The sequence below is a fragment of the Kosakonia sacchari SP1 genome, from assembly GCF_000300455.3.
GTDB lineage: Bacteria > Pseudomonadota > Gammaproteobacteria > Enterobacterales > Enterobacteriaceae > Kosakonia > Kosakonia sacchari.
The window spans coordinates 3,449,880-3,506,393 of the sequence record NZ_CP007215.2 but is presented as its reverse complement, the minus strand read 5'-3'; the positions used below and the strand labels follow the sequence as shown (position 1 = coordinate 3,506,393).

Annotated in this window: 60 protein-coding genes (2 of these 60 running past the window's edge); 31 read left to right on the top strand and 29 right to left on the bottom strand. The window is 53.5% G+C overall.

What is annotated here, in order from left to right; all coding sequences use genetic code 11:
• The 7 genes from C813_RS39650 to C813_RS39620 all read left to right on the top strand — a co-directional run.
• Positions 1-140, top strand: the 3' portion of a protein-coding gene (locus C813_RS39650; protein WP_025263692.1) for a TonB-dependent receptor. 1,957 nt of this gene lie to the left of the window's left edge; the window shows 140 of its 2,097 coding nt (coding positions 1,958-2,097); the start codon falls outside the window, past its left edge; the stop codon is at positions 138-140.
• A gap of 36 nt (positions 141-176) precedes the next feature.
• Entirely contained in the window at positions 177-1,085 is a 909-nt protein-coding gene (locus tag C813_RS39645; protein WP_017455835.1) for an ABC transporter substrate-binding protein, read from the top strand.
• Entirely contained in the window at positions 1,082-2,068 is a 987-nt protein-coding gene (locus tag C813_RS39640; RefSeq protein ID WP_017455836.1) for a FecCD family ABC transporter permease, read from the top strand. Before C813_RS39645 ends, C813_RS39640 begins: the two co-directional genes overlap by 4 nt.
• Complete coding sequence (locus C813_RS39635; protein WP_025263690.1) at positions 2,058-3,089, top strand: FecCD family ABC transporter permease; 1,032 nt, start codon at positions 2,058-2,060, stop codon at positions 3,087-3,089. Before C813_RS39640 ends, C813_RS39635 begins: the two co-directional genes overlap by 11 nt.
• Positions 3,090-3,104: 15 nt before the next feature.
• Entirely contained in the window at positions 3,105-3,899 is a 795-nt protein-coding gene (locus C813_RS39630) for an ABC transporter ATP-binding protein (RefSeq protein ID WP_017455838.1), read from the top strand.
• Positions 3,886-4,632 (top strand): IucA/IucC family C-terminal-domain containing protein, encoded by a 747-nt coding sequence (locus C813_RS39625; RefSeq protein ID WP_017455839.1) that lies wholly within the window; start codon positions 3,886-3,888, stop codon positions 4,630-4,632. Before C813_RS39630 ends, C813_RS39625 begins: the two co-directional genes overlap by 14 nt.
• A 62-nt stretch (positions 4,633-4,694) precedes the next feature.
• Positions 4,695-5,456: an AraC family transcriptional regulator gene (locus C813_RS39620; protein WP_017455840.1), complete on the top strand. Its 762-nt coding sequence runs from the start codon at positions 4,695-4,697 to the stop codon at positions 5,454-5,456.
• Here the strand turns inward: C813_RS39620 and leuA are convergent.
• Positions 5,446-7,116: a 2-isopropylmalate synthase gene (leuA, locus tag C813_RS39615; RefSeq protein ID WP_017455841.1), complete on the bottom strand. Its 1,671-nt coding sequence runs from the start codon at positions 7,114-7,116 to the stop codon at positions 5,446-5,448. The genes C813_RS39620 and leuA overlap by 11 nt on opposite strands.
• A gap of 183 nt (positions 7,117-7,299) precedes the next feature.
• Between leuA and C813_RS39610 the strand changes: the two genes are divergently transcribed.
• The 7 genes from C813_RS39610 to C813_RS39580 all read left to right on the top strand — a co-directional run bounded on the left by C813_RS39610 (position 7,300) and on the right by C813_RS39580 (position 15,569).
• Positions 7,300-7,497, top strand: a complete 198-nt coding sequence (locus C813_RS39610) for a hypothetical protein (RefSeq protein WP_017455842.1) — start codon at positions 7,300-7,302, stop codon at positions 7,495-7,497.
• A 1-nt stretch (position 7,498) separates the two neighbouring features.
• Positions 7,499-8,269 (top strand): hypothetical protein, encoded by a 771-nt coding sequence (locus C813_RS39605; RefSeq protein WP_017455843.1) that lies wholly within the window; start codon positions 7,499-7,501, stop codon positions 8,267-8,269.
• Positions 8,270-8,547: 278 nt separating this feature from the next.
• Entirely contained in the window at positions 8,548-12,729 is a 4,182-nt protein-coding gene (locus C813_RS39600; RefSeq protein WP_017455844.1) for a beta strand repeat-containing protein, read from the top strand.
• Positions 12,730-12,829: 100 nt separating this feature from the next.
• On the top strand, positions 12,830-14,491 hold the full coding sequence (locus C813_RS39595) for a ShlB/FhaC/HecB family hemolysin secretion/activation protein (protein ID WP_017455845.1): 1,662 nt from the start codon (positions 12,830-12,832) through the stop codon (positions 14,489-14,491).
• Between the two features lie 168 nt (positions 14,492-14,659).
• On the top strand, positions 14,660-14,995 hold the full coding sequence (locus C813_RS39590; protein ID WP_017455846.1) for an SdpI family protein: 336 nt from the start codon (positions 14,660-14,662) through the stop codon (positions 14,993-14,995).
• Positions 14,995-15,267: a MafI family immunity protein gene (locus C813_RS39585; protein WP_017455847.1), complete on the top strand. Its 273-nt coding sequence runs from the start codon at positions 14,995-14,997 to the stop codon at positions 15,265-15,267. The genes C813_RS39590 and C813_RS39585 overlap by 1 nt, the downstream gene beginning before the upstream one ends.
• Before the next feature lie 41 nt (positions 15,268-15,308).
• Positions 15,309-15,569 carry a hypothetical protein gene (locus C813_RS39580; RefSeq protein ID WP_017455848.1) on the top strand — a complete coding sequence of 87 codons (261 nt, stop codon included), beginning with the start codon at positions 15,309-15,311 and terminating at the stop codon, positions 15,567-15,569.
• A 72-nt stretch (positions 15,570-15,641) separates the two neighbouring features.
• Here the strand turns inward: C813_RS39580 and C813_RS39575 are convergent, their stop codons facing one another.
• From C813_RS39575 to C813_RS39555, 5 genes are all read right to left on the bottom strand, one after another.
• Positions 15,642-16,124, bottom strand: a complete 483-nt coding sequence (locus C813_RS39575) for a lysozyme inhibitor LprI family protein (protein ID WP_017455849.1) — start codon at positions 16,122-16,124, stop codon at positions 15,642-15,644.
• Positions 16,125-16,432: 308 nt separating this feature from the next.
• Complete coding sequence (locus C813_RS39570) at positions 16,433-17,971, bottom strand: methyl-accepting chemotaxis protein (RefSeq protein ID WP_017455850.1); 1,539 nt, start codon at positions 17,969-17,971, stop codon at positions 16,433-16,435.
• 463 nt (positions 17,972-18,434) lie between these two features.
• The gene (locus tag C813_RS39565) at positions 18,435-19,007 is read right to left on the bottom strand and encodes a DUF1349 domain-containing protein (RefSeq protein ID WP_017455851.1); all 573 of its coding nucleotides are present in this window, start codon (positions 19,005-19,007) and stop codon (positions 18,435-18,437) included.
• 159 nt (positions 19,008-19,166) lie between these two features.
• Positions 19,167-19,277, bottom strand: a complete 111-nt coding sequence (locus C813_RS47560) for a type II toxin -antitoxin system TacA 1-like antitoxin (RefSeq protein WP_231943032.1) — start codon at positions 19,275-19,277, stop codon at positions 19,167-19,169.
• An 80-nt stretch (positions 19,278-19,357) separates the two neighbouring features.
• A complete protein-coding gene (locus C813_RS39555; protein WP_017455853.1) occupies positions 19,358-19,612 on the bottom strand; it encodes a helix-turn-helix domain-containing protein in 255 nt (84 codons plus the stop codon).
• Between the two features lie 107 nt (positions 19,613-19,719).
• Between C813_RS39555 and C813_RS39550 the strand changes: the two genes are divergently transcribed.
• The 4 genes from C813_RS39550 to C813_RS39535 all read left to right on the top strand — a co-directional run bounded on the left by C813_RS39550 (position 19,720) and on the right by C813_RS39535 (position 22,332).
• Complete coding sequence (locus tag C813_RS39550; protein WP_017455854.1) at positions 19,720-19,947, top strand: helix-turn-helix domain-containing protein; 228 nt, start codon at positions 19,720-19,722, stop codon at positions 19,945-19,947.
• Positions 19,948-20,241: 294 nt separating this feature from the next.
• Positions 20,242-20,694, top strand: a complete 453-nt coding sequence (locus C813_RS39545) for an AAA family ATPase (RefSeq protein WP_017455855.1) — start codon at positions 20,242-20,244, stop codon at positions 20,692-20,694.
• A gap of 63 nt (positions 20,695-20,757) precedes the next feature.
• Positions 20,758-21,453, top strand: a complete 696-nt coding sequence (locus tag C813_RS39540) for an AAA family ATPase (protein WP_017455856.1) — start codon at positions 20,758-20,760, stop codon at positions 21,451-21,453.
• 3 nt (positions 21,454-21,456) lie between these two features.
• Positions 21,457-22,332, top strand: a complete 876-nt coding sequence (locus C813_RS39535; RefSeq protein ID WP_017455857.1) for a DUF4435 domain-containing protein — start codon at positions 21,457-21,459, stop codon at positions 22,330-22,332.
• Positions 22,333-22,424: 92 nt separating this feature from the next.
• Here C813_RS39535 and C813_RS39530 read toward each other — a convergent pair whose 3' ends face one another.
• Genes C813_RS39530 through C813_RS39520 form a run of 3 tightly spaced genes read right to left on the bottom strand, consistent with a single transcriptional unit; the run spans position 22,425 to position 24,264 of the window.
• Positions 22,425-22,967 (bottom strand): 1,2-dihydroxy-3-keto-5-methylthiopentene dioxygenase, encoded by a 543-nt coding sequence (locus tag C813_RS39530; RefSeq protein WP_017455858.1) that lies wholly within the window; start codon positions 22,965-22,967, stop codon positions 22,425-22,427.
• Entirely contained in the window at positions 22,964-23,653 is a 690-nt protein-coding gene (gene mtnC / locus C813_RS39525) for an acireductone synthase (protein WP_017455859.1), read from the bottom strand. The genes C813_RS39530 and mtnC overlap by 4 nt, the downstream gene beginning before the upstream one ends.
• On the bottom strand, positions 23,650-24,264 hold the full coding sequence (locus tag C813_RS39520; protein ID WP_017455860.1) for a methylthioribulose 1-phosphate dehydratase: 615 nt from the start codon (positions 24,262-24,264) through the stop codon (positions 23,650-23,652). Before C813_RS39520 ends, mtnC begins: the two co-directional genes overlap by 4 nt.
• A 116-nt stretch (positions 24,265-24,380) precedes the next feature.
• Between C813_RS39520 and C813_RS39515 the strand changes: the two genes are divergently transcribed.
• Positions 24,381-25,541 (top strand): pyridoxal phosphate-dependent aminotransferase, encoded by a 1,161-nt coding sequence (locus C813_RS39515; RefSeq protein WP_017455861.1) that lies wholly within the window; start codon positions 24,381-24,383, stop codon positions 25,539-25,541.
• Between the two features lie 31 nt (positions 25,542-25,572).
• Here C813_RS39515 and dsbG read toward each other — a convergent pair whose 3' ends face one another.
• A complete protein-coding gene (gene dsbG / locus C813_RS39510) occupies positions 25,573-26,319 on the bottom strand; it encodes a thiol:disulfide interchange protein DsbG (RefSeq protein WP_017455862.1) in 747 nt (248 codons plus the stop codon).
• 367 nt (positions 26,320-26,686) lie between these two features.
• Here dsbG and ahpC point away from each other — a divergent pair, with 367 nt between their 5' ends.
• Positions 26,687-27,250, top strand: a complete 564-nt coding sequence (gene ahpC / locus C813_RS39505) for an alkyl hydroperoxide reductase subunit C (protein WP_017455863.1) — start codon at positions 26,687-26,689, stop codon at positions 27,248-27,250.
• A 243-nt stretch (positions 27,251-27,493) separates the two neighbouring features.
• Entirely contained in the window at positions 27,494-29,059 is a 1,566-nt protein-coding gene (gene ahpF / locus C813_RS39500; RefSeq protein ID WP_017455864.1) for an alkyl hydroperoxide reductase subunit F, read from the top strand.
• 81 nt (positions 29,060-29,140) lie between these two features.
• Here ahpF and uspG read toward each other — a convergent pair whose 3' ends face one another.
• From uspG to dcuC, 4 genes are all read right to left on the bottom strand, one after another.
• Positions 29,141-29,569 carry a universal stress protein UspG gene (gene uspG / locus C813_RS39495; RefSeq protein WP_017455865.1) on the bottom strand — a complete coding sequence of 143 codons (429 nt, stop codon included), beginning with the start codon at positions 29,567-29,569 and terminating at the stop codon, positions 29,141-29,143.
• A 149-nt stretch (positions 29,570-29,718) separates the two neighbouring features.
• Positions 29,719-30,129, bottom strand: a complete 411-nt coding sequence (gene rnk, locus C813_RS39490; protein WP_017455866.1) for a nucleoside diphosphate kinase regulator — start codon at positions 30,127-30,129, stop codon at positions 29,719-29,721.
• A 138-nt stretch (positions 30,130-30,267) separates the two neighbouring features.
• Positions 30,268-31,071 carry a ribonuclease I gene (rna, locus tag C813_RS39485; RefSeq protein ID WP_017455867.1) on the bottom strand — a complete coding sequence of 268 codons (804 nt, stop codon included), beginning with the start codon at positions 31,069-31,071 and terminating at the stop codon, positions 30,268-30,270.
• A 97-nt stretch (positions 31,072-31,168) separates the two neighbouring features.
• A complete protein-coding gene (gene dcuC, locus C813_RS39480; RefSeq protein WP_017455868.1) occupies positions 31,169-32,545 on the bottom strand; it encodes an anaerobic C4-dicarboxylate transporter DcuC in 1,377 nt (458 codons plus the stop codon).
• A 346-nt stretch (positions 32,546-32,891) separates the two neighbouring features.
• Here dcuC and C813_RS39475 point away from each other — a divergent pair, with 346 nt between their 5' ends.
• The 7 genes from C813_RS39475 (at position 32,892) to cspE (ending at position 40,680) form a co-directional block, all read left to right on the top strand.
• Positions 32,892-33,302 carry a hypothetical protein gene (locus C813_RS39475; RefSeq protein ID WP_017455869.1) on the top strand — a complete coding sequence of 137 codons (411 nt, stop codon included), beginning with the start codon at positions 32,892-32,894 and terminating at the stop codon, positions 33,300-33,302.
• 55 nt (positions 33,303-33,357) lie between these two features.
• Positions 33,358-33,708 (top strand): copper-binding protein, encoded by a 351-nt coding sequence (locus C813_RS39470; RefSeq protein ID WP_025263689.1) that lies wholly within the window; start codon positions 33,358-33,360, stop codon positions 33,706-33,708.
• A gap of 12 nt (positions 33,709-33,720) precedes the next feature.
• Positions 33,721-34,974: a TolC family protein gene (locus C813_RS39465; RefSeq protein WP_017455871.1), complete on the top strand. Its 1,254-nt coding sequence runs from the start codon at positions 33,721-33,723 to the stop codon at positions 34,972-34,974.
• On the top strand, positions 34,974-36,428 hold the full coding sequence (locus tag C813_RS39460; RefSeq protein WP_017455872.1) for an efflux RND transporter periplasmic adaptor subunit: 1,455 nt from the start codon (positions 34,974-34,976) through the stop codon (positions 36,426-36,428). The genes C813_RS39465 and C813_RS39460 overlap by 1 nt, the downstream gene beginning before the upstream one ends.
• The gene (locus C813_RS39455) at positions 36,425-39,544 is read left to right on the top strand and encodes an efflux RND transporter permease subunit (protein ID WP_017455873.1); all 3,120 of its coding nucleotides are present in this window, start codon (positions 36,425-36,427) and stop codon (positions 39,542-39,544) included. Before C813_RS39460 ends, C813_RS39455 begins: the two co-directional genes overlap by 4 nt.
• A 200-nt stretch (positions 39,545-39,744) precedes the next feature.
• Positions 39,745-40,278: a lipid IV(A) palmitoyltransferase PagP gene (gene pagP, locus C813_RS39450; protein WP_342027623.1), complete on the top strand. Its 534-nt coding sequence runs from the start codon at positions 39,745-39,747 to the stop codon at positions 40,276-40,278.
• A gap of 192 nt (positions 40,279-40,470) precedes the next feature.
• Entirely contained in the window at positions 40,471-40,680 is a 210-nt protein-coding gene (gene cspE / locus C813_RS39445) for a transcription antiterminator/RNA stability regulator CspE (RefSeq protein ID WP_007373839.1), read from the top strand.
• Between the two features lie 62 nt (positions 40,681-40,742).
• On the opposite strand, the gene crcB is transcribed toward cspE, so the two are convergent.
• Positions 40,743-41,126, bottom strand: a complete 384-nt coding sequence (crcB, locus tag C813_RS39440; RefSeq protein ID WP_017455875.1) for a fluoride efflux transporter CrcB — start codon at positions 41,124-41,126, stop codon at positions 40,743-40,745.
• A gap of 89 nt (positions 41,127-41,215) precedes the next feature.
• Here crcB and C813_RS39435 point away from each other — a divergent pair, with 89 nt between their 5' ends.
• Entirely contained in the window at positions 41,216-42,004 is a 789-nt protein-coding gene (locus tag C813_RS39435; RefSeq protein WP_017455876.1) for a deaminated glutathione amidase, read from the top strand.
• 127 nt (positions 42,005-42,131) lie between these two features.
• Positions 42,132-42,326, top strand: coding sequence for a twin-arginine translocase subunit TatE (gene tatE, locus C813_RS39430; protein ID WP_017455877.1), 195 nt, complete (start codon positions 42,132-42,134; stop codon positions 42,324-42,326).
• A 68-nt stretch (positions 42,327-42,394) separates the two neighbouring features.
• Here tatE and lipA read toward each other — a convergent pair whose 3' ends face one another.
• From lipA to C813_RS39375, 11 genes are all read right to left on the bottom strand, one after another.
• Positions 42,395-43,360: a lipoyl synthase gene (gene lipA / locus C813_RS39425; RefSeq protein ID WP_017455878.1), complete on the bottom strand. Its 966-nt coding sequence runs from the start codon at positions 43,358-43,360 to the stop codon at positions 42,395-42,397.
• A gap of 210 nt (positions 43,361-43,570) precedes the next feature.
• The gene (locus tag C813_RS39420) at positions 43,571-44,524 is read right to left on the bottom strand and encodes a YbeF family transcriptional regulator (protein WP_017455879.1); all 954 of its coding nucleotides are present in this window, start codon (positions 44,522-44,524) and stop codon (positions 43,571-43,573) included.
• A gap of 304 nt (positions 44,525-44,828) precedes the next feature.
• Complete coding sequence (gene lipB / locus C813_RS39415; RefSeq protein WP_017455880.1) at positions 44,829-45,470, bottom strand: lipoyl(octanoyl) transferase LipB; 642 nt, start codon at positions 45,468-45,470, stop codon at positions 44,829-44,831.
• An 88-nt stretch (positions 45,471-45,558) separates the two neighbouring features.
• Complete coding sequence (gene ybeD / locus C813_RS39410) at positions 45,559-45,822, bottom strand: DUF493 family protein YbeD (protein WP_017455881.1); 264 nt, start codon at positions 45,820-45,822, stop codon at positions 45,559-45,561.
• Positions 45,823-45,926: 104 nt separating this feature from the next.
• A complete protein-coding gene (dacA, locus tag C813_RS39405; RefSeq protein WP_017455882.1) occupies positions 45,927-47,138 on the bottom strand; it encodes a D-alanyl-D-alanine carboxypeptidase DacA in 1,212 nt (403 codons plus the stop codon).
• A gap of 139 nt (positions 47,139-47,277) precedes the next feature.
• Entirely contained in the window at positions 47,278-48,471 is a 1,194-nt protein-coding gene (rlpA, locus tag C813_RS39400; protein WP_017455883.1) for an endolytic peptidoglycan transglycosylase RlpA, read from the bottom strand.
• A gap of 10 nt (positions 48,472-48,481) precedes the next feature.
• Positions 48,482-49,594 carry a peptidoglycan glycosyltransferase MrdB gene (gene mrdB / locus C813_RS39395; RefSeq protein WP_017455884.1) on the bottom strand — a complete coding sequence of 371 codons (1,113 nt, stop codon included), beginning with the start codon at positions 49,592-49,594 and terminating at the stop codon, positions 48,482-48,484.
• A 1-nt stretch (position 49,595) separates the two neighbouring features.
• The gene (gene mrdA, locus C813_RS39390) at positions 49,596-51,497 is read right to left on the bottom strand and encodes a peptidoglycan DD-transpeptidase MrdA (RefSeq protein WP_017455885.1); all 1,902 of its coding nucleotides are present in this window, start codon (positions 51,495-51,497) and stop codon (positions 49,596-49,598) included.
• A gap of 29 nt (positions 51,498-51,526) precedes the next feature.
• Entirely contained in the window at positions 51,527-51,994 is a 468-nt protein-coding gene (gene rlmH, locus C813_RS39385) for a 23S rRNA (pseudouridine(1915)-N(3))-methyltransferase RlmH (protein ID WP_017455886.1), read from the bottom strand.
• 3 nt (positions 51,995-51,997) lie between these two features.
• Entirely contained in the window at positions 51,998-52,315 is a 318-nt protein-coding gene (rsfS, locus tag C813_RS39380; protein ID WP_017455887.1) for a ribosome silencing factor, read from the bottom strand.
• 242 nt (positions 52,316-52,557) lie between these two features.
• A complete protein-coding gene (locus tag C813_RS39375) occupies positions 52,558-53,175 on the bottom strand; it encodes an adenosylcobalamin/alpha-ribazole phosphatase (RefSeq protein ID WP_017455889.1) in 618 nt (205 codons plus the stop codon).
• A gap of 99 nt (positions 53,176-53,274) precedes the next feature.
• Between C813_RS39375 and cobD the strand changes: the two genes are divergently transcribed.
• Positions 53,275-54,369 carry a threonine-phosphate decarboxylase CobD gene (gene cobD, locus C813_RS39370; protein WP_017455890.1) on the top strand — a complete coding sequence of 365 codons (1,095 nt, stop codon included), beginning with the start codon at positions 53,275-53,277 and terminating at the stop codon, positions 54,367-54,369.
• On the opposite strand, the gene nadD is transcribed toward cobD, so the two are convergent.
• The 3 genes in view from nadD to lptE are tightly spaced (at most 1 nt apart) and all read right to left on the bottom strand, a layout consistent with a single transcriptional unit that may run on beyond the window.
• Complete coding sequence (gene nadD / locus C813_RS39365) at positions 54,344-54,985, bottom strand: nicotinate-nucleotide adenylyltransferase (RefSeq protein ID WP_096325428.1); 642 nt, start codon at positions 54,983-54,985, stop codon at positions 54,344-54,346. The two genes, cobD and nadD, sit on opposite strands and share 26 nt — an antisense overlap.
• A gap of 1 nt (position 54,986) precedes the next feature.
• Complete coding sequence (gene holA / locus C813_RS39360; protein ID WP_017455892.1) at positions 54,987-56,018, bottom strand: DNA polymerase III subunit delta; 1,032 nt, start codon at positions 56,016-56,018, stop codon at positions 54,987-54,989.
• On the bottom strand, positions 56,018-56,514 hold the 3' portion of the coding sequence (gene lptE / locus C813_RS39355) for an LPS assembly lipoprotein LptE (RefSeq protein WP_017455893.1). 67 nt of this gene lie beyond the right edge of the window; only the last 497 of its 564 coding nucleotides appear in the window; its start codon lies off the right edge, out of view — the gene reads right to left on this strand; it ends in the stop codon at positions 56,018-56,020. The genes holA and lptE overlap by 1 nt, the downstream gene beginning before the upstream one ends.

Sequence of the window (56,514 nt, the reverse complement as noted above, 5' to 3'; positions counted from 1 at the left end):
GGCAGGTGAGCCTTGGGGTTTCTAACCTGCTGAATAAACAGTACATCACCTACTATTCGCAAAGCGCGTCTGTCGATCCGGATCGCTATTTCGCCGGTCGGGGTCGCACCGCGACGCTGGGCTACAGTCTCGATTTCTGAGTGTTACCGCCCCGTTTAGCGGGGCGGTTTGAGTGGATGATGAAAAACGAACGCGCTTTCTCGCTTTCGCGCCGACGCAGCTTGCAGGCGCTACTGTTGTGCGGTGTCTCACCCGCACTGTTTGCCAAATCCGGCGTGCCGCGCGCGGTTTCTCTGTTTCAGGGGGCAACCGACAGCCTGGCTGCGCTGGGCGTTACGCCCTGCGGCATTGTTGAATCCTGGGCGGAAAAACCGGTGTACCGCTATTTACGACCGCAGCTTTCCGGCGTGCCGCAGCTCGGGCTGGAGACGCAGCCCGCGCTGGAAAAAATCGCGCTGCTTAAACCAGATATTATTTTCGCTTCCCGTTTTCGCCACCAGGATGTCGCACCGCTGATGGCGAAAATCGCCCCTGTTACGCTGCTGGATGATGTCTTTGAATTCAAAAAAACGCTGACGGTGGTGGCGCAAAAACTCGCTCTGACAAACGCCGCCGCGCAACTGCTCCAGCACTGGGATGCGCGTATCATCGCGCTGCGCAGCCTGCTGCAACAGCGTTTTGCCGGGCAGCGCGCGCCGCAGGTATCGGTGATTGAAATACGTCCTGACCACATTCGCAGCTATGTGGCGAACAGCTTTCCCGGCTCGGTGATGTCCGAAGTGGGATTTGCCTGGAATGCGCAGGCCATGCAGGCCCACAGCGCCTCGTTGCGTTTTTCCAGCATGGAGAATATTCCGCTGCTGGATGCCGATCTATTTTTTATTTTGCTGCGGGCCAACAGCCCGGCCATCACCCGCCAGTACCACACGCTGACGGCACACCCGTTGTGGCAGCAACTGCGTGCGGTGAAAGCACGACAACTGTGGGAGGTGGATAGCGTGCCGTGGAGCTTATCCGGCGGCATTCTTGGCGCTAACCAGATCCTTCGTGATGTCGAACAGGCACTCAACCGGGGGCGCGTATGAGCGGGCGTTTTCTGCTCTGCGGTCTGCTGCTGGTGGCGCTGATGGTGCTCAGCATGATGACCGGCGCGCGGTTTTATTCGCTCACCCAACTGACGCAGGCGCTGCTGCATGCCGATCCCACCAGCGCGGTGGATATTATTATTCGCACCTCGCGCCTGCCGCGCACAGTGCTGGCCGTTGGTGTTGGCGCGTTTCTCGCTGTGGCGGGTGCGTTGATGCAGGCATTAACCCGCAACCCGCTGGCGTCGCCGGGGCTGTTTGGTGTCAATGCGGGCGCGGCGCTGTTGATTGTGCTGGCAGGCAGTTTTTTCGCCGTCGGCGATCCGTGGATCACGCTGTTGCTGGCTTTTAGTGGGGCCTGCGCCACCGGCACGCTGGTGTGGTTTGCCAGTAAAGTCAGCAACGGGCAGCTTAATCCGCTGCGGCTGGTGCTGGCGGGCGTGGCGATCACCGCGCTGTGTAATGCGTTTACCCAGGCCATTCTCGTTATCGATCAGGAAAGCCTCGACACCATGTTGTTCTGGCTGGCCGGTAGCCTGGCGGGTAACGATGTAAAGCTTGTGTACCCGATGCTGCTCCCCGGTGCGCTGCTGGTGGTTGCCGCCTGTTTTTTCGCCGGGCAGATGAACGTGCTCAATGCCGGAGAAGAGATTGCTCGTGGACTGGGGTTGAACATCGCGCTGGTGCGCCTGCTGGCGAGCGTGCTGGTGGTGGGGCTGGCGGGCTGTGCCGTGGCGCTGGCGGGAAATGTCGGTTTTGTCGGGCTGATGGTGCCGCACATAGCGCGCCAGTTATTTGGCAGCGACTTGCGCTGGACGCTTCCGGCCTGTGCGCTGCTCGGCGCGTTACTGTTACTGGCCGCAGACATCGCCGCGCGCGTGGTTATCCTGCCGCAGGAGTTGCCGGTCGGTGTGATGACCGCACTGATGGGCGCGCCGTTTTTTATTCTGCTGGCGCAACGCAGGGGGAACCATGCCGGATAGTCAGCTTTTGCGCTGTGGACCATTTTCCCGCCACTACTCCCGGCGTTTAGTGCCACTATTGCTCGGTTGTATGGCAATCGCCTTGCTGGTCGCGCTGGTGGCATTGAGCACTGGCGATGTGGCGATTTCGCTGGCGCAAACGCTCCAGTTGCTGGTGCAGCCGGATGCCAGTGCGCACAGTTTTATTCTGCATCAATTACGTCTGCCGCGCGTGGCACTGGCGATGCTGGCGGGCTGCGGGCTGGGGCTTGCCGGGTTGATCCTGCAAACGCTGGTACGTAACCCGCTGGCATCACCGGATACGCTCGGCGTGACCGCCGGGGCGAGTGCCGGTGCGTTGCTATGGTTCTCTTTTTTCAGCCTGCAATATGGCAGCGCACCCTTGCCGTATGCGGCGATGGGCGGCGCGGCCTGCGCTGTCGGGCTGATCTTTTTGCTGTCGTGGCGCAAAGGCCTGACGCCGCTGCGGCTGATCCTTACCGGCGTGGGCGTTTCCGCGCTGGCGGGCGCGGTGGTGACGCTGGTGCTGGTGTTCAGCCCGCTGACCACCACCTTTTCCGCATGGGTATGGTTGAGCGGCAGCGTGTATGCCGCCACCTGGGACAAAGTGCTGCGCCTGCTGGCGGTATATGTGTGGACGTTGCCGGTGCTACTGTTTCTGACGCGCTATCTGAAAACCCTGCAACTGGACGACGCGCTTGCCATCGGCCTTGGCGTACGGGTGCAGCCGCTGCGGGTGCTGTTACTGCTAAGTTGTGTGGTGCTCTCCGGTGGGGCGATTGCGCAAGTAGGCGCGATGGCTTTTGTCGGGCTGATTGCGCCGCACCTGGCAAGGTTTGTGGTGCGTCAGGGCTTTTTCGGCCAGGCGTTTGTGACCGTCTGTAGCGCTGGCAGTATGGTGGTTATCGCCGACCTGTTCGCCAGAACGCTATTCCGGCCTGCTGATTTACCGGCAGGGATTTTTGTGGCGCTGGCCGGTGCGCCGTTCTTTTTGTGGCTGCTGATTCGGCAGCGGACGTAATCTGATGGAGAAAATGTGTCTCTCTCAACGCAAAAGCTGAGTGTCAGCTATCAACAGCGGCAGGTGATTAACGCGCTGGATTTAACCCTGCCTGGTGCGAAAGTCTCGGTGCTGATTGGCAGCAACGGCTGCGGCAAAAGCACGCTGCTCAAAGCGATGGCACGTTTGCTGACGCCGCAATCCGGCTCCGTTATTCTTGATGGCCAGGACATTCACACCAGCAATACGGCGGAGATTGCCCGCAAGCTGGCCATTTTGCCGCAAACGCCTGTTGCACCGGAGGGCATCACGGTGCGCCAGTTAGTGAGCCTGGGGCGTTTTCCTTATCAAAACTGGCTGCGCCAGTGGTCGCAAGAGGATGAGCAGCAGGTGAATGCTGCGCTGCGCCTGACAGGCACCGACGCGCTGCAGCATCGCCCGGTGGATGCGTTATCCGGCGGACAGCGCCAGCGTGTGTGGATTGCCATGACACTGGCACAGGCCACGGACACTCTCTTGCTGGACGAACCGACCACCTATCTCGATCTGGCGCACCAGATTGAGATCCTCGAACTGTTGCGCCAGCTCAACCGGCAGCAGGGTAAAACCATTGTGATGGTGCTGCACGATCTTAACCTCGCTTGCCGCTATGCCGATCATCTCGTCGCTGTGCATGACGGGCGCGTTTACGCCGAGGGCGCGCCGCAACAGATAATGACCGAAACGCTGGTCAACGACGTATTCAATCTGCGCTGTCGCATCATCGACGATCCTTTTTTCCATACGCCGTTGTGCATTCCGTTTCCGGGAGCGTCAAATGCTGACGGCTGAAGAGCATTCGTATCTGCAACGCACTTTCCATCTGCGTTCGCGTTCGCAAGCCGATGCGCGCAGCGTACCGGCACAGGCGCTACTGGATGCGCAAACCTGCCGCGCGCTGTTAACGCGAGTGATGCCGCTGATTGGCGCACCGGATCTGGCGATTGCCGCGTCGCTGCTCGCCAAACGGCTGGCCTTTCTGGCGACCGGGAATGTGTTGTACGCAATGAGCGTGTTTGATAAAGGCTTGCCGTTAACACTTCACGCCAGTCGACTGGAGTATGCGCATGACAACGGACTGTGGAGCTCGTCGTTGCCGGTGGATGTCACGGTAACGCATTACCTTCCTGGTCAACGCGACGCGTGGCGCGAAACGGTGGTTGGCGCGCTGTTTCGCGATTATTTAGCGCCGTTGTGGCAGAGCCTGGCGCAGGTCAGCGGCTTGCCGGAAGCGATCTTATGGGAAAACACCGCCGTGCGCGTTTACTCACTCTATCAGGGCCGAATGGAGGGGCTGAATACCCGGCAGATGCAGCGCCAGCAGGCGGATTTCGCCTGGCTGCTGGACGCGGCTGCGCCAGATCTGTTTGCTGCGCCCTGGAATCCGCTGAAGCGCTTTCGCCGGCCTGCGCAAAAGAACGCGGCGGGCAAGATGGTGCGTTTTCGCCGCACCTGCTGTTTTTATTACAAAGCCTCAACGCCGATGGAGTATTGCCATAACTGCCCGCTGTGCCGGGAGAAATAAATGACAGCAGGCGCGGCGGTGATTAAGGTAATGTCACCCTGCAAAATAACAACGGTCACGCCGTGAAAAAGACATTTGCCCTCGATTTTTCCCACCGCGCGGTGATCCCCTACGCCCATGATTACCGGCACGGGGAGCATGAGCACTGGCATACCCATCCGTGCGATCAACTGATTCACACACTCAGCGGGGTGATCCGCGTGGAAACGCAGCAGGGTATGTGGATTGTGCCGCCTGGCCGTGGCGTGTGGATACCCGCGCAGGTATCTCACGCGCTGCGCATTGACGGCGAAGTGCAGGCGCGTGGCGTGTTTGTCGAACCGCTGGCGCGGGCGGATTTACCGGTGGTTTGCCAGGTGGTGCGCGTCAGTGATTTGCTGCGTGCGCTGATCTTGAACGCACTGGAATTGCCACAGGCGTATCAGGCTGGCAGCCGCGCGGAGCGCATTTACGAACTGATCCTGGATGAAATCCGTCTGATGAATACGCTGCCGTTTTGTCTGCCGGAACCCTCTTCCGCGCGGTTAAAACAGCTTTGTGACGCGGTGCGACGCGATCCGGCGGGTGAGTGGACGCTGGAAAATGCCGCTCGCCAGGTCAATATGAGCGGGCGAACCTTGTCGCGCCATTTCTATCAGCAGACCGGGTTACAGTTCAGCGAATGGTTACGCCGGGCGCGTTTGCTGGAGGCGTTAACCCGGCTGGCGCAGGGCGAGCCGGTCACGCAGGTGGCGCTGGAGTGCGGTTATGCCAACCCCAGCGCGTTCAGCGCCATGTTTCGCCGGGTGATGGGCGTGCCGCCCGGCGATTACTTCACCTCGTAATGAAGTGCTGCGCGGCATTCAGCACCGCCTGCAACGACGCGCGAGTGATGTCGCTGTCAATGCTCACACCCCAGGCACGTTCGCCGTTTGTATTCTCACAGCAGACATACGCCACCGAACGGCTGTCGCTGTGCTTGCCGAGCGTATGCTCGTGGTAGCTCTCAATGTTGATCTCCACCTGCAAGCTGCGGCACAGAGCGGTGATGGCGGTGGAAAGAAAGCCGTTGCCGCTGGCATCGAGCTTCAGTTTTTTGTCATGGCACACGATCTCCGCCTGTAACGTGGTGCGCTGCCCCGGCTGATTAGTGCAGACATATTCAATCAGTTGCAGCGGCGGGCGCTCCACCAGCCCGTAGTTCTGACGAAACAGATTCCAGATTTCCATTTGCGACATCTCTTTGCCGTTCGCATCTGCCGCCTCCTGCACATGCTGACTGAACTCCTGTTGAAGTTTGCGCGGCAAATTCAGGCCGTGGTTCTGCTCCAGCAGCCACGCTGCACCGCTCTTACCGGACTGGCTGTTGACGCGGATAACCGCTTCATAACTACAGCCAATGTCTGCCGGATCAAGCGGCAAATAAGGCACTTCCCAGAACGCGGTCGGGTTGTTTTGTCGTGCGGCAAAGCCTTTTTTAATCGCGTCCTGGTGGGAGCCGGAAAAGGCCGTGAACACCAGTTCTCCGGCATAGGGATGGCGCGGTGCCACCGGCAACTGGTTGCACTCTTCGACGATCTCAACCACCTTTTTCATCTGGCTGAAATCCAGCCCTGGCGCGATGCCCTGGGTATAGAGATTCAGCGCCAGCGTCACCAGGTCGGCATTACCGGTACGCTCACCGTTGCCAAACAAGCAGCCTTCCACGCGCTCCGCACCGGCGAGCAATGCCAGTTCGGCACTGGCAATACCGGTGCCGCGATCGTTATGGGTATGCACGCTGATGCACACCTGTTCGCGGCGCGAGAAGTGGTGGCAAAAGTGCTCAATCTGGTCGGCATAGACATTCGGCATGCTCACTTCTACCGTGGCGGGCAGGTTGATGATCATCGGTCGTGTCGCGCATGGTTCCCAGACATCGGCCACCGCTTCGCAAATCGCCAGCGCAAACTCCGCTTCGGTAAAGCAGAAGGTTTCCGGCGAGTACTGGAAAACCCACTCGGTTTCTGGCGCATTTTCACAAAGGGCGCGAATTTGCCGCGCGGCGTTGACCGCCAGCGCGACGATCTCCTCGCGGTTCTGGCGAAAGACCTGCTCGCGAAACACCGGCGCGGTGGCGTTATACAGATGCACGGTGGCGCGCTTCGCGCCTTGCAGCGCGTCAAAGGTGCGGGTAATCAACTCTTCCCGAGCCTGGGTTAATACCTGAATGGTCACATCGTCCGGAATGCGTTTCTCCTCAATCAACTGGCGCACGAAATTGAAATCCGTTTGCGAGGCGGACGGGAACGCCACTTCAATCTCTTTAAAGCCGCAGTCGAGCAGCAGTTGCCAGAATTTCAGCTTACGCGCGGCGTCCATTGGTTCAGCGAGCGCCTGATTGCCGTCGCGCAGATCGGTGGAGAGCCAGCGTGGCGCATGGGTCAGCGCGTTATCCGGCCAGCGGCGATCGCGCAGCGCTAAGGGTTTGTGGCGTTGATATTTTTCAGCAGGGGTCATTAACATTTTTCGGGTCTCCGCAGGGTGTGGTTTCAGTTTCCACGCCGCGACTCTCCGCTGCGCCCGCATAACTGACAACCTGTTGCGTAAAAGTGACAACCTGAGCGAAAAGCCGTGCGGCAGTAAGAATCCGGATGAAAAACGCCCTACGCGTGACAGGGTTTCTATACTTGGCTGCGGAGGTAAGAGATGAAAAAAATGTTGTATTCATTATTCGCAAGCCCGGACAGACTGTTGCAGGTGATGAGCCACAGTGAAATTCAGGACGCGATTGAAGATGGCGAACGTATTGTGGTTGATGCCGATGGCAACACTTCGGTGAATATCCATTGCCAGCGCGTGCAGGAAGATTTCCAACGCCACGTCGACGCGTTAAAGAGGGCCTGACATGGGAACGGCAATCTTTATGGTGTTGATGGTCTGTGGCTACTGGTACACCTCGCACGATCTCTCCACCCGTTTTAAATTCAAACGTAGCTTCGGCTGGGATGTGTACTTTCTGGTGGCGCTGTATGGCTGCGTTTTTGTGTTGCAGGGGATTCTGGCGACAGGGTTACTGTGGCTGTGCCTGTTGATCACCTCTGCGGTGATGAACGCCTGGCCTGCGGTGTTTGGCCCGGAGCAACACCACCTGCACATGAGTTTTATGAACTGGAGTTTTTTAGGCATCCAGGCGCCGGTGGTGATTATGCTCGCTTTTGCGGTGCTGTTTTGCCTGTGGCGCTCGAACTGGTCCGGCAGCGTCAGGCTCGACAGCAACGGCCGCCGCGAGCTGTATAAACACCTTTCGCGCGCCAACGGCGTGGAAGGGCTGATTTATCAATGTATGGAGAAGGGCGATCTGGCGTGGATAACGCTCAAATCGCAGCGCATCTACATTGGCATGATCCACACCGCCACCTTTGACAGCGGCGACGCCAATAACATTGTGCTGATCCCGATGCTCAGCGGCTATCGGGATGAAAGTACCCTCGATCTACACGTCGAGCATAACTACAGCGCCTGGTACGACAAGCATGGTATTGATCTCGCTTCAGAGCCTCGCTCGGCGCTCGATTTCCGCAAAGTGCTGCTACTTTCGCAGGTGGAAAGTTTGTCGCTGTTCGACCCGGCGCAGGTGATGGCGATGGGGATCAATCGCGTGACGTCTCAGGATTGACCACCCCGGCTGGCCGGGTCAGCACAATGCTACCCGGCAGAACATCCTACTAATCAATCGGTTATTTTCATTTGTGAAAAAATGCAACGAGATGTATCCGAAATGATAAAGATTTATCTTAAGGTGACGATAACCATATTGTTACGGCGCATTTACATAATTCTGCGATAGCGACAGTTCAGACCTGTTGATCTGCAAGGGATGTAACGTTGCTTTGCAAAGAGCAACTTGCGAGTAAACACACCATTACTCTTCTTGCCATCACAGGAATGATGCTCATGACATCATCGTTTTGCCGTTCTTCAGCTCAGCACCAGGGCAGTAATACACCACCGGTTTTTACAAAACGTTTTATCGCGCTGTTTGTCAGTGCCCTTTGCGCAGCCCCCGCGCTGGCGGGCGAGTTGCCCACCGGCGCGAACGTCGCGGCGGGGCAGGTTTCCATTGGGCAAAATGGTTCCGCCGTCACGGTGAACCAGCACTCCAGCACGGCGATTGTTAACTGGAACAGTTTCTCCGTCGGCAAGGGCAATTCGGTCGATTTCGTTCAGCCGAGCAGCTCTTCCGCCATTCTTAACCGCGTCACTGGCGCAACAAAATCCACCATTGCCGGCTCGATAACCGCCAATGGCCAGGTTTATCTGGTGAACCCGAATGGTATCGCCATTACGCCGAGCGGCACGGTGAAAACCGGCGGCGGCTTTGTTGCCTCGACGCTGGATATCAAAGATGAAGACTTCCTGAAAGGGAAGCGCGTCTTTACCGGCAATGGTTCGTCTGCCGAAGTGAGCAACGCAGGCGTGATAAGCGTTGGTCGCGGCGGCTATGCCGCATTGATTGGCGGCAACGTCAAAAACGACGGCTTAATCAACGTCCCGGTCGGCAAAGTGGGGCTGGGCGCGGGGGAATCTGCCACCCTGGATCTCTCCGGCGATGGCTTCCTGCAGGTCGCTGTACCGGGTAATTCCGGCATGAAAGAGGCGCTGATCCAAAATAGCGGCACGGTGTCAGCACAGGGCGGCTCGGTGGTGATGACTGCCGCCACGGCGCGCAATGCGGCGCGTAACGCCATCAACCTGAGCGGCGTGGTCGAAGCCGACAGCGTCAGCGGCCAGAACGGCTCCATCGTGATTGGCGGCGGCGAAGGTGGCAATGTGGCGCTTTCCGGCACGCTGAGCGCGAAATCCAGCGACGGCGCTGGCGGGAAAATCACTGTCACCGGCGATAACATTATGCTGGCGGGGGCGAAAGTGGACGCCTCCGGCAAAACAGGCGGCGGCAAAATTAACATTGGCGGCGAGCGCCAGGGCAAAGGCAGCACGCAACGCGCAACGAACACACACATCGACAGCACCAGCCGCATCACCGCCGATGCGACAGCCCAGGGCAATGGTGGCGATGTGGTGGTGTGGTCGGATAACCAGACGACGTTCAGCGGTAACATCAGCGCACGCGGCGCGGGCACCGGCAAAGGCGGCGAAGCGGAAGTCTCCGGTAAAGCCAAACTGGCCTATACCGGCAGTACCGATCTCTCTGCGCAAAGCGGTAAATTCGGCAACCTGCTGCTGGATCCGCATAACGTGGTGATCTCCACGGCGGCTGACAGCGGCACCGGCTTTAGCGCCAGCGCGGACGACAGCGTGATTAACGTGACCACGTTACAAAACGCGCTCTCGACCGCCAACGTCACGGTCTCCACTGGCTCGACCGGCAGCCAGAATGGCGACATCACGCTTGCCACCAACCTTGGCTGGACGACAGACACCACTTTAACGCTGGCGGCGGCAGGCAATATCATTCTCAACGGTAATATCTCGGCGACCGGAGCGAATGCGGGCCTGGCGCTGAACTACGGCATCGGCAAAGATTACACGTTGCTCTCGGGCAAACAGATAACCATCCCTGGTGCAAATGCCTCATTGACCATTGGCGGGCAGAATTACACGCTGATCCGCACGATGGCGGATCTCGATGCCATTGACAGTACCGGGCTTGGCGGCAAATACGCGCTGGCGCAAAACATCCTCGCCATTGGTAATACATACACTTCTTCACTGGTTGGCATCTCTTCCAGTGCGCCATTTAGTGGCATTTTCACGGGGCTTGGGCACACTATCTCCAGCCTGACGATTAACAGTGCCGATACCTACGTTGGCTTGTTCGGCTATAACACCGGCACCATCCGCAACATGGGGTTGAACTCGGCGCAGCTTACCGCGTCTTCGACATCACCGTTCTACGCCGGGCTGCTGGCGGCCTACAACACCGGTACTATCGCCTATTCAACGGTACTTGGCTCATTGACCCGCTCGTCCGATGCCACAGCCTACATGGGCGGGCTAGTGGGTAACAACGCCGGGCAGATCTCCTACAGCCGTTCCGGGGCGACAATTACCGCGACGAACAGCTCTAACTGGTCTTACTGGGGTGGATTGGTCGGGCAGAACAGCAAAAACATTACGCAAAGTTATTTCGACGGCTCCCTGAACCTCTCCGGTACCAGCGGCAACGGCTTACAGTATGTCGGCGGTTTGACCGGTTACAACATGGCGGGCGGCACCATTAGCGCCAGTTACGTTTCCGGTAGCGTGACCGGCAGCGGGATGGGTGGCGCGATTGGTTATGTCGGCGGGCTGACAGGCAATAACGCCGGGAGTATCAATAACGTCTACTCCTCCGGCGTGATTAACGCTGGTTTGAACGCGCAGGCAGGTGGGCTGGCGGGCAGCAACACCGGAACGATCAGCAATAGCATTGCAACCAATACCATCAACGTGACCTCAACACCCAGCGCGATTGGCGGGGTGGTAGGTTCCAAAAGCGGGAGCGGAACGCAGAGTAACCTCTACTGGAATAGCGATAACGTCGCGGCAGGCATCGGGCGCGGTGCGAACGGTACGGAAGCGATCACCGGTTTAACCACCGCGCAAATGAACAACAGCGCGAGTTTTATCGGGCTGGATAATAAAGCCTGGGCACCGGCCACCGGCTCCGCCATGCCTGCGCTGTTCGGTGTGTCCGGCATTGTTGGCGTGGCGCAAACTGCCATCTATGGTGCGAACCCGATTACAACTTACTACGGTGCCGGCTTCTGGAACGCCATCAGCGGTAGCCTGACGAACGGCCTGAGAAGTACCGATAACGTCGGCAGTTATGCGCTGGATACCGCCGGTGTCAGCGCGCTTAAAGCTAACGGGCAGACGGCCAGCGTTGTGGGCGTTGGCGCCACGGTGACGCCAGCCACGCTGACCATCAACGTGGATAACGCCAGCAAAGTGTATGGCCAGTTCCCGGGATTGGTGAATTACACCGCGCAAGGCCTGGTTAACGGTGACACCGTCAATGGCTTGACCTATACCAGCCTGGGTTTTGCCACTACGGCTAACGTTGGCAGCTACAGCATTGTGGGCAGCAACGTGACGGGCACCGGGCTTGCCAACTACAACGTTGTCTATCGCAACGGCAATCTGACCGTCACGCCCGCGACGCTGACCATCACCGCCGATAACGCCAGTAAGGTTTACGGCGGTGCGGCGAATTTAAGTGGCTACAGTATTGTGGGCTTGTTAAACGGCGATACGGTAACGAATGTCGCCCTTAACAGCGCCGGTGCCGCCATCACCGCAGGCGTGGGCAGTTATGCCATTAACGCCAGCAATGCAAGCGGCAACGGCTTGTCGAACTACACCATCAGTTACGGCGCAGGTTCGCTGAACGTGACGCCAGCGCAACTGGTTATTAACGCGGGCAACGCCAGCAAAACCTACGGCGATCTTGTCAGTCTGAACGATTACAGCGTGCTCGGCCTGCTCAATGGCGACACCGTTACCGGTGTCGCGCTGAACAGCGCAGGTGCAGCGGCGACGGCTAATGTTGGCAGTTACGGCATCAATGGTAGCGGTGCAACCGGCAGCGGTTTGTCCAACTACGTTATTAGCTACAACGGCACGCTGAACGTGACGCCAGCCGCGCTGACCATCACCGCGAATAGCGGCAGCAAGACGGCCGGTAGCACCGTGCAACTGGGCTATAGCGCAAGCGGCCTGCTGAACAACGATGCCATTAGCCATGTTGATGTCACCAGTGACGGTGCAGACAGCACCGCCATTGCGGGCAGCTACGCGGTGATTGCCGCCAATGCCACCGGTAACGGGCTGGGTAATTACACCATTAACTATATCGACGGTACGCTTGTGGTGAATGACCAGCCGGGCACCCCGACACCAACCCCGACGCCGACATCAACACCGGTATCGACACCGTTAGCCGCCACCATTGGCAACCGTGTCTCGGCGCAGGATGTGACGCGTCAATTAACCGGTAACACGATGCTGGTGACCCATGATGCCAGCAGCGCTGGCAGTGCGGATAACGTGGTTATCGCCACGGCGGATCCTCGACTGGCGGGTGCGGTTTGTTCCATGGGCGCCGATTTGGCCCTTTCCTGCTCCGGCAAGTAAAAATAAGAGATAACTCATGCGTTTATTTTCACACTCTTCACTTTTAGCACCGACATTGCTGAGCCTGAGTATCGCCGCGAGCTTACACGCAGGAGCCGCGATGGCGGCTCCCAGCGCGGGCCAACTGGTGCAACCCTCTTATGCGCCGGTTCAGCAGCACACTGGCGGCGGCATCACGCTGCCGGCCACTACCGGGCTTACGGCGCCGAACGGCGCGGAAAAACTGTTTGTCACACCAGCCGGTCTGCTGGTTGAAGGTGGTTTTCCACAGTTAGCGAGCGAAACGGCGCGCATTGAATCGCGCGTTAAAGGCCGCCGCGTCTCTGCCGCGAATTTGTTTGCCGCCGCGCAGGAACTGGAAACCGTCTACATCAAAGCGGGTTACTTGCTGGCGCGCGTCAGCCTGCCGCCGCAACAGATCAAAGATGGTGCGCCGCTGCACGTGGTGGTAACCGACGGCTATGTGGAAAAAGTGGATGCCTCTGCGCTGCCGGACACCGCGCGCAGCCGGGTGGAAAGCCTGTTGCAACCGCTGGTGGGCGAGAAACATTTAACCCGTAAAGCGCTGGAGCGGCGTTTGCTGCTAGCAGGCGACACACCGGGCGTGATGCTGAAATCGACCCTCAAACCGGGCAGTAAACCGGGCTCAACGGTGCTGATTGTGGATGGTCGCTACGATCCGGTTGCCGGGCTGGTGACCTTTGATAACGGTCTTTCTGACGAGCTGGGTAAGTACTCACTCGGGCTTGGCGGCCAGCTTAACAACCTGACGGGCTTTGGCGAGCAGGTATACGTGCGCCTGAACGGCTACCCGCGCGGTGATAACCCGTTTACTGATACGCAGCCGCGTAACCGCCAGTGGGCGCTCGGCGTGGTCGTGCCGCTGGGTACTGATGGCTTGTGGATGAACGTCGAAGGGGTGGACAGCCGCACGAAACCGAAAACCGACAGCGGGTTGACCTCGCGCGATCACTTCCAGCGTCTGTCATCGCGTGTCGGCTACCACTGGGTGCGTGCGCGTGATTTCAACACGTCGACCTTGCTGTCGCTGGATGTGCAAAACGAAACGCAGCATTTGCAGTTCAATAACAATGACGTGCCGTTCACCGATGATCGTCTGCGCATTGTGCGCCTGGCGCAGTCGATGGATTACACCACGGACTATGACGCGCGTTTTGCCTCCAGTCTGACGGCTTCTTTTGGTATCGACGGCCTGGGCGCGCGCCACGGCACCACTGACCTGCCGATGAGCAGGAACGGTGCCGATCCGGATTTCCAGAAACTGGAGCTGACTATGAACTACAGCCAGCCGCTGGTGGATGGCAAAGTGCAGCTCTCACTTTCTGGCCTGGCGCAGACCTCGTTTGACCAGGCGCTGCCGTCCTCTGAGCAGGCTTCACTTGGTGGCAGCAGTTGGCTTTCGGCATTCGATTCCGGCACGGTCAGCGGCGATAGCGCCCTGGCCGCGCGTGCTGAAGTGGGTTTACCGCAACCGCTCGGCGCGTTTTCCTGGGCACCCGATCTTGGTAGTGCGGTAATGCCGTACGTCTTCGGTTCACTGGGTTCCGTAAGCCAGGCAAAACCGACGGCGCTGGAGAAAAAAGAGGTGCATGGTAGCGCGTATGGTGCCGGTTTGCGCCTGAGCGCCAGCCAGGCCGCGAGCCCGAACAGCGCCTTGCTGACGCTGGAGTACGCGCGCGGCAATCAAAGTGGCGAATCGCAAGACAACCGCTTTAACCTCAGCCTGCTGACCTTCTTCTAAATCACGCACTTTCCCGCGCACCGCCTGGTGTGCGGGTTTCTTTCCCTTCGCTAAACACATGCGCAATCCCACTCAAGGGATTGCCGTTGCTTTATCCCGTTGCCGGGAACATGATGTTTTGCCATAACGAATGTCCGGGGTGTGTCTGCTCAGCATAAGGAGCCTGCAATGAACGACATCTTTCTCTCCCTCAGCGTTGGGATACTGGTGTTAATGGCGGTTGCCATTCCGCTGGCGCGACAACGTATTAAACCCAATCATTTTTACGGCGTGCGTACCGCGCTAACCTTGCGGGATGACACGGCCTGGTATCGGGCGAACCGCCTTTTTGGCAAGGTGATGCTGCTCTGCGGTGTGGGATTTTTTCTCCTTTCAGCGCTGCTCGGCAGCTGGCGTGAAAACGCGGGTAACACAATGACCAGCATCGTGCTGTTTTTGCTGGCCGTATCTGTGCCGGTGGTCTGTGCGCTGGTCAACGAATCGCGGGAGAAGAGAGGATCGTAATGCGCGAAAGCATCAACGTTTTTGGTGCACGTTTTGCTGGCCGCGTTAATGCAGAGAAACTGCGCTTTGCCATTGAGTACGTCGATTTCGGTGAAAGCGGTTTAGCGTTCGAAACGATCTGCGATTATATCGTCGAAGAAGACGCGCCCATCAGCGAAGAGGAGTACCGCCTCGCGGTGGAAATTTTTAACGACTACGGCGGTAAATGGGGTGTTTTCAGTATTGAACATATGAAAGCGCTGATTGTTAAAGAAGGCGGTTCCGCTTTGTGATATTTGCGCCGAAACAATTGAAAATGCATCCATAAGGAGAGGTGAAATTGCCAACACGTTGTGAAATCGCGCTGGCGAAAGTGGTCGCTGATTTGGTCATTTTCCTTGAGTTCACCGGTGAAAACCAACTGGAGCAGGACGCCGCCATCAACGCGCTGGAGCAGGTTGCCGCTGAACTGCAAACATTAAACGCAGATGATAAACATCACCTGATGGCGATATTTATTGCGTTATCGCGGCACTATCCAGCCGATAAAACCGCGTTTGTTAGCCATTTACCGGAGGCGTTTGGCTTACTGTAGAAGCCGGGAAGATCACCACCGGCTTTATTTCCTGCGACAGCAAAAATACTCCGGCATAAGGTGCCTTGCGGCTTATTTTATATAGGTCGCTTTTAATAACTGCTCGCGATCATTGTTTTGATTAATGATGCATTGCGTCTGTAAATCATCCTGGCTTGCCGCCCACTCGCCAACTAATAACGCTGACGCTGCGCAGAACTCATTTCGTGATGCGATCCAAAGCTGTTGAGATTTATTAAATCTCTCCCAAAAGAGATCTTTTATTTCGCTGCCTTCCGGATCATTAAGGTGATAGGGCGTATCATAATTGTTGTTTATCAATTTCTTTATCTTAGTGATTGTTTCTTCTAGTGATTTTTGTGATTTCTCTTTCAGTTCATTTTTACATTGTGTCTGGTTTTTCTTATCGCCATCGCCATCGCCATCGCCATCGCCATCGCCATCGGCAGGTAAAGTAAGGCATTGCTGAATGTCCTTGCCTAAATTAAATGTGACGGCGCCCGCACTGCAAATTGATAGCGATACTGTCAGAAGTGAAATTCTTAAGATTTTCATGGGAGAAGGCTAATCCTCTTTGTTCGCTTTATAAGACATATAAAAACCACACTTGCGAATTAACTCAAATAGTTATTTGATCGTTTTAGCTACGCAAATCGCCAGGGTGTTTATGTTCCAGCGCCCCGCAATGCCATGCCAAAGTAGGCCTCTGTGATTTTCTGTTTGTATTCCGTTGCAGAAGCAGAGTCTGGCACTGCTGCTGAGCATCAGTATGATGAATCTGAAATAGATATTTTTGAGGGAAGAGAGCGCGATGAGATTGTCAGGCAAGTGCTCAGGATATGCGCTTGCCTGACCAGTGTGGGTTACAGCTTAAAGGCATTTACATCGTTAAGCAGTTTACCGGCCTGGTGGCTGAGTGAGTTCGCGGCAGTGGCCATCTCTTCAACCATGGCGGCGTTCTGCTGCAAGTTGCCCTCCATCTGGCTGACCGCCACGTTAACCTGATCAATACCGTGGCTCTGCTCGGTTGAAGAGTTATTTACCTGGTTTATCAGCACCGTGGTTTCATCGACCGCGCCCAGCGCTTCGTTCATCCGCGTAGTCACGTTGGCGGCATAGCTGACGCCCTGGCCGACATTTTTAATCGCCTCGTCGATTAAGCCGCGAATATCGCGCGCCGCCACAGAAGAGCGTTGCGACAGCGAACGCACCTCACCGGCGACCACGGCAAAGCCTTTACCCTGCTCACCTGCGCGGGCTGCTTCCACCGCCGCGTTGAGCGCGAGGATGTTAGTCTGGAAAGCGATGCCGTCAATAATGTCGGTGATTTCGGAGATTTTCGCCGAAGAAGCAGAAATATCGTCGATGGATTTTTGCAGTGAACTCAACTCACGATGGCTTTCATTCACCATGGTTTGCACACGACCAATAAAGGCATTTGCCTCTTTGGCGTTGTCCATATTGTGCCGCACCGTGGCCGACAGTTCGTTCATGCTGGCGGCGGTCTGCTCCAGTGACGAGGCCTGCGATTCGGTACGCGATGACAGATCATCATTGCTTTTGGCGATTTCGCTTGCCGCGACATCCACTTCGTTGCTGGCGTCTTTCACACTGCTCAGCACTTCGCGGATTTTTGCCATCAACTCATTAAAACTGGTGGCGGTTGCGCCCAGTTCATCTTTTTTATTGAGATCCACTTTGACAGTTAAATCCAGCGTGCTGCTGATGGTTCCCATACTGTTTTGCAGATTTTTTAACCCTTTGTTTAAATAGCTAAGGATCGTTGAAGCGAATACGCCAATTAACACCAGTAAAAAGATAATGGTTCCGACCAATAACCAGAAGGTATTGATATATTGCGTATGGTTATTTTCAGCATATGTTGCGGCAATTTTATAATTATGCACCAGCATCTCTTTTAAATTGGCGCTAAGCGCAACAGAGGCATTAGCAGTAATACCGCCATCCGACACCATTTTGCGTGCGGCTTCAATACCTTCGCTATGATAAACGCCGACCATGGATTCTGCTTTTTGCAGATAGTCATCAAAGGAATCCTGCGTTTTTTTCAATAACTGACCATCAATATCATCGCTAATAAGTTGCTCGCGATAATATTTAAATATCTCATTGGTTTTATTTAACTCATCTTTCGCTTGTGCCATATGTTTAGTGAATACCGCTTCATCGTTTATCAGCAGGGACATCAGGATCTGCCGGCGGGCTTCTTCGCGGTGCTGGAGCGCTTCGCTGAGCTTGCTGATACTCGGTAAACTATTTTCAACAACATAATCAAAACGTGATTGCGCATTATCTAATGCCCGGATGCTTAAACCACCGAGCACAATCATGGCAATAAACGTAATGGCAAATACAAATAACAGTTTCTTTAAAATGGTCATAACGGCCTCAGGTGCTTTCCATATCCAGGGTGAACTCTATTTTTATCGGCGACTAAAGCGAAACCTTCATAGATGATTTAATAAAAAGAGAGGTGGGTTTTGTTTTTTAGTTAGCTAGTTAATGAACGTTAAAAATGACCATAAAATACAATCAGTAAGCTTTTTAATAAAAGATGTGATGTCGGGTTTATATAATATATTTATGATGGTTTGTAATTTTTCAAATAATATATCCTGTATTGGTTGTCGATATTTAACGGCATCATTTAGCTGCACTGAAATATCATGTAGCAAAGCAAATTACTTATGAGGTAAATAATTAGGGAAGCGATATTTCTAACGGTGTGTGAGCTTTCCGTTTTCTGGCAACCGAAACGTATAAACCACTCTTTCGGTCGCCTGTGTTGTTGGTTGTCACCGAACGGAAAACGAAACGGTGATCCCCGGTGGAAGCATGGCGAAACTAGCTCAAGTCGTGCAGATCTTTCTCCAGCAACGGCGTGAGCGTCATATCTGAAAACGCGACTTCCTGCCCGGCTCGTTCCGGCGTGCAGCACATCACACCCATCGCGCAGCGCGAATGCGGAAAATGACACAGCCGCAGCAGGGGCCAGACGCGCCCATCGGTGGAGTATTGCAGCCGTAGCGCGTCGCCTTTGCGGCTCAGGCGCAGCCAGAAATCGCCCGCGTCACCGGGGAAAATACCGGTCGCCCAGTCCGAATAACCCTGCGTCAGCACGCTGCCGATGGCTGGCGCGCCATCGTTAAACTCAATCCCGGCTTTTAACCAGTTCTGCTCGTCCGCGACCAACAACAGGCCCGCCTGGTCATACAGCTCGGAAAACCGCGCCTGTATCCGCACCTGAAAGGTGAAATCACCCGTCACATCGCGCACAAAACCGTGGCCGCTGAAACGCTCAAATCCGTACCAGGTTTTACGCCAGAAATCGGTGCTTCCATCGGTCACCACTTCCACTTTGCCCTGCGTTTCGCGCCACTGCTGCGGTTCGTTAATCCAGTAAAAATCACCCGTCATGTTTTGCTCCTTTATATGTGCTGGCAGCTTACAGAGTGTTGCCTGTGACGGGGGAGATTGCCAGTGCGGGGCGCGGGGAAGTTTGATAATGGTAGCAAAACGGTCAGGCTGGTAATTTTTCTTTGAAGGGAAGCTATCAATTTAAGGAGGGAATCACCCTCAGGATTTGATTTTCGACAGCCGTTTGGCTGCTTGCTTGAGTTTTTCATTGGGTTTGGGGGGATTTTCAATGGCGTTAATCACCCGATACCAAGAATCTTCATTCAGCATCAGCTTAACGTATTTTGCTCTCCCCTCAAGTGGAAGAGAGCAAGGAGGTAAAACAATAACCTTTTGTTTATAAAGCATAATCAACGAAAGGCTTTGCGAAAGCGACGTTCAATTTTGTTTCCTTTTTGATCCCTATAGCGATCTGGCCATATCGTTTCCGGCGCTATATTCAGTGCCTGAGCGATTAAATACTCACCTTTTGGCCACGGTCTTGACAGTGCGTTCGCCAGTGTTGATGAGGATAATCCTGATTCGCGAGACAACGCCGCCAGACTGGTGCCACGTTTTTTCAATGCGGCAATGATATCTGCTGGATGCCAGTTCTGATCTTCCATTGTGTTCTCCTTACACGTGGTTGTTATGTGCTCAATTATCCTGTTTTGGGATAAAAAGGCAACCGATAGATATTCGATTTCAGGATATTTTTCAAGGAATCGATTTTATGGCCTCCATTTATTCAGAAGAGTACCAACGCGTTATCATCGCCCTCAAAAGAGCTCGCAAAGAACGCGGCATCACGCAGGCGCAGCTTGCCGAAGCACTCGGCCGTCCACAATCCTTTATCGCCAAAATTGAGAGTGGTGAAAGAAGATTAGATGTGGTCGAGTTTGTACATTTGGCGAGATTAGTGGGAATCGAGCCAAGTAAAGTCATAAACAATATTCGTTGATTATATTTGCTATGGTGTATTATTAGGTTGGTATATAATTAACGAAAATAATGCTATCGATATGATAAAACATCAATTTCTAAAATCTCGGCAATGACATGCTAGCGAAATCTGATAATACGAATATAATAATTTTTTTTGTGCAGAAATAGTCATGCTACCATTACGGTTAACAGTTATTTTCCTCAAGTTAAAGAGTGCGATGTAGTGATGAATTTTTGGAAATATATATGTTATACGTAGAATGATAGTATTCATCAGATCATAGAGGTCATAAGGAATGTCTATAAGGCTATGATTGTTAAAGGGTTGTTTGGACGTTTAGATTACAACCTTATTTTGGAGTCACAAGATATAAGCATTATTACTGGGCCAAATGGTTATGGTAAAACAATGCTTTTAAGAATAATTGATTCTATCCTAAAAAACGATTTCAAGAACTTATCTAGTATAAAATTCAAATCGATTTATTTATCATTTGTTGGTGGCCTCTCAATAAGTATTGAAAGAAATCATACAAATTTAATGATAACTTTGTCAGATTTAAAAGCAGATAGAGTAACAGTTGAGCATATAAATGAAGAGATATCTAATGATAAGGATATTTACTATGTAGATGATAAAGGTGAGAAAATAGAACTGCGTCTAAAAAGTCTTGATACAAAAAATGACTTTTTAGGGTTAAAACCAGATGTTTTTTTGTCATACTTTGGTGATATTACATCTATCTTTATTAAAGCTCAGTGACTGCAAGATTTGGATTCAAAAAAAATTAAAATAAGTCAATTAGCGGAAGATCTAAGAAAAAGAATGGCGAAAGTTTCATTAAATGCTTCGATCACTTCTCAGAAATTAGATTCATCTTTTCCGACTAGGCTTTTTGAAAAAATAGAGAATTCAGTGGGTGGAAGTAGATACATAAATATTACAGAAAGGCTTAGGGGGCTGCAGGATATAAAAGATGATTTACTAAAATATGAACTAATTGAGTCAGATGATGGTTTTTCATCTAATTATTTCCTTTCTTCGGAAATTTCTGCGGCTTACGGTGAGGTACTAAATTTATATGTTGCCGATGCATTAAAAAAACTTGAGCCGTATGCTGATTTGTATAAAAAAATAGATTTATTTGTCAATATAATTAGTGATAGTGTTTTATCTTTTAAAAAAATAAAAGTTAATAAAGAAAGAGGTTTTTATTTTGTTGAAGAAGGTAATGAGAATGAAATTATTCCCTTAAATAGCTTATCTTCCGGTGAGCAAAATCAGGTCATAATTTATTATGATATGATCTTTAAACCTAAAGAAAAGACAGTAATCCTGATTGATGAGCCCGAGATTTCCCTTCACGTTGCTTGGCAAAAAATTTTCCTTGAAGCTGTAAGTAAAATACAAAAAATTAATAAGCCAATTAATGTGTTAATTGCAACGCACTCACCTACGATAATAAACACCCGCTGGGATCTTACTCATGACTTGTTTGATATGAGTGGGGAGGGGATTTAGATTATGAAGTCATTAAAAGAGAGTACGACAGAACTTGATTGGGTTGGTTCAATGATGCTCTTATTCAAAAGTGAGAAATATTCTGGGAAGATATTAATTGTAGTGGAGGGTAGAACAGATATAAGTTTTTTTAAATGTATGAAACTTCATGATTCTATTCATTATGACTCACCTTGTAAGGGCAAGATTTCGGTTATTGAATCTGTACGCAAATTACGTGAAGCAGGTAATGATAAAGTCTATGGAGTATGTGATGCAGATTTCGATTTGATATTAGAACGAACTTATAAAGATATATTTCTAACCGATTTCCATGATATTGAAGTTATGATGATTAACTGCGGGTTTATGAGGAAGTTTTTCTTCGAATACACAAACCCAAAAAGTTATGAGCATATTGATGAAAACACTCTAATATCAGAAATTGAAAAGAATATATTGGATGTTTGTTATCATATTGGTATTTTGAAATGGATAAATATCGAACATGATTTTGGTTTTAATTTTGCGAGCTTAGATGTAGAACTTTTTTTGCATTTCGATGATTTTAGAATAATTTTTGATAAAAACGCTTTTATTGATAGTGTATTGAGGCGATATAAAAAAGAAATAGATAGAGATTATATATTGAGACTTTACAATGAATATAAAAGTAAAGCGGTAGATATACTCCATATCTGCAATGGACATGATTTTACGAATGTTTTAAGTAAACTTTATAAAGGCGCTTTTACAAATGACAAAAACATCAATCAGGATAAAATAGAAAGGAACCTTCGGCTTTATTATTCCTCGCAACATTTCGAACAGACTAATTTATACAGCAAAATAAAAAACATCCTACAGAGATATGAGGGTGAATTAAGGTTAGTAGGTTAATGTAATAAAGGCATAGTTGTCTATGCCTTTACATTCAAAAGATAATTTATTGCAACATTTAATTACAGCTATTTCTGGAAGAATAAAAAAGCTTAACCCAACCGCGGATACCCGTCCGCAATTTCACTGCCGGTAAACTGCGCGATCCACCCTTCGGGATTATCAAAAATCCTGATCGCCGTGAAGTTTGGCTCTGAGCCCATATCAAACCAGTGCGGGGTTCCGGCGGGGACGGAAATCAGGTCGTTTTTCTCGCACAGCACCTGGTAAACGTCGCTGCCGATGTGCAGGCAAAACAAGCCAGCGCCTTCCACAAAGAAGCGCACTTCATCTTCGCCATGCGTGTGTTCGTTAAGGAATTTGGCGCGCATCGCCTCTTTCTGCGGGTTGTCGGCGCGCAGGCTGATCACATCCCAGCTCTGATAACCTTTCTCGGCCACCAGTTTGTCGATGGCGTGCTGATAAGCGGTGATCACCGTCTCCGGTGTCGGGTTTGTGCCGAGATCGCGGTCGGCCTGCCAGCGTTCAAAACGCACACCTTTGGCGTTCAGTTTTTGCTGGATCTCTGCGGCGTCGGTGCTGTGCCACACCGGCGTGCTGGCATCGGTATCGGTGTAAATCGTCAGTGCGCTCATGAAGGGATCTGCTCCGGCTTAATGTTGCTGAAAGAGGGAACCTGGTAATGATGGCTGGCTGCGTCATCATCGCCGCGAATCAGTTGCGTGGTGCGAAAACCTGCCGCTTCGGCGGCGTCCAGCTCCTGGTGAATATCGGAGAGGAACAAAATGGACGCGGGCGGCAGCCCAATCTGTGCGGCAATATTGCGGTACGACTGCACGTCGCGTTTCGCGCCAACTAGCGTGTCGAAATACCCGCTGAACAGAGGAGTAATATCACCTTCGTCGCTGTAGCCAAATAACAGTTTTTGCGCCGCCACCGAGCCAGAGGAATATACATACAGATCAACACCCTGCGCTTTCCATTTCTCAAGCTGGGGCAACACGTCCGGGTAAAGGTGGCCTTTGAAATCGCCGTTCACATAACCGTCGCGCCAGATAATGCCCTGCAACGCTTTCAGCGCCGTTGATTTGCGATCTTCATCCATAAAAGCAAACAGCACCTCAATCAGTTCGGCGATGCTGGCTTGTGGCTGGGCGATCTCTTCCCGCAGATTATCCAGGATGGTGCTCACCGGCTCGTTGTACTGCTCCGCCGTGACAAACGCCGCCAGGCGTTCACGGGCGTAAGGGAACAGGACGTTATGCACAAAACGGATATCACTGGTGGTGCCTTCAATATCGGTAACGATAGCGCGGATCATGATCTCTCCAGCAGGCGACGCTGCATTTCGCATTCAAATAAAAACTCCAGCCCTTCCAGGTGGCGGCGGGCTTCGGCGACATCGCGCCCCCAGCAGGTTAGCCCGTGGCCACGTAGCAGAAAACCATAGCGCAGCGGATGTGTCTGCGCATAGTCGGCGATGCGAGCCGCCAGCGCGTCGATATCCTGGTCGTTGTCGAAAATGGCCACCGGCACGGTGTCCAGGTGCGTGGTCTGGCCGCTCAGGGATTTTTGCATCTCAAAACCGTTCAGATGCAGGACAGGGGATTTTTCCACCCGCGAGAGCACCGTCGCGTTCACGGTGTGTACGTGCAATACGGCGTTGGCGTCCGGGTAGAGGCGGTAAATCAGCGTGTGCAGGCCGGTTTCCGCCGAGGGTTTACGGCCGGAGGGCGCGTGGTTATCGGCAATGGAAACCTGCAAAAAGTCCCCGGTCGTCAGGCTGCCTTTGTCTTTGCCGGATTCGCTTAGCCAGCACCAGTCGGCGTCCTGGCGCACGGACATATTCCCGCCGGTGGCTGGCGCCCAGCCTTGGGCGCCGATCCAGTGGCAGGCGGCGACGAGTTGTTGGAGTTGCAGGTTGTCTGTCATCACCCTTCCTTATAAGGAATATTGTTATCGTATAGACGTCTAAGCGTCTTGATTGCCAAATACTAGCATCGTGTTATAGTGGCGGCAACACGCGTATAACAGGCAGGCAGCTAATAATGAGCAATAACGCACTGATTCCACAAAGTAAACTTCCCGCGCTTGGCACCACCATCTTTACGCAAATGAGCGCCCTGGCGCAGCAGCACCAGGCGATTAATCTGTCGCAAGGCTTCCCGGATTTCGACGGCCCGCGCTATTTACAGGAGCGTTTAGCGTTCCACGTAGCGCAGGGGGCGAATCAGTACGCGCCGATGACTGGTGTGCAGGCGCTGCGTGAAGCGATTGCCGATAAAACGGCCGCGCTGTACGGGCATAAACCGGATGTGAATACCGATATCACCGTCACCGCCGGGGCGACCGAAGCGTTGTACGCGGCGATTACTGCGCTGGTGCGCCAGGGCGATGAGGTGATCTGCTTTGATCCGAGCTATGACAGTTACGCGCCAGCGGTCGAGCTTTCCGGCGGGGTGCTGAAACGCATTGCGCTGCAACCGCCGCATTTTCGCGTCGACTGGCAGCAGTTTGCGGGGCTGCTCAGCGATCGCACGCGGTTGGTGATTCTGAACACGCCGCACAATCCATCAGCCACGGTGTGGCAAAAGGCGGATTTCACTGCGTTATGGCAGGCGATTGCCGGGCGCGAAATTTATGTTCTGAGCGATGAAGTTTATGAGCACATCTGTTTTGCCGAAGAGGGCCATGCCAGCGTGCTGGCGCATCCGCAACTGCGCGAGCGGGCGGTGGCGGTGTCGTCATTCGGCAAAACTTACCATATGACCGGCTGGAAAGTGGGTTACTGCGTGGCACCTGCCGCCATTAGCGCGGAGCTGCGCAAGGTACATCAGTATCTGACATTCTCGGTGAATACTCCGGCGCAACTGGCGCTGGCGGATATGCTGCGCGCCGCGCCGGAACATTATCGTGATCTACCGGAATTTTACCGCGCGCGGCGCGATGTGCTGGTCAATGCGCTCAGCCACAGCAAGCTGGAGATTTTACCGTGCGAGGGCACTTACTTCCTGCTGGCGGATTACAGTGCGGTTTCCGATCTTGATGATGTGAGTTTCTGCCAGTGGCTGACCAAAGAGGTGGGTGTGGCGGCGATCCCGCTGTCGGTGTTCTGCGCCGATCCCTTCCCGCACAAGCTGATTCGCCTGTGCTTTGCCAAACAGGAGTCGACGCTGCTGGCGGCAGCAGAGCGCCTGTGTAAGCTGTAACACGTAAACGGCGGTGCTGCCTGCGCCGCCGTTATTTCTCGCCCATGATGGTTTTCAGTTTTTCCGCGTCCGGCAAACCGACTTCCTGCTGTAACACGTTGTCTTCATTCATGTAGTAAATGGCAGGCGTGGCGTTCGCGCCAAGATCGTCCATGATTTTCTGGTTGATATTGAGCTTTTTCATCATTTCCGGCGGTACGCTTTTCGGCAGTGTTAGCGCCATTTTTCCATTGGATTGTTCAAAATCGTGCCAGCTTTTCGCCGGATCTTTTGCGCTCATAATCGCTGCCGCGGCCGCCGGGCTTTCCGGTTTGATCACACCAACCAGCAACGTGCGGATCTGCACTTTGCCGGACTCCACCCACGGACGCGCCTGCTGCCAGAACTGTTTGCAGTACGGGCAATACGGGTCGGCAAAGACGTATACCACGCGCGGTGCCTCTTTTTTGCCATCCAGCAGCCAGTCGGCTTTTTCCATCTGCTGCCACAGCGCACGGCCCGCTGGGGCGTAAATCTCTTTGGCGATCAACTTTTCGCTCAGATTGGTGCCTGCGTCGTCGTACATATAGCCGGAGATAGCGTGTTTACCATCCGGCGTGACGTAAATGGTGACGCCCATCTCCTGATATTTGCCGAGGTAGCCTTTCATGCCACCGGGCGCGTCGAAGGATTTAATGATGGTGATGCCTTGCTTTTCAATGGCTTTTACCGGCGCGGGCAGTTCTTCGGCGTGCAGAGTCAGCGGAAGCAGGGTCAGCATTAACAGGCGCTTGAGCATAAAAATCCTTATAAAAACAGTGGGAAAGAACAAGGGTAGAGAAAACCTATCACAACCATCGGTAAGACCGCCGGGTAAGGCATTGTTCTCACGTGCCCGCAGTGGTGTAATCAACAACGCTTGATGACCAACAGGTTATGAGCGCAACGCAAAGCCAGCTTGCTGGCGCTGAAGTTACCCACGGGTATTTCAGGTATCGAGGCCACCCGTCGCGGTGGCCTTTTTACTTTTGGCAATTCAGCCGTTCACAAGGTTGCTCGTTGTGGGTTGTTAGCTAACACTTATTGATTTGATAAAGCAAACGCATTGGCTCAATCAATCGAAGTTCGTTAACTTACACCCCAACGAAAACACGGAGGAAGTATAGATGTCCTTAATTAATACCAAGATTAAACCTTTTAAAAACCAGGCGTTCAAAAACGGTGAGTTCATCGAAGTAACCGAGAAAGATACCGAAGGCCGCTGGAGCGTCTTCTTCTTCTACCCGGCTGACTTCACCTTCGTATGCCCGACTGAACTGGGCGACGTGGCTGATCACTACGACGAGCTGCAGAAACTGGGCGTGGACGTTTACTCTGTTTCCACCGACACCCACTTCACCCACAAAGCGTGGCACAGCAGCTCCGAAACCATCGCGAAAATCAAATACGCGATGATCGGCGACCCGACTGGCGCCCTGACCCGTAACTTCGACAACATGCGTGAAAATGAAGGTCTGGCTGATCGTGCAACCTTCGTTGTTGACCCGCAGGGCATTATCCAGGCTATCGAAGTCACCGCTGAAGGCATCGGCCGCGACGCATCTGACCTGCTGCGTAAAATCAAAGCAGCGCAGTACGTGGCTTCTCACCCAGGTGAAGTGTGCCCGGCGAAATGGAAAGAGGGTGAAGCGACGTTGGCTCCGTCCCTGGACCTGGTCGGTAAAATCTAAATTTCCTGTCGTCTTTCACGTCATAGCGGCGTTGGCGTCACCTGCTCGCCCCGGTCACTTACTGGTGTAAGCTCCCGGGGACTCTCAGGCTAGCCGCCTTGCTCTGGCGTGAAATACTTCGGAAATTACTATTGTTAACGGGTGCTTTTGGGTGCCCGTTTTATTCAGCACCATGATGCAAGTTGCATTGATGCAGCCTTAAATGATTCGGCTTGCATGATGATGTTTTTAAGGGAGAACGTTATGCTCGACACCACGATGAAAACCCAGCTCAAGGCCTATCTTGAGAAACTGACCAAACCTGTTGAGTTGATTGCTACGCTGGATGACAGTGCGAAATCGGCAGAAATTAAAGAACTGCTGACTGAAATTGCTGAGCTGTCAGACAAGGTCTCCTTCAAAGAAGACAACAGCCTGGCGGTGCGTAAACCGTCATTCCTGATTACTAACCCAGGCTCAAATACCGGCCCGCGTTTTGCCGGTTCGCCGCTGGGTCACGAATTTACGTCACTGGTACTGGCGCTGCTGTGGACGGGTGGTCATCCGTCGAAAGAGGCGCAGGCGCTGCTGGAGCAGATCCGCGATCTGGACGGCGATTTTGAGTTTGAGACCTACTATTCGCTCTCCTGCCACAACTGCCCGGACGTGGTACAGGCGCTGAACCTGATGGCGGTGCTGAACCCACGTATCAAGCACACGGCGATTGATGGCGGTACGTTCCAGAACGAAATTACCGATCGCAACGTGATGGGCGTTCCGGCCGTGTTCGTTAATGGCAACGAGTTCGGCCAGGGGCGTATGACGCTGAGCGAAATTGTCGCCAAAATTGATACCGGCGCGGAAAAACGCGCGGCAGAAGAGCTTAACAAGCGTGACGCTTACGACGTGCTGATTGTTGGCTCCGGCCCGGCGGGCGCGGCAGCGGCGGTTTACTCAGCGCGTAAAGGCATTCGTACCGGCTTGATGGGCGAACGTTTCGGCGGTCAGGTGCTGGATACTGTGGATATTGAAAACTACATTTCCGTGCCGAAAACCGAAGGCCAGAAACTGGCGGGCGCGCTGAAAGCGCACGTTGCGGATTACGATGTCGATGTGATTGACAGCCAGAGCGCCAGCAAGCTGGTTCCGGCAGCGGTTGAAGGCGGTCTGCATCAGATCCAAACCGCCTCCGGCGCGGTGCTGAAAGCACGCAGCATTATCATTGCCACCGGCGCGAAATGGCGCAACATGAACGTGCCGGGTGAAGATCAGTATCGCACCAAAGGCGTGACTTACTGCCCGCACTGTGACGGCCCGCTGTTTAAAGGTAAGCGCGTGGCGGTGATCGGCGGTGGTAACTCCGGCGTGGAAGCGGCTATCGATCTGGCGGGGATTGTCGAGCACGTGACATTGCTCGAATTCGCCCCGGAAATGAAAGCTGATCAGGTATTGCAGGACAAAGTGCGCAGCCTGAAAAACGTCGACATTATCCTCAACGCGCAGACCACAGAAGTGAAAGGCGACGGCAGCAAAGTGACCGGCCTTGAGTACCGCGACCGCGTGAGCGGCGATGTGCACAGCGTGGCGCTGGCGGGGATTTTCGTGCAAATTGGTCTGCTGCCGAATACCACCTGGCTGGAAGGCGCGATTGAGCGCAACCGCATGGGCGAAATTATTATCGACGCGAAATGTGAAACCAGCGTGAAAGGTGTGTTTGCTGCGGGCGACTGCACCACGGTGCCGTACAAACAGATCATTATTGCCACGGGTGAAGGTGCCAAAGCGTCTCTGAGTTCGTTTGACTACCTTATCCGCACCAAAACTGCGTAAGCAAAAATAAGAAAGTAAACAATACCTGCAAATGTAAAGAGGCTACCTTGGGTAGCCTCTTTTTTTTACGCCTGAGCGTCTTTATCTGACCACCAGCACCGGAATGTGTGCGTGGCGCACGATATTCGCGGCGTTCGAGCCGAGCAGGTGGGTGGAGATGGACGGATTACGCGAGGCAATCACCACCATATCGGCATTCAACTCTTCGGCTAACTCATTGACCACATCGCGCACGTTCCCTGAACGAACATGAACATGAATGCGTGAAGAATCAATGTGAAAGTGCGTGATCATGGTACTAAGGCGTGTTTGCGCTTCCTGATGCAGATGCTCTTCGAAACGGCGTATATCAGCGGCGAAACGGTGCAAGCTCAGGCTGGCAGAGGCGGGTAACACATGCAAAAGGTGGATGACGCCTTCACTCTGAGCGAGAAATTCCGCGTGACGCACGGCTTTGTCGCTTAACTCCATTTCGAAAACATCGACCGGCATAATGATTGTCTGATACATAAACGCTTCTCCCTGTAGGTTATGTCCTTCTGATTGAATCATAAACGGGAGGAATATTTTGCTGCCTGGATGGCAAATCTGAAGAATAAACGGGCAGGAACGGAAAGAGGATGCGGGCGCATCCTCTGCACAACAACGCAGGGCGAGGCTTAGCGCATGAAATCGCCTGCGGCTTCGGGCTGGTACAGCAGTTCGAGCACTTCAAGGTCGGTGGTGGTGCCGCCTGGCAGTTCCCAGTGGATGGTATCGCCAACGCGCAAGCCCAGCAGCGCTGCGCCGACAGGCGCAAGCACCGAAAGCTGGCTGGCGCTGTCGGTCACATTCGCCGGATAAACCAGCGTGCGCACGCGCTCTTCACCGCTTTTCAGCTCACGGAATTTTACCGTGCTGTTCATGGTTACCACATCGTGTGGCATCGCTTCTGGTGCGCACATCTGGGCGCGATCCAACTCTTCATTTAGCGCATCCGCGACCGGCAGGTTAGCGTGAGCGGGCTGCTCAAGCAGACGGTCGAGGCGCTCGGCGTCTCGCTCATTAATGATAATGGCAGGTCTGGACATCTGGTACTCCATGTCAGGTGATTGATCCAAAGAAAAACCCTCGCCGACTGGCAGCGAGGGTTTGTCTACAAGGGATGATACTGACACGACAGCGCGCTGTGAAGTGATGCCGCGCACATTTGCCGGAATTATGGTTTTTCAGTATCCGGCTTTATCAATCACGAAGCTGTTTCCGCAGTTGCCAGGGTGCGGTTGCGGCAGTAAAGATGTTGCCGCGAGCGGGGCGTTTATCGCCTCAGCTTTGATGGCGATCTGCATTTCCGTCAGCCACGCCGGGTTGCCGCTACAGGTCAGTTTCACCGCTTTCACGCTTTGTTCGCCGTAAGCTTTTGCGACGGCTTCGTTAAATGCATCGCGGGTGACGGTTTTCCCGTAGTTTTCTGCCAGAAACTGGCCGAGCGCACTCTGTTTGATTTCGGTGTCCAGGCGTACCATCGCGCCGAAATAGTCGTCCGGATCGAAGCCAAAACAGACGCCATGTTTGGCATATTCATAGCGCTCAAGGCAGGTGGTACTGCCCGCGCCCGGCATGACGGCGTTGAGTTTATTAGCAACTTCCAGCGACAGGCCGGTTTCCGCTGTGGCGCATTTCTGGCTGGCTTTCGCCTCCGGCATATTGGGAATCGGACGCGTGGCACAGCCGAAGCGCATCCAGCGGCGATCGTCGACGCCGCGCGCGGCGATGGATTTTGGCAGACCTGGCCACAGACCATGCACGGTCAGATAATCAGCTTTGTTAGCGGGTTCTTTTTGCGGCCGGCACTCATCGGGCTCATTGCGACCTTGCGCATGCAGGCTCTGGCAAAAACCGGTTTGCCAGGAGAGCGCCAGAACATAGCGGTCAAAGTCACCATACTGTGTGGGCTTGAGTGGTGCGGCATAAGCGACGGAGAACAGCGTTGCGGCAAGGCTTGTGCAGGTGAAGAATCCCTTTATAAACATAACAGTTCCTGATGGATGTATCCGGGTAATTGCCATGCGTTATTAAACCATAAAAAAAGCGCCGGGCAGGCGCTTTTTCATAAATGGCGTTTATAAATTAATGTACTGCGACACCCGGAACCAATATTTCGGTCGCGATGATCACCACAATCAGACCGACGATCACCGGCACCGATGTCCGTTTCACCACTTCAAAGGGGGAAATGTTCGCCATCCCCGCCACGGCAACCACCACGCCGGAAACCGGGGAAATGGTGCGCCCAAGATTGGAAGCCTGCAACATTGGAATCGACAGATAAGCCGGGTTGATACCTGATTCATGCGCCAGTTTTGGGATCATCTCGACAAACGCGTAGAACGGCGCGTTACCGGAGCCGGTGGTCATCGCCGCCAGCATCGTCAGCGTGACCAGCACCAGCATCAAAATAATGCTCGCTGAGCCGAAGGAGGTGGCAATTGAAATCAGGCTCTGGATAAAGCCAATGGTGCTTAAGCCCTGGGCGAAAACCCCGGCGGCAACCAGCAACATCACCACGCCGGCAAAGGCATCCGCCATGCCGCGATAAGCCACTTCCAACCCGGAAAAGACATTTTGCGTGTTGAAACCGCGCAAAAATTCCAGCACTGCCGCCAGCAACATGCAAATCACCAGAATGGTGATGATATGCAGTTCAGGGCCCCATTTGCCGTCGAAAATCAGTACGCCGATAATCGGCGTAAACGGCAGGATGGCGTAGAACGTGGGTGCATTGGTGGTTATGTCTTTCACATCCAGCATTTCGCTGACGATATGCTCTTTTTTATCCAGATAGCGCTGCCAGAAGAAGTGCGCAATCGCCATGGCGATAATCGCCGCGATAGAGATGGGCAAGGTGGTTTTAAACGCGAAGTCGATAAGCGGCATCTCTGCGGCTTTCGCGGCCAGCACCACGTCACCGGAGGTGGGCGAAAGAATGATTGCTGCCGGAGAGGCGCAAATCGCTGCCGCTGCACCGCGGCTAATGCCTACGTTGACCATCACCGGGAACAGGGTTGCCATTAACAGCACGCCAAGGCCAGTTGCGGAAGAGACTGCCAGCGACATCAGGCAAGCGACAAAATAGGCAGCAATCATTAGCAGGTAAGGCGAGTTGATAAAGCGCAGCGGGCGCGAAGCCAGCTTCACCACCATGTCATTAGCACCGATGTGGGTCATATAAGCGGCAAAACCACACAGCATCATGATCATCATGCCGAGGTCGCCACCACGGCTCATCAGCAGGATTTTAATGTATTCGACAATATCGGTAGCGCTATAACCGGTGCTGGCGGCGCTGCCGGGTAATATTTTGTGGCCCATCAGTGCGCTGACAATTAATAGCGCCAGACCGCCGACAAACAGCACGCCGGTGGCGGAGTAGCCTTTGATGATGTAGCGCGCCACGCCGACAATCACCACCACGCCTATCAGCAGTTCAATGAGTGTTAATAACATGTTGTTGGCCCCGGAGGTTGACCTGAAGGAAAAGTAAGTAAAAAAACTGGCAACGCAATGTGCCGAATAACCGCTAACGGATAGATGATTAAAATCAACAAAGCGATGTGTTGAGCGAATAATCTCGTTAATTTGTTATCACTCCACTCAATTAATAGTGGCTGAGCAATAAACGGCATTAATCGGAAATGATAAATTTGTTATTTAAAAGGTGCTGATAAGTTAACGAATTTAACGGTTTTGGTTGCGTTTTATTTCCTGACGTAAATTAGTTAAAAAACACTTTAAAAATAAAAATGATGCTGCTTATACTCGCCGTTACTTTTCTTTCACCCATGGCGACATTATGCACGCAGGCTGGCTATACCGATTACGCTTTATTAAGCGGCATCTGTTGATGCTGCTGATGGCGTTTGGTTGGTTGCTTATTCAAAGCCAGGTGGCAATTGCTTCGCATAACTGTGATGTAAGCGTGCAGGGTGAAAATGTGATGGTTCAGCATATGGATCATCGAATGGCGATGTCTGACAGTGCGCCGCAAATGGACATCATGAAAACGCCGCTGTGCGAAAAACATTGTGTCCCGGATCTGGCGCAAAAAGACACCGATCACGCTTCACTGGTGGCGCTGCCCGTTTCGCTGACGCTTGCGGTCGCGGAACCAGTTTGTGCCTCCGTTGCGCATGACGGATGGTCGTTAACCCCTCCCGCGATAGGCCCGCCGGCAACGATTCGTTTTTGCCGGTTCCGTGAATAAAAACCTGTTAATGCATTGAATTTTATTAATTTCATTGTCTAACAGGAGTTTTATTATGCGTTCTTCTCTTCTTTGCATGCTCTCTGGCGTGCTGTTTTTCTCCCTGGCCGCTCACGCGGAAGATATGCCCGTAATGCACGGTATGCACGATATGTCGCAGCACCCGGCGATGCATAGCCAAATGCAAACCTACCAAAGCCAGGGCGTTATCAAAAAAATCACCCCCGATACGATTTCGATTGCCCATAAAGCCATTCCCGCACTGAACTGGCCGCCAATGACCATGCAGTTTGCACTGGCCAAAGGCAACACGTTTGCTCCGGTGAAAGTGGGCGATAAGGTCGACTTCACTTTTGTGCAAAGCGAAAACGGCTATCAGCTCGTTTCATTAACGCCGCAACGCTAACCGGGGGCAACAATGAAACGTTACTCGCTGAGCCTGCGGCTCGGCGGGGTGTTGCTTGGACTGATGTGCTCCGCCGCGCAGGCGGAGTCACTGACGCTGACGCAAACCCTTGCCGCCGCTGAGCGCTATTCCGCAGAACTTTCCGCTAACCGCAATGAGGCGCAGGCGCTGGATGCGATGGCAGATTCTGCCCGCCAGTTACCCGACCCGAAGCTGAAATTCGGTATTGAAAACGTCCCGGTTCAGGGCAACAACGATCGCCGTTTAACCCGCGAAGGGATGACGATGCAGCGGATTGGCATCATGCAGCAGTATGTCAGTGCCGAAAAACGCGATCGCAAAGCCGATACTTTGTTAGCCGAAGCGCAAAGTGTCAGCGCCAAATCCGCCGTCGTGCGCGCCAATTTACAGCGCGACACCGCCCAGGCGTGGCTCGAATTAGCGCTTTCACAACAGGCGTTGCAGACCGCGCGTAAATTGCTGGCAGAAACCGAACGCCAGCAAAGCGCGCAGCGCGCCAGCGTGGGTGCCGGCAATGCTGCACCAGACAGCGTGCTGGCTTTCCGGGTTGGGCTAAGCGCAATGCGCGATAAGCTCACGCTTGCCGAACGCGATGTGCAACTGGCGCAAACCCGCCTGACGCAGTTGACTGGCGAGGATGTGAGCGCCGTTTCCGGCGAGCTTCCACGGTATCAACGTCTGCCTGCGGATGAAAAAACGCTGGAGCAGGGCATCGCGCAGCATCCTGACATTATCGCTGCTGCCAGCATGGCGAACAGCGCGAAAGCGCGTTCTGCACAATCGGCGGTTGCCGCCATCCCGGATGTCGAGGTGGAAGTCTGGTATGGGCGTCGCGCCGAAGGGTACGAAGATATGGCTGGGGTCATGTTTACCGTCGATTTGCCGCTGTTCCAGTCCCACCGGCAGGACAAAGATCACGCCGCCGATGTCTCCCGCACCATGCAGGCCAACGACCAGTTGGCGCTGGCTGAGCGCGATCACGCTGCACAGCTGCATTCGCTTATTGCCGAATATAACGCCGCGCAAACCCTGTGGATGCGCCAGCGTGACGAAGTGCTGCCACTGGTTCGCCTGCGAGCCACGTTACTGGCGGCGCAATATCGTTCCGGACAGTCAGATCTCTCTGCACTGCTGGAAGCACGTCGCAATGTGCTTGATAGCGAACTGGCCGCGAACCAGGCCGAGAAAGCGATGGCGCAGAAATGGGCCGCAATCCGCTGGCTGATCCCACAGGAGTTAAGGTAATGAAGAAAACGATTTTAGCCGTCGTGGTTGCGGCTTGCCTGGCTGCGGGCGTTGGGTATTTCGCTGGTCGCCAGCACAGTGCGCCTGCGGCTTCCGGCGAGCCGACGCCGCAACGAAAAGTGCTCTACTGGTACGATCCAATGGTGCCGGATCAGCGTTTTGACAAGCCAGGTAAATCACCGTTTATGGATATGCCGTTGGTGCCACGTTATGCCGATGAAACACCTGCCAGCGGCGGTGTTAGCGTCAGTGCGCAGCAGCAGCAAAACCTGGGGATGACCACGGCGAAGGTGGGCAAACGTGCGCTTGCCGACGCGTTTTCTGCCTTCGCCACGGTAACCACTGATGAGCGCAGTATTCAGAGCGTGCCGTCTCCGGCGGCGGGGGTAGTGGAAAAACTGTTTGTCCGCGCGCCACAGCAGTGGGTGAAAAAAGGCGAAGTGCTGGCGCAGTTGTGGATCCCTCAGTGGACCACGGCGCAGCAGGAGTATCTGGCGGTGCGCCAGTTGGGCGATGGTGAACTGACGCGTGCAGCCCGCGAGCGGCTGGCGTTGCAGTTTATGCCAGATGCCATTATTCGCGCGGTTGAACGTAGCGGAAAACCGCAAACCCGGCTCACGCTGCGCGCCGATCGTGACAGTTATGTGGTCAAGCTTGATTCCCGCGAAGGTGCGCAAGTAGCCGCTACGCAAGTTCTCTTTGAGCTGGCGAGCCTTGATCCTGTCTGGCTGGTGGTCGATTACCCGCAAAGCCAGGCGCAGGCACTTACTGCGGGTAGCGAAATCATTGCCACATCGGGTAGTTGGCCGGGCGAGCAGTTTCACGGCCGCGTCAGTGAGTTGCTGCCACAGCTTGAAACCACCACCCGGACGCTGAAAGCGCGCATCGTGCTGGATAACCCGCAGCAAAAACTCAAACCCGGCATGTTCCTGACCGTAACGCAGCCTGCATCGGCGCAGCAGTCTGACGTGTTGGCTATTCCGGAAGAGGCGCTGATTGAAACCGGTGCGGCAAGCCGCGTGTTACTGGCGACAGGGGACGGTCATTTCCAGGCGGTTAACGTCACCACCGGGCGTACGGCACAGGGCTGGACCGAAGTGCTTTCCGGGTTGAAAGAGGGCGACAACGTAGTGACGTCCGGCCAGTTCCTGATTGACTCAGAAGCGAGCTTGCGTAGCGCACTGCCGCACCAACAGGCGCCGCAAACTCCCGCGAAGAAAGTGCAAACCTACGAATCAACCGGGGTGGTGAAAGCGATTGAGGCGGGCAGCATCACGTTATCGCACCAGCCGATCCCGGCGCTGAACTGGGGCGCGATGACAATGGATTTCGTGCTTAAGCAGCCTGAACCCGCCATCAAAGTGGGCGATAAGGTGATGTTCAGCTTTACGCTGGACGATGAACAGGGCGCTGTTATTACTCATCTGATGCCCACGCAGGAGGCAATGAAATGATTGCTGCCGTCATTCGCGCCTCGCTGCGTAACCGCTTGTTAATCCTGCTGGCCGCGCTGGTGCTTACCGGCTGGGGGATTTGGTCGATCCAGCGCGCACCGCTGGATGCGCTGCCGGATCTCTCTGATGTGCAGGTGATCATTCGCGCCAGCTATCCAGGCAAAGCGCCGCAACTTATTGAAGATCAAGTCACTTACCCGTTGACTACAGCCATGCTTTCCGTGCCGGGGGCGAAAACGGTGCGCGGCTATTCGATGTTTGGAGATGCCTATGTCTATGTGCTGTTCGATGATGACACCGACCTCTACTGGGCGCGTTCTCGCGTGCTGGAGAATTTAAGTCAAATTCAGTCATCGTTGCCTGCGGGGGTGAGCGTTGGGTTAGGGCCGGATGCGACCGGTGTGGGCTGGATTTATGAGTACGCGCTGGTGGATCGCAGCGGTAAACATAATCTGGCAGATTTGCGCGCGTTGCAGGACTGGACGCTGAAATTTGAACTCAAAACGGTACCGAACGTCGCGGAAGTAGCAAGTGTTGGCGGTATGGTGCGGCAGTATCAGGTTGTGCCGGATCCCGCGAAAATGCGGGCGCTAAATATCACCCATGAACAGATTGTCAGCGCTGTGCAGGCGGCGAATCAGGAGAGCGGCGGCGCGTTGCTGGAGATGGGCGAAGCCGAATTTATGGTGCGCACTACCGGTTACTTGCGGCAACTGGCAGATTTTCGCCAGATAGTCATTGCCAGCCGGGACGGTGTGCCGGTGATGCTTTCCGATGTGGCGACGGTGCGCCTTGGGCCGGAACTGCGCCGTGGTGTGGCGGAATATAATGGCGAAGGCGAAGTCGCGGGCGGCATTATCGTTATGCGTTATGGCAAAAACGCGCTCGATACCATTCATGCGGTGAAAGCGAAACTCAGCGAGGTGCAAAAAACGCTGCCCGATGGTGTGGCGATCGTGCCGGTTTACGATCGCTCGACGCTGATCGAGAGCGCGGTTGAAACGCTGACGCATAAATTAATTGAGGAATTTATCGTTGTTGCGCTGGTTTGCACGTTGTTCCTGTTCCATTTCCGTTCGGCATTAGTGGCAATTGTGTCACTGCCGCTGGGGATACTTGGCGCGTTTATCGTCATGCATTACCAGGGCATCAACGCCAATATCATGTCGCTTGGCGGGATTGCGATTGCGATTGGCGCGATGGTGGATGCGGCCATTGTGATGATTGAGAACATGCACAAAGTGATGGAGCAGTGGCGGCACGATAACCCTGACCGCCAGCCAACCGGTGCGGATTACTGGCGTTTTTCAGAACAGGCGGCAGTCGAAGTGGGGCCGGCGTTGTTTTGCAGCCTGCTGATTATCACTTTGTCGTTTATTCCTGTGTTTTCACTCGAAGCGCAGGAAGGGCGTATGTTCTCGCCGCTGGCATTCACCAAGAGCTGGGCGATGGCAGTAGCAGCCGGGCTTGGTATCACGCTGGTTCCGGTGCTGATGGGCTTGTTTATTCGCGGCAAGATCCCTGATGAGAAAGCCAACCCCATTAACCGTTTTCTGATTCGCCTGTATGAGCCTCTGCTGGATAAAGTGCTGGCTTGGCCGAAAGCGACGCTGGCGGTGGCGCTGCTGTTACTGCTGGCAACGTTATGGCCGTTGAGCCGGTTGGGCAGCGAGTTTATGCCGCCGCTTAACGAAGGCGATTTGCTGTATATGCCGTCGACGTTGCCGGGGATCTCTGCGCGCGAAGCCGGGCGTTTATTGCAGCAAACCGACCGGCTGATTAAAAGTGTGCCGGAAGTGGCGAGCGTATTTGGTAAGGCCGGCAGAGCTGAGAGTGCAACCGATCCCGCGCCGTTAACCATGGTGGAAACCACCATTCGCTTTAAGCCACGCGATCAGTGGCGAGCAGGGATGACGCCGGAAAAACTGGTGGAAGAACTGGATAAAACCGTTAGCGTGCCGGGCATCGCTAATGTCTGGGTGCCACCTATCCGTAACCGCCTGGATATGCTGGCCACCGGTATTAAAAGCCCGGTGGGGATTAAGGTGAACGGCAATAATATTGCTGATATTGAACGTGTAGCGCAGCAAATCGAGCAGGTGGTGAAAACCGTGCCGGGCGTAACATCGGCACTGGCGGAGCGTCTGGCGGGCGGGCGCTACGTCGATATCAACATTAACCGGCAGCAAGCCGCGCGCTATGGTGTGTCGGTAAAAGAGTTACAGTCGCTGGTCTCAACGTTGGTGGGGGGAGAAAATATTGGTGAAGTGCTACAGGGGCGGGAACGGTATCCCATCAATGTGCGTTACCCGCGAGAAATACGTGATAACGTTGATGATTTGCGAAAATTGCCGGTGATCACGGAAAATGGCAGCCAGATTGCGTTAGGTGAACTGGCGGATATCGTGGTGAAAGAGGGGCCGCCGATGCTGAAAAGCGAGAATGCGCGCCTTTCGAACTGGATCTACGTTGATCTGCGTGGCCGGGATTTGAAATCGGCTGTGGACGAAATGCAGCAGCGGGTAGCGCAGCAGGTAAAACTGCCGCAAGGGGTAACGCTCTCGTGGTCCGGACAGTTTGAATATCTGGAACGCGCTACGGCAAAATTGAAAATCGTTTTGCCGGTAACGTTAATGATTATCTTTGTCCTGTTATTTATTACCTTTAAGCGTATATCGGATGCCCTGTTAATAATGGGGACATTGCCCTTCTCGTTGATTGGCGGTGTCTGGTTATTATGGCTGCTGGGATATAACTTATCCGTTGCGGGAGCTGTTGGTTTTATTGCTCTGGCTGGGGTGGCGGCGGAGTTCGGCGTTATTATGGTGCTCTATCTTAATCATGCACTTCAGAAATATCGCACACGTGAACCGGATGGGGGGAATAAGATGTTGCTACAGGCTATCCATGAAGGTGCGGTACTTCGCGTTCGGCCAAAGGTAATGACAGTTGCCACGATTATGGCAGGGCTGCTTCCCATTATGTGGGGCGGTGGTAGCGGTTCGGAGGTGATGAGCCGTATCGCCGCTCCCATGATTGGCGGCATGATAACGGCACCCTTGCTGTCGATGTTGGTTATTCCGGCGGTTTATTTCTTACTGCATCGCAAACGTTAGTCGTTTTTTGCGCCCCTGTGATGGGGCGCATCTAACCCTATTCTGTGTTAAGTGGGGTAAATACTGCGATTATTCCGGAGGTTTTTTCAGAATTAATCCGATCTCGTTAAGGAACTATTCAGATAACATGCCCAAAAATAAAGGTCGTTGCGTAACATGGAATAAATACGGTGTCTGTAAATAAGAAGTTTTTAGCTATTATTTTGTCTTTATTTTGCCAGTTTTCGGTGGTTACCACAGCGCTTGCTGTAGAGAATTCCTGGTTCTCGAGTTTTACTGACAATGTGAAGCAAACCTGGCAGCAGCCAGAGCATTATGATCTCTATGTTCCTGCTATTACCTGGCATGCGCGTTTCGCCTATGACAAGGAGAAAACGGACCGTTATAACGAACGTCCGTGGGGCGCGGGTTTTGGTCAGTCACGCTGGGACGAAAAAGGGAACTGGCACGGCCTCTACCTGATGGCATTTAAAGATTCATTTAACAAATGGGAGCCGATTGGCGGCTACGGATGGGAGAAAACATGGCGTCCGCTGGCAGATGATAATTTCCGTCTGGGATTGGGCTATACGGCCGGGTTTACCGCGCGTGATAACTGGAAGTACATTCCCATTCCGGTGTTGTTGCCGCTGGCATCTATCGGCTATGGCCCGGCGACCTTCCAGATGACCTACATTCCGGGCACCTACAACAACGGTAACGTTTACTTTGCCTGGATGCGCTTTCAGTTTTAACTGCAAATGCTGTGTCAACGCGGTGTGCAAATTTTAATCATTGCCTAAAGCGCGGAATAAACTCACTTTTGCAAAAAAGTTAGCGACATTTATCACTTTTTCACGAATAACGACTGGACAAAAGTCGTCACAATTGTTGTACTGATACCCGACACAGCATTTGTGTCGATTTTTCATGTAAAGGTAATTTTGATGTCTAAGATTAAAGGTAACGTTAAGTGGTTTAATGAATCCAAAGGATTCGGTTTCATTACTCCGGAAGATGGCAGCAAAGACGTGTTCGTACACTTCTCTGCAATCCAGAGCAATGGTTTCAAAACCCTGGCTGAAGGCCAGCGCGTTGAGTTTGAAATCACTAACGGTGCCAAAGGCCCATCTGCTGCGAACGTAATGCCTGTTTAATTCAGCTACGTACGTACAGTAAGAATTCCAAAACCCGCCGTAAGGCGGGTTTTTTTATGCTTTCAGTTTGCGTTAACTGAGGAAAATAGCCAAAACGCCAGTGCCGTCATAGCAAACGAGCCCAGCAGGTTTACCGCCACGTTCAGCAGCGCCCAGTTAATTCGCCCCTCCTGTAACAAGAACACCACTTCTGCGGAAAAGGTAGAAAAGGTAGTCAGACCGCCACAAAAACCGGTTGTTAACAGCACTTTCCAGACGGGATCGATGTGCGTCATCCGATTGAACCACGCTAACCCCATACCGATAATAAACGCGCCGAGCAGGTTGGCGGTGAGCGTCCCAACAGGGATCGCCTGATGCGCCGGATTAAGTTTCATGCTTAACATCCAGCGCGCAACGCTGCCGGTTCCACCGCCAATAAATACCGCTAAAAGAAGTTGTAACACCGTGAGATCCTGCTATTTGATTTGTTAGAGTGTTGAGTTTAGCGTCGCGGCTATTTTCTGGCTATGGTGACGAAGCGGGAGGATTAAAGATGATTGTTGCAGCCGGACAATTTGCGGTCACGCCAGACTGGCGGACCAACGCGCAGACCTGTGTTGCGTTGATGGCACAAGCGGCAGCGCGTCAGGCGTCGCTGCTGGTGCTGCCAGAAGCATTACTGGCAAGAGATGATGCCGACCCCCACCTTTCGGTCAAATCGGCGCAGACGCTGGATGGCGGCTTTCTGAGCCTGTTGCGTACGGAGAGCCAGCGTAATGCGTTGACGACGGTGTTGACAGTGCATGTTCCGTCAACCGAGGGCAGGGCAGTTAATACGCTGGTGGTATTGCGCGGTGGTGAGGTGATCGCGCAGTATGCCAAGCTGCATTTGTATGACGCATTCAACATGCAGGAATCCGCGCTGGTGGACGCCGGGCACGATATTCCTCCATTGATTAATGTGGAGGGCATGAAGGTCGGGTTGATGACGTGCTACGATTTGCGTTTCCCGGAGCTGGCGTTGGCGCTGGCGCTGCAGGGGGCTGAACTACTGGTGTTACCTGCTGCCTGGGTACGTGGTCCGCTCAAGGAACAGCACTGGGCGACGCTGCTATCGGCAAGGGCGCTGGACACAACATGTTATATTGTCGCGGCAGGCGAATGTGGCAATAAGAATATCGGGCAAAGTCGGGTTGTTGATCCGCAGGGCGTGACGGTTGCGGCGGCGGCAGAAGCGCCACAGCTGATTTTCGCAGAAGTCACGCCTGAACGCGTGACGCTGACGCGCGAGAAACTGCCGGTGTTACGCAATCGTCGTTTCGCTGTACCGCATTTATTGTGATGTTTTTTTAAACAACACTTGATTCATCTCGTTACACATTGCTATTGTGTGCGCGCGTCGAATGACCGTTAATGAAGTCCGGTTATAATGGCGTTTTATGCAGCCTGTTTTACGAAAGAAGGTATCTATGGGTGAGATTAGTATTACCAAACTGCTGGTTGTGGCCGCACTGGTTGTTCTGCTGTTTGGAACCAAAAAATTGCGTACGCTCGGCGGTGACCTGGGCGCAGCCATCAAAGGCTTTAAAAAAGCTATGAATGATGATGATGCAGCGAAAAAAGCTGACGAAGTCACAGCAGAAAAACTCTCTCACAAAGAGTAACAGCGGCTTTGACAGGCGAAAAAAACCGGCGCAGAAGCCGGTTTTTTTGTTTGCAGTGTAAGCAAGTATTACTTCACTTCAATGCCTTTTGCCTGCAGATCTGCATGGTAAGAGGAACGAACGAACGGGCCACAGGCTGCATGGGTAAAGCCCATCGCCAGCGCTTCCTCTTTCATTTCGTCAAACTCATCAGGGCTGACATAGCGCTGTACAGGCAGGTGGTGGCGGCTTGGTTGTAGATATTGGCCCAGCGTCAGCATCGTCACGCCGTGACGGCGCAGATCGCGCATGACCTCGATGATCTCTGCGTTGGTTTCGCCTAAGCCCACCATCAAGCCTGATTTCGTCGGGATTTCCGGATGCGCTTCTTTAAAACGCTCCAGAAGTTTCAGCGACCAGTTGTAATCGGCGCCCGGGCGAACCTGGCGGTAAATACGCGGCACGTTCTCCAGGTTGTGGTTAAACACATCCGGTGGCGTGGCGGTGAGGATATCCAGCGCACGATCCATGCGACCACGGAAATCCGGCACCAGCGTTTCGATTTTAATCGATGGGCTTTTTTCGCGGATTGCGGTAATGCAATCCGCAAAATGCTGCGCACCGCCGTCACGCAGATCGTCACGGTCTACAGAGGTGATTACCACATAACGCAGCGCCATATCAGCAATGGTCTGCGCCAGTTTTTGCGGTTCGTTGGCATCGGGTGCCACAGGACGTCCATGTGCCACATCGCAGAATGGGCAACGGCGCGTACAGATAGCCCCAAGGATCATAAATGTTGCCGTACCGTGGTTGAAACACTCAGCGAGGTTCGGGCAGGAAGCCTCTTCGCACACAGAGTGCAGCCCATTTTTACGCATGGCTGCTTTAATACCCTGGATACGGGAAGAGTCGGCCGGGAGTTTGATTTTCATCCATTCCGGTTTTCTTAACAGGGCTTCGCGCTCTGTCGCCACATTTTTAACCGGGATAAGCGCCATTTTATCGGCATCGCGGTACTTAACACCGCGTTCCATCACAATGGGTTTACTCATAGCGTGCGTGTTCCAGTTGCGGATAACGAAGTAAGCATTTCAATTCAAATGGATGTTGTATTTATCAACTATTTTTGAATTAAGTTGCGTGCAGTATACCATTGATGGGGGATAGAAAGCAGCCTGACAACGGGGCAATTTGTAAAATAGTTGTTGTTTTGTGCCGAATGCCCAATAAGGGTTAGCGCTTTCGCCAGGCACGGACGGGCGTTAAAAAGCCCGTCGGATAACATTAATGACGCTTTCCAGTACCGGGTCGCGCAGGCTCAACTTATTGTAAAATAGTGAGATTTCCAGGTGCTCGTTACTAATTGGCGGGTAATCAATTTCAACCAGCGGCCAACAGCCACTGAATAACTCAAACAGCCGCGCCGGCATTAACCCGAGCATATCACTGTTGCCGATCAGTGCCGCAATCGTAAACATATTGTAACTGCTGAAGCTTACCTGTCGCTCAGGGAAAAGATCCTGTACGCGCTGGCGAAGCCCGCTAAGATTTTGCCCTTCCAGCATCAGTAGCGTGTGTTCGTATTGTTGCAAAACCTCTTCATTGATCGGCCCATTTAAACAAGGATGCCCTTTACGGCATACCAGCATGATACGGTCGCTATAAAGGACGTGATGATTAATGGTACGAGAGCCTGCAATATGCGTATCAATAATTAAATCGGTTTGAAACTGGCTGAGCTGACTTTCCGCATCGTTAACGGGAATATTACGCATCATCAGATGCGGCGAACTCTCTTTTATTGCCTGGAAGATAACAGGTATAACTAATGCGCCAATCGATGGTGGCGTGCCGATGGTAATCGTACGTTGCTTGTCATAGCTGCCGGTCAGGTCTAATGCGCCAAGAATAGACTCCAGCCCCTGGCTGATATATTCGTGCAGATGGGAAGCATAAGCCGTAGGCGTCACGCCCTGGCCTTTACGAATGAAAAGCGGATCGGGAAATATTGCGCGTAATTTTTGAATGGACTGGCTAATTGCGGAAGGCGTTAAATTGAGCACTTTCGCCGCGTTGACTATCCCTTTGTGAACATATACTGCCTCAAAAATGGTCAATAAATTGAGATCAATATTGCGCAGCGTTCTGAAGACTTGCGGCTTATCATCGTCGGGGCGCACGGTTATTCGCTTTTCCTGCAGGTTATTATTATCCACGCTTGTGCTCCGTATTCATTCAAAAACTGAATGATAGTTGAATTTATTTTTTTTGTTGATTATTAACTTGAGTAAACATCCTGTCTCTCGTCATCATGACGTAGTTTTTCATCGCAAGGCCAGACAATACACTAAAAAAAGATTGGACTGGAGCATGTATACAAAGCCTTGCAACGTGCTTTAATGCTAATTATCCCGACAAAGCAGGCAGGTTGAAAATAGAGAATATGGCTTCTATTGTAAAGCGCTAACAGGCCAAATAAATAACTACCCGCACAAAATGCGGGCTTCTATACATGATATATTAAGCGCTCATATATTGATGCGGTGGATTGTTTAGTAGCGCTAAAAATTGCTGGATAAGAATCGTCCTTAATTTATCCATATCGCTATTTTCCACCAGTTGGCTGACCTGGGTCATTTCCATACCGGCGTATCCGCAAGGATTGATGCGCATAAACGGCGCCAAATCCATATCGATATTCAGCGCCAGCCCATGAAATGAGCACCCTTTACGGATCCGCAGTCCAAGGGAACAGATTTTCTTGCCTTGCACATATACACCGGGTGCGTCAGCACGCGCCTGGGCGTTAATCCCGAGTGTTGCTAGCGTATTGATAACCGTATTTTCCAGCAATGTGACAAGTTCGCGCACGCCCACTTTTCGCCGTTTCAGATTAATTAATACGTACATGACCTGCTGGCCGGGCCCATGGTAGGTTACCTGCCCGCCGCGATCGCTCTGGATCACTGGAATATCGCCCGGTGCCAGCACGTGTTCGGCTTTGCCGGCTTGGCCTTGCGTAAAGACGGGGTGGTGTTCTACCAGCCAGATTTCATCCGGCGTCGTCTCGTCGCGAGCATCGGTGAATTCATGCATCGCCCGAGAAATGGGATCATAAGGCTGCAAGCCAAGATTGCGGATAAGAATGGTGTCCTGAGACAAAACGGCATCCCCGGGGGAGAAAAAGAGTGGGGGGAGTATATCACAGCGAAGACGTTACCCGAATGGCTCCGGGTAACGTGATGAACAATTACAGCACCATACGAACAATTTCGATATTGCCGAGTTCTTCGTACAGCGTCTCTACTTGCTCAATGTGCGTGGCGTTAATGGTGATGGATACCGAGTGGTAATTGCCTTTGCTGCTCGGTTTTACCTGCGGAGAGTAATCACCTGGCGCATGGCGCTGTACCACTTCAACCACCAGATCAACCAGCTCTGGTTTCGCCAGACCCATCACTTTGTAAGTAAAGGGAGTCGGGAATTCAAGCAGTTCTTTAAGATTGGTTTTCATGTCAGCTCCGGCGTAAAAAATAAGAACTCCTGCCGCAAGGGCAGGAGTTTTTCTGAGATGCTAAGTATATGGGGACGGAAATCACACTTTCAAGTGTTCAATTTTTAGCCAAACCAGTGATGGAACATCAATTTAATGTAATCAATGATTTTGCCGAAGAAATTGCCTTCCGGGATCTCCTGCAGTACCACCAGCGGGCGTTGCTCGATGGTTTTACCATCCAGCTGGAAGTTGATAGAGCCAACCACCTGATTTTTCTGCAGCGGTGCGTGCAGTTCGCTGGTGTTCAGCACATAGCTGGCTTTCAGATCTTTCATGCGACCGCGCGGAATGGTCAGGTACACGTCTTTATCAACGCCCAGCGAAGCGCGATCGCTGTCGCCAAACCATGCTGGCTCTGAAGCAAACTCTTTACCGGCTTTGATCGGACTTACGGTTTCAAAGAAACGGAAGCCCCAGGTCAGTAGTTTTTTGCTTTCGGTTTCACGGCCTTTAAACGTGCGACCACCCATCACAGCAGAGATCAGGCGCATCTGGCCTTCGGTTGCTGATGCCACCAGGTTATAACCCGCTTTATCGGTGTGACCGGTTTTAATCCCGTCGACATTCAGGCTGTTATCCCACAGCAGGCCATTACGGTTGGTCTGACGAATGCCGTTAAAGGTGAACTCTTTCTCTTTATAAATGGAGTATTCGTTCGGCACATCGCGGATCAGCGCCTGACCAATCAGCGCCATGTCACGCGCGGAGCTGTACTGACCATCCGCATCCAGGCCATGTACGGTCTGGAAGTGGCTGTTTTGCAGGCCCAGCGCTTTAACATAGTTGTTCATCAGGCCGACAAACGCATCCTGGCTGCCCGCCACATAATCAGCCATTGCCACGCAAGCATCGTTACCGGATTGCAGGTTGATACCACGGATCAGTTGGGAAACCGGTACTTGCATACCGGGTTTCAGGAACATCAGCGAAGAACCGCGGAACACCGGGTTGCCAGTAGCCCAGGCGTCGTTACCAATCGTGACCAGATCGCTGTCTTTGAATTTGCCCGCTTTCATGGCCTGGCCAATGACATAGCTGGTCATCATCTTGGTCAAGCTTGCCGGATCGCGGCGCGCATCAGCATTTTGCTCAGCCAGCACTTTGCCGGAGTTATAGTCGATCAGGATATAGGATTCCGCGTCAATCTGCGGAACGCCCGGGATCATTGTCTTAATATTCAGGTCATCGGCATGCGCAGCGGAAAGAGAAGCTGCAGCCAGCGCCGTGGTGAGCGCCAGGCGCTGCATAAAACGAGCGGAAAAAGTGGTCTTCATGGTCGAACAACGACATCCGTGATGGAGTTAAAAAAAGTGCCTTACTATAGCAAAAGCTATACCTGCAGGCATCTGACTTTCAGCATGACTTTGTTAATGTTGCTGACATAAGTTGACAAAGTCAGACGCCTTAGCAACGTTACTGGGCGTTCGTGACGAATGACTGCAACTGCGCCTCGTTTTGCAGGCGCTGCTGCAAGGCGCTGGCGTCCGCTTTGTTGCTGAACGGCCCTAACTGTACGCGCCAGACAGCCCCGTTTTGCGTGACGCGGCCAGGCACCGCAAACTGCTGCGCCAGGCGCTGCTGGTATTGCTGCGCACGCGTCTGATCGCTGACAGCACCCACCTGCACCATATAACCGCCGCTGCTTACTGCCGCAGCGCTGCTGGCAGGTGCGGCCGCATGTACGTTGCCCTGTACTGAGCCTGGTGCGGTAACGGGCGAAGTGCGCGTTGGTGTGTAAGTTTGCGCTGCCGGAGCAGTCTGTGCGGCCGGCGTAGCCGTTGGCGTTACAGATGCTGTTGCAGGTTGCGCTGCTGTCGCGGTCGCAGTATCGGTGCTTCCTTCCAGCACGCCAGAAGCGAGTGGGGTCGGTGCGCCCAGGAAGCCGCCGCTACGCACTGGCGCCGCGGTCGTGTCGTCGCTTTTCAGCGTGTCGTTGCTGATAGCGTGGACATTGCCCTGTGGCTCTATTGGCTGTGGAGCTGAAGAGACGCTGCCGAGACCGCCGCCAAGATCGGGACGTGCAGGCAATGCGTAGGTTTGCTGTGCAACTTTCGTACACGCCATACCCGGGCCGGAAAGGGAACCATCCTGCGCAACGATAATCGGATCAATACGCACTTTGGTGTTATTGGAGGTGTTCAGTCGATCTGCCGCCGCGCGTGACAGGGAAATCACGCGATCGTTGCCGTAGGGCCCGCGATCGTTAATGCGGACCACAATCATGCGACCATTCGCCAGGTTGGTGATACGCGCATAGCTCGGAATGGGCAGCGTCGGGTGTGCGGCGGTAAGCTGCATCGCATCGAACGTTTCGCCGGAAGCCGTCAAATTGCTGCCGGGTTCGGCATCATAAATGGCAGCCAATCCCGCCTGGCTAAAATTCGCCGGATTCTGCACGATTTTGTAGCGCTTACCGTCGCGTTCATAATCCTGATTCGCCGTGGCGACAGGCGCTTCGTAATGAGGCTCCGCACCGCTAATTTCAACGACAGGGCCGTTACACACCGCAGGTTGCGGCGCTACGGTCGTCTGCTGCTGACCATCATCGTTCGAACATGCCGCCAGTAATCCTGCTGCTATGCAGATCCCAAGCCATTGCTTACGCATTGCCCACCTCTTATACGCTCTTTGACAACATTTTCCTGTGAGTATGGATCGACATAACGATACCAAACCCGGCCATGAGTACGATCAGGGCAGAACCCCCGTAACTGATCAGTGGCAGCGGTACGCCCACCACTGGCAGGATACCACTCACCATACCAATATTTACGAACACATAAACGAACAAAATCAACATTAAACCACCGGCCATAACGCGTCCGAACGTGGTTTGCGCCCGGGCGGCAATCCACAGCCCACGCATAATCAGCAACACATACAGCGCCAGCAAAATCAGGATGCCGATGAGGCCCAGCTCTTCCGCCAGCACGGCAAAGATAAAGTCGGTATGGCGTTCGGGCAGAAACTCCAGTTGCGACTGGGTTCCGTGCAGCCAGCCTTTACCGCTCAGACCGCCGGAGCCGATGGCGATTTTTGACTGAATAATATGATAGCCCGCGCCGAGCGGATCGGTTTCCGGATCGAGCAGCATCATCACGCGCTGGCGCTGATAATCATGCATCAGGAAGAACCACAGCACCGGGATAAACGCCGCCACCAGCACGGCGGCAATGCCAATCAACCGCCAGCTTAACCCGGAAAGAAACAGCACAAACAGCCCGGAGAGCACCACGAGGATAGAGGTTCCCAAATCCGGTTGCGCCGCCACCAGCAGCGTTGGCACGAAAATCAGCGCCAGCGCGATAGCGGTATTCTTCAGCGAAGGTGGACAGACATCGCGGTTAATAAAGCGCGCCACCATCAACGGTACGGCAATTTTGGCGATTTCCGAAGGCTGGAAACGCACTACGCCCAAATCGAGCCAGCGCTGCGCGCCTTTTGAAATAGCGCCGAAGGCATCCACCGCGACAAGCAACACGACACAGAAAATGTAGAGATAGGGCGCCCAACCTTCATAGACGCGTGGCGGCACCTGCGCCAGGATAACCATGATAATCAACCCCATGGTGATCTGACCAATTTTACGCTCGGTCATACCGATATCCTGGCCGCTGGCGCTCCAGATAACAATCGCGCTGTAAAACAGCAGCGCGAGGATAATTAGCAGCAGTACCGGATCGATGTGGATTTTATCCCAGAACGATTTCTTGTTCGGATTATCCGTCATGTTATTGGTCCTCCACTGCTGCCGCGGACGGGTTTTCCGTTGGCAGCTCGGTGTTGTTATCGCCAAGCATAATGTGATCGAGGATCTGGCGCATAATCGTACCTACCGCCGGACCTGCGCCACCGTTTTCCAGAATGACGGCGACGGCGACCTGCGGGTTATCGTAAGGGGCGAACGCCGTCATCAATTTATGGTCACGCAGACGTTCCGCAATACGATGGGCGTTATAGGTTTCATTTGCTTTCAAACCAAAGACCTGGGCGGTACCGGATTTCGCCGCGACTTTGTATGGCGCGTTGGCGAAGTATTTATGACCCGTACCGTTCGGGCGGTTGGCTACACCATACATCCCGTCTTTGGCAATCTCCCAGTAGCCAGAGTGAATATCACCCACTGGTGGCTGTGCAGGTTGTTGCCAGGGAACTTGCTTGCCATCTTCTACCGTGCTCATCAGCAGGTGCGGCACTTTAACAACGCCGTCATTAATCAGCGTCATCATCGCTTTGTTCATCTGCAATGGTGTTGCCGTCCAGTAACCCTGGCCGATCCCCACCGGGATGGTGTCGCCCTGGTACCACGGTTTCTTAAAGCGCTTCAGTTTCCATTCGCGGGTTGGCATGTTCCCGGCGCGCTCTTCCGAAAGATCAACGCCGGTATAGTGACCGTAACCAAATTTGCCCATCCACTCTGCCAGGCGGTCAATGCCCATATCATAGGCAACCTGATAGAAGAAGGTATCGGCGGACTCTTCCAGCGACTTGGTTACATTCAGGTGACCGTGACCCCATTTTTTCCAGTCGCGGTAACGTTTTTCCGAACCGGGTAATTGCCACCAACCGGGATCAAACAAGCTGGTGTTGCGCGTGATCACCCCGGCGCTGAGGGCGGAAACGGCCACATACGGTTTCACCGTCGACGCTGGTGGGTACACACCTTGCGTTGCGCGGTTGATCAGCGGCGTATTCGGATCGTTTAACAGTGAAGAGTAATCTTTGCTGGAAATACCATCGACAAACAGGTTCGGATCGTAGCTGGGCATCGATACCAGCGCGAGAATGCTGCCATTGCGTGGATCGGTTACCACCACCGCCGCACGGCTGCCAGCGAGCAGTGTTTCGATATACTGCTGCAGTTTTAAATCCAGCGTCAGGTAGATATCGTGACCGGCCTGCGGCGGCACCTCTTTGAGCTGACGGATCACACGACCACGGTTGTTGACTTCCACCTCTTCATAACCGGTCTGGCCGTGCAGCACATCTTCGTAATAGCGCTCGATACCCAGTTTGCCGATATCGTGGGTGGCGGCATAGTTTGCCAGTTTGCCCTCTTTATCCAGCCGTTCGACATCTTTATCGTTAATTTTCGACACGTAGCCAATGACGTGCGTCAGCGCGGAGCCATAGGGATAAAAACGGCGCTTATAGCCCTTGACCTCAACGCCGGGAAAACGGTACTGGTTCACCGCAAAGCGCGCCACTTGCACTTCCGTCAGGTTAGTTTTTACCGGAATGGAGGTGAAGCGGTGCGAGCGTGAGCGCTCTTTTTTGAAGTTGGCGATATCGTCGTCGTTCAGATCGACCACATCACGCAGGGCATCCAGCGTTTGCTGCACATCATCGACTTTCTCCGGCATCATCTCGACCTGGTAGATGGTGCGGTTCAGCGCCAGCGGTGTGCCGTTGCGATCGTAGATGATGCCGCGGCTTGGCGCGATAGGCACCAGCTTAATGCGGTTTTCGTTGGAGCGGGTCTGGTAGTCCGCAAAACGGACGATTTGCAGGTTATAAAGATTGGCTACCAGCACGCCGGTAAGCAGCAAAATCCCCGTAAAAGCGACCAGCGCCCGGCGCACAAACAGCGCGGACTCAGCCGTATAGTCGCGAAAAGAATTCTGTAATTTCATCCGCTGCTTAATCTACCCAAGACTCGTCGTTACTCACGGTGATAAGGATGGTTGGTGGTAATACTCCATGCGCGATACAGGCTTTCGGCAACCAGCACGCGCACCAGCGGGTGAGGTAACGTTAGCGCAGAGAGTGACCAACTTTGTTCTGCCGCCGCTTTGCAGGCCGGGGATAACCCTTCCGGCCCGCCAATCAGCAAGCTGACATCGCGCCCGTCTTGCTTCCAGCGCTCCAGCTCGTTTGCCAGCTGCGGCGTATCCCAGGGTTTACCCGGAATATCGAGGGTAACGATACGATTTTTGCCGGCCGCGGCCAGCATCAATTCACCCTCTTTATCGAGAATACGTTTGATATCTGCGTTCTTGCCGCGCTTTCCCGCCGGAATTTCGATTAGTTCGAACGGCATATCTTTTGGAAAGCGGCGCAGGTATTCACTAAAACCTGTCTGTACCCAGTCCGGCATTTTCGTGCCGACGGCGACCAGTTGCAGTTTCACGCATTAACCCCAGAGTTTTTCCAGCTCATACAGGCGACGGCTCTCTTCCTGCATGACGTGGACAATCACATCGCCTAAATCGACAACGACCCAGTCTGCGGCGCTTTCACCTTCGACACCCAGCGGCATCATGCCGGCCGCACGCGATTCCTGCACCACGTGATCCGCAATAGAGATAACGTGGCGAGTCGATGTGCCGGTGCAGATAATCATGCAGTCGGTGATACTGGATTTACCCTGAACGTCAATGGCAACGATATCTTGACCTTTCAGGTCATCAATTTTGTCGATAACAAAATCCTGGAGTGCTTTACCCTGCAAGTGTTCCCCCTGGGGTGAGTAAAAAATGTACTGTTAATGAACGGCCTGACATTATACCTGAACTGCATCGATTGCCGGGATAAGAGAGATCCGGCAAGTTTAAAAGTTGGCTATCATCCCATCACGGGCGCGCGATTGCATTGCCAATTTTGTAAAACAATCTCTGCGCGCGGAGGATAGCAGCCTGTGAGGGCGTGTCAATGGCCGAATCAGCGGTGTGAATAGGATGCATGAAAAACACGCTATACATCGTCAGCGTGCCATGCTGCCCGGCTATTTAATACCCGCAGCGTGGCGAAATCATCATGGATATCAATAGCGCTCCAGCACCCTTGATCAACACGAAAATGCCACAGCGATGCAGCAGGCATGCCGAGTAAGCGGGCGATCAACAAACTCAACACTCCCTGATGGCTGGCAATCAACACATTCTTGTGCTGACTTTTTATATCGGCAACGAGCGCAATAACTTGCTCAATTCGTGCAGAAAAGGCCTGAAATCCTTCACCATTGGTGGGAACGGCGTGCTGCCAGTCGGTACACCAGGCGGCATAGCTTTGCGGATCTTCTCGCGTTAAATCGCGATGATGGCGCATTTCCCAGTCGCCGAAAAACATCTCATTGAGTAACGGTGTGGTATGAACAGCAAGCGCGCGCGATTCCAGTACGCGCGCGGCCGTCTGCTGCGCGCGCTCCAGTTCGCTACAAAGCACATAATCGAAGGGCACATGCGCGAGTAACTCACGCAGGGTTTTCGCCTGCGCTAGCCCTCTGGGTGTCAGTGGAGTCGGTGAGTGGCCGCTATAAAGCCCGGCAACATTCGCTTCGGTTTCTCCGTGGCGTATCAGCCAGAGTCGCATGATGATCTCCCGTCTGGATTTGTGCGCAAAGTTTACCATCGCGCCCTCAATCACGGCCTCTTTTTCGTTTAAGATAACGGCTTTTAACCGGAGCGGAAGATGGCTTTGTTTCACAGTGCGCACGGTGGCAACACACGTGAGGCGGCAGAACTGTTGGGGATAGCGGCGGAAGAGTTGCTTGATTTCAGCGCCAACATTAATCCGGCTGGCATGCCCGCATCGCTTAAACATGCCTTGCAGAATAATTTGTCGCTCGCCGAGCGCTACCCGGATGTCGAGTATCAGCGTTTGCATCAGGCTCTGGCGGCTCATCACCAGGTTCCGGCTTCATGGATACTTGCCGGAAATGGTGAAACGGAAGCGATCTTTGCGCTGGTCAACATGCTTAAGCCACGTAAAGCGATGCTGATAACACCAGGGTTTGCGGAGTATCGCCGGGCGCTGGCATTGGTGGAGTGCGGGATTCGCGACTATCAATTACGTGAGAGTGATGGCTGGCAGCTTACTGATGCGTTGCTGGGCGCGCTGACCGTCGATCTCGACTGTTTATTTCTCTGTACACCCAATAACCCCACCGGTTTGTTGCCGGACGACGCTCTGCTGCACGCGATTGCCGCCCGTTGTAAAGCGCTGGGAATTACGCTTGTCCTCGACGAAGCCTTTATGGATTTTATTGCCGAACGCGAAGGTTTTATTCCTTATCTGGCGCAAAATCCGCATGTTTGGGTGCTGCGTTCACTCACCAAGTTTTACGCCATTCCAGGCTTGCGATTGGGGTATGCGCTGAGCAGCAATGAGCAGCAAGTCAGGTCTATGCGCGATGCGCAGATGCCGTGGTCCATCAATGCCTTTGCTGCGCTCGCGGGTGAGGTGATTTTACAGGACTGCGACTATCAGCAGGCAAGCTGGAACTGGCTCAATAAAGAACGTCCGCGTTTGTTCGCCGCGCTGAACGCACTGCCGGGGTTAACGGTCTGGCCCGGCTGCGCAAACTATCTTTTTATGCGCTGTGATGTGCCGGAGATGGAGTTACAACAGGCATTGCTTTCCCACCACATTTTGATTCGTAGCTGTGCCAATTACCCAGGGCTGGATGCGCGCTATTACCGTATAGCGGTGCGAAGCGAAGGGGAGAATGATCGGCTTATCGCTGCCATGACGGCGGTGCTCAGCGGTACAAACCCTGCTCGTTGATATATGCCATGACGGATTCGGGGAGCAAATCATCACACTTTTCGCCGTGCTCCAGCCGTTCACGGATAAGCGTCGCCGAAATGTTGAACCACGGGGTTTCGGCAAGGTAAATCCGTCCGGCAGGTAAAACATGCAGATCTTCAGGATTGGTGGTGAGGTGGGCTTCCAGCCACTGCTGATGTGCTTCCTGCTCCATTGTCAGCGGGTAACCTGGGCGGCGGCAGACAATCAGATGACAGTTATCCAGAATGGACTCGTAGTGGTGCCATGTGGGGAAAGTCAACAGTGAATCCTGACCGATGATAAACGCCAGTGGGCGTTGCGCACCTTGCTCTTCCCGCCACTCCTGCAAGGTTTGCGCCGTATATGAAGGAGTGTCGCGGCGCAATTCGCGTTCATCAAGGGTGAATAAGGGTTTATCGGCAATCGCCAGTTCGACCATTTTTTTGCGTTGCTGGCTGCTGGCTTCAGGTTGTGAACGGTGCGGCGGCACGTTATTGGGCATGATGATCACCCTGGAAAGGCCAATCTGGTTCGCCAGCGCTTCCACAGGTTTCAGGTGCCCATAATGGATCGGATCAAATGTACCGCCAAACAGTGCCTGCAACTGATTCATATCAACCATCAATAAAAACGTCTGCCAGTGCCTTATGACAGAGTAGCAGAGAAAGCCCTTCAAGCTCGGCCCAGACCGACTGCCCAAAATCCTGCTTCACAATCAGCTCAATGCGGCTCAGCAAATGGACCGCCTGGCGTAACTGGTTGAGGCTCAGGCGATTAAGCGCATCGCCCGTCACACCCCGGCGGTTTTGCCACACCCGATGCTTGTCAAACAGCGCACGCAGTGGCGTGTGTGCTGACTGACGTTTCAACGTCACCAGCAACAGTAATTCGCGTTGCACGGTACGCAGCAGGATCACCGGCTCACACGCTTCCAGTCGCAACTGGGTGAGAATGTGCAATGCGCGTTTGCTTTTTCCGGCAAGTAGCGCATCAACCCAGTGGAAAGGGGTGAAGTGCGCTGCGTCGTTCACCGCATGTTCCACGCGGGGCAGGGTGAGTTTGCCATCCGGCCACAGCAGCGCCAGGCGTTCCAGCGCTTGCGCCAGTGCCAGTAAGTTTCCTTCATAGCAATAACAAAGTAACTGATTGGCGGCGTCGTCCAGTTCCAGCTTGTTTTGCTTTGCCCTGGCGGCAACCCAGCGCGGCAGGTTTGCCTGTTCCGGTGTCTGGCAGCTTACCTGCACGGCACGATTATTTAACTGCGTTATCCATGCCGCATTTTCCTGCGCTTTGGTGAGCTTGTTCCCGCGAACCGTCAAAATGAGGTCGTCATGCAGCAGGCTAACCAGCTTTGCCAGTTGTTCATTGATAGCAGCGTTTGGGCCATTTTCGGGCAGCTGTAACAGTAACGTCTGACGGCTGGCGAACAGACTCAATGCCTGGCAGATGGAGAAAATCGCATCCCAATCCGTGCTGGCATCCAGTGTGAAGGTATGGTGTTCGATGAAACCCTGTTCAGAGGCGACCTGACGCACAGCGTCCTGGCTCTCTTGTAACAGCAGCGGATCATTACCGAGGAGTAAATACGCCGCGCGCAGCCCTTCATTAAGCTGCGCGCGGAGTTGTTCAGGATACAACCTGAGCATTAGCTACCCGGTTGCGCCGAAGTTTGGGCTGGCGTGGAGGTTGAAACAGCCTGCTCATTTTTTGCGTCCGCAGTATGTACGCTAGGCAGCTTACGAATCAACTGTTCGGCTGCTTTATCGTACATCTCCTGAACGATCATATCCTGCTCCGCGGCTTTCGCCAACGCCGTTTGCGGGTTATCAAAGAAGGAACGATAAACTTTGGTATTGATTGGGTAAATATCATGACCCGGGATCAATACGCTGGCGCTTACGGTCAGCACCAGTTGATATTCCGCAGTACGTCCATCCTGGAAAACAGAAGCGGTGTCGCTACTTATGCTTGAAGCGAGAAGACGAAGCGAAGGCACGTCCTGACGCATTGATTCTTTCTCCAGCAAGCTAATACCGTTGAGACGCAACTGGCTGCGGATCGCACGGCTCAACGGACCATTCGGATCTCCGGAGTCAAAAATCATCGTTTTCATTTCGGTCGGCACCTGCGTGGTACTACGCA

Excerpts from the sequence above, each read along its gene's own strand:
- mrdA (WP_017455885.1), bottom strand. The coding sequence starts at position 51,497 with ATGAAATTACAGAATTCTTTTCGCGACTATACGGCTGAGTCCGCGCTG.
- C813_RS47560 (WP_231943032.1), bottom strand. The coding sequence starts at position 19,277 with ATGCTGAATGAAGATTCTTGGTATCGGGTGATTAACGCCATTGAAAAT.
- C813_RS39535 (WP_017455857.1), top strand. The coding sequence starts at position 21,457 with ATGAAGTCATTAAAAGAGAGTACGACAGAACTTGATTGGGTTGGTTCA.
- ahpC (WP_017455863.1), top strand. The coding sequence starts at position 26,687 with ATGTCCTTAATTAATACCAAGATTAAACCTTTTAAAAACCAGGCGTTC.
- C813_RS39595 (WP_017455845.1), top strand. The coding sequence starts at position 12,830 with ATGGCGGCTCCCAGCGCGGGCCAACTGGTGCAACCCTCTTATGCGCCG.
- mtnC (WP_017455859.1), bottom strand. The coding sequence starts at position 23,653 with ATGATCCGCGCTATCGTTACCGATATTGAAGGCACCACCAGTGATATC.
- leuA (WP_017455841.1), bottom strand. The coding sequence starts at position 7,116 with ATGTTAATGACCCCTGCTGAAAAATATCAACGCCACAAACCCTTAGCG.
- C813_RS39475 (WP_017455869.1), top strand. The coding sequence starts at position 32,892 with ATGCACGCAGGCTGGCTATACCGATTACGCTTTATTAAGCGGCATCTG.
- C813_RS39640 (WP_017455836.1), top strand. The coding sequence starts at position 1,082 with ATGAGCGGGCGTTTTCTGCTCTGCGGTCTGCTGCTGGTGGCGCTGATG.
- rnk (WP_017455866.1), bottom strand. The coding sequence starts at position 30,129 with ATGTCCAGACCTGCCATTATCATTAATGAGCGAGACGCCGAGCGCCTC.
- uspG (WP_017455865.1), bottom strand. The coding sequence starts at position 29,569 with ATGTATCAGACAATCATTATGCCGGTCGATGTTTTCGAAATGGAGTTA.
- C813_RS39455 (WP_017455873.1), top strand. The coding sequence starts at position 36,425 with ATGATTGCTGCCGTCATTCGCGCCTCGCTGCGTAACCGCTTGTTAATC.
- C813_RS39540 (WP_017455856.1), top strand. The coding sequence starts at position 20,758 with ATGGCGAAAGTTTCATTAAATGCTTCGATCACTTCTCAGAAATTAGAT.
- C813_RS39575 (WP_017455849.1), bottom strand. The coding sequence starts at position 16,124 with ATGAAAATCTTAAGAATTTCACTTCTGACAGTATCGCTATCAATTTGC.
- dacA (WP_017455882.1), bottom strand. The coding sequence starts at position 47,138 with ATGAAGACCACTTTTTCCGCTCGTTTTATGCAGCGCCTGGCGCTCACC.
- cspE (WP_007373839.1), top strand. The coding sequence starts at position 40,471 with ATGTCTAAGATTAAAGGTAACGTTAAGTGGTTTAATGAATCCAAAGGA.
- C813_RS39470 (WP_025263689.1), top strand. The coding sequence starts at position 33,358 with ATGCGTTCTTCTCTTCTTTGCATGCTCTCTGGCGTGCTGTTTTTCTCC.
- nadD (WP_096325428.1), bottom strand. The coding sequence starts at position 54,985 with ATGAATCAGTTGCAGGCACTGTTTGGCGGTACATTTGATCCGATCCAT.
- C813_RS39550 (WP_017455854.1), top strand. The coding sequence starts at position 19,720 with ATGGCCTCCATTTATTCAGAAGAGTACCAACGCGTTATCATCGCCCTC.
- C813_RS39460 (WP_017455872.1), top strand. The coding sequence starts at position 34,974 with ATGAAGAAAACGATTTTAGCCGTCGTGGTTGCGGCTTGCCTGGCTGCG.
- dsbG (WP_017455862.1), bottom strand. The coding sequence starts at position 26,319 with ATGCTCAAGCGCCTGTTAATGCTGACCCTGCTTCCGCTGACTCTGCAC.
- lipA (WP_017455878.1), bottom strand. The coding sequence starts at position 43,360 with ATGAGTAAACCCATTGTGATGGAACGCGGTGTTAAGTACCGCGATGCC.
- C813_RS39625 (WP_017455839.1), top strand. The coding sequence starts at position 3,886 with ATGCTGACGGCTGAAGAGCATTCGTATCTGCAACGCACTTTCCATCTG.
- rlpA (WP_017455883.1), bottom strand. The coding sequence starts at position 48,471 with ATGCGTAAGCAATGGCTTGGGATCTGCATAGCAGCAGGATTACTGGCG.
- C813_RS39465 (WP_017455871.1), top strand. The coding sequence starts at position 33,721 with ATGAAACGTTACTCGCTGAGCCTGCGGCTCGGCGGGGTGTTGCTTGGA.
- C813_RS39570 (WP_017455850.1), bottom strand. The coding sequence starts at position 17,971 with ATGACCATTTTAAAGAAACTGTTATTTGTATTTGCCATTACGTTTATT.
- ahpF (WP_017455864.1), top strand. The coding sequence starts at position 27,494 with ATGCTCGACACCACGATGAAAACCCAGCTCAAGGCCTATCTTGAGAAA.
- tatE (WP_017455877.1), top strand. The coding sequence starts at position 42,132 with ATGGGTGAGATTAGTATTACCAAACTGCTGGTTGTGGCCGCACTGGTT.
- dcuC (WP_017455868.1), bottom strand. The coding sequence starts at position 32,545 with ATGTTATTAACACTCATTGAACTGCTGATAGGCGTGGTGGTGATTGTC.
- C813_RS39375 (WP_017455889.1), bottom strand. The coding sequence starts at position 53,175 with ATGCGACTCTGGCTGATACGCCACGGAGAAACCGAAGCGAATGTTGCC.
- C813_RS39635 (WP_025263690.1), top strand. The coding sequence starts at position 2,058 with ATGCCGGATAGTCAGCTTTTGCGCTGTGGACCATTTTCCCGCCACTAC.
- C813_RS39600 (WP_017455844.1), top strand. The coding sequence starts at position 8,548 with ATGACATCATCGTTTTGCCGTTCTTCAGCTCAGCACCAGGGCAGTAAT.
- holA (WP_017455892.1), bottom strand. The coding sequence starts at position 56,018 with ATGCTCAGGTTGTATCCTGAACAACTCCGCGCGCAGCTTAATGAAGGG.
- C813_RS39515 (WP_017455861.1), top strand. The coding sequence starts at position 24,381 with ATGAGCAATAACGCACTGATTCCACAAAGTAAACTTCCCGCGCTTGGC.
- C813_RS39520 (WP_017455860.1), bottom strand. The coding sequence starts at position 24,264 with ATGACAGACAACCTGCAACTCCAACAACTCGTCGCCGCCTGCCACTGG.
- C813_RS39555 (WP_017455853.1), bottom strand. The coding sequence starts at position 19,612 with ATGGAAGATCAGAACTGGCATCCAGCAGATATCATTGCCGCATTGAAA.
- C813_RS39545 (WP_017455855.1), top strand. The coding sequence starts at position 20,242 with ATGATTGTTAAAGGGTTGTTTGGACGTTTAGATTACAACCTTATTTTG.
- C813_RS39435 (WP_017455876.1), top strand. The coding sequence starts at position 41,216 with ATGATTGTTGCAGCCGGACAATTTGCGGTCACGCCAGACTGGCGGACC.
- C813_RS39610 (WP_017455842.1), top strand. The coding sequence starts at position 7,300 with ATGAAAAAAATGTTGTATTCATTATTCGCAAGCCCGGACAGACTGTTG.
- C813_RS39585 (WP_017455847.1), top strand. The coding sequence starts at position 14,995 with ATGCGCGAAAGCATCAACGTTTTTGGTGCACGTTTTGCTGGCCGCGTT.
- C813_RS39530 (WP_017455858.1), bottom strand. The coding sequence starts at position 22,967 with ATGAGCGCACTGACGATTTACACCGATACCGATGCCAGCACGCCGGTG.
- C813_RS39565 (WP_017455851.1), bottom strand. The coding sequence starts at position 19,007 with ATGACGGGTGATTTTTACTGGATTAACGAACCGCAGCAGTGGCGCGAA.
- mrdB (WP_017455884.1), bottom strand. The coding sequence starts at position 49,594 with ATGACGGATAATCCGAACAAGAAATCGTTCTGGGATAAAATCCACATC.
- ybeD (WP_017455881.1), bottom strand. The coding sequence starts at position 45,822 with ATGAAAACCAATCTTAAAGAACTGCTTGAATTCCCGACTCCCTTTACT.
- cobD (WP_017455890.1), top strand. The coding sequence starts at position 53,275 with ATGGCTTTGTTTCACAGTGCGCACGGTGGCAACACACGTGAGGCGGCA.
- rna (WP_017455867.1), bottom strand. The coding sequence starts at position 31,071 with ATGTTTATAAAGGGATTCTTCACCTGCACAAGCCTTGCCGCAACGCTG.
- C813_RS39590 (WP_017455846.1), top strand. The coding sequence starts at position 14,660 with ATGAACGACATCTTTCTCTCCCTCAGCGTTGGGATACTGGTGTTAATG.
- C813_RS39645 (WP_017455835.1), top strand. The coding sequence starts at position 177 with ATGATGAAAAACGAACGCGCTTTCTCGCTTTCGCGCCGACGCAGCTTG.
- C813_RS39605 (WP_017455843.1), top strand. The coding sequence starts at position 7,499 with ATGGGAACGGCAATCTTTATGGTGTTGATGGTCTGTGGCTACTGGTAC.